Raw genomic sequence first — 57,671 nt, forward strand, 5'->3', positions numbered from 1 at the left:
GACCCCTATGGCTCTTTTTGCTCATGGCACCTGATGAGCAATTCAAGGGTTCAAGTCAAGACTTGACCCTATGACCATGAATTTACCCAGCGTAGCACCAGCTTTAGTCTTTATCTGCCAAGTTAGTGCATAGGAAATATTTTGCTTATCAAATCCGAGTGCTCAAACTACAATGAAGCGTTAAGCTTATATGGTATCTTGCTTGATAAGTTTAATAATGGTTTGAACTGAAGCAAATTACTGGAGGTGCGACATTGGATGGTTTTTGGTTGGGGGTAACGGCAGCAGCAACGCTAGCACTTGCACTGTTTGGTTTTTTTGCTTGGTATAGTTCCCGCATTAAAGTTAAAGCAAAGGTTGAAAGGCACCCTGTAAACATTCCTGAGAGCTTGCTTTCTTCGATAGAGCAAATAGCAAAGAGATTTGATAGAGAAGATATAATAAAGATTTTTGAAAGCTCAGAGTTAAAAGAACGTTCAGAGTATTTGCTTTGCTTTTTGACAGAAGCAAAAAAGATTTATGAAGATCCATTTTGCAGGTCGGGCACATGCTCTCATCTTGAAATTTCAAATGTTGGTAATGAAGTTGCAAGTGGATTAGAGATAAAAGCAAATGGCGTTTATTTGATAGAGACACTTGATGAAAATGATTGGGTTGAGATTAAATTAAATACTTTTAGTTTAAAGCCTGGTGACACCAAAAAGCTAAGAATATGGCAACATGTAAGCTTGGATATGGATATCAAAGTTTATCAAGATAAAGGCAAGGTTTCTTTGGTAGAGTATCAGTTATCACACCCATTTTTTGAGGCGATTTCTTATTTGTGGGATAAAGGTAATCGCATTATAGTCTTGCTTGTTATTGTTTTCTGCCTTCAGTTTTCTTACTCATTATATCAAGCTTTGCAGGAAAAGCAGTTGACTGAAAGTGTTATTGAATCAGAATAAATATGCGTAATTAATTTTTGCTAAACAAAAAAGTTCATTTATGACATGTTTTCCTCAAGCACGGTTGAGATGAAGTCACGTGAGATTTCAGGGTCAGAACAAAATTAAGCTCAACTTTCGCAATTTGTACATCACCGCCGTTTAAATGTGCGGCCACGATACTAAACAAACATCGCTGCAGGCACACCAAATCGCTTAGATAACGCCCGGATATGGCCAAGCGTAAGCGAGCGCTTGCCACTGAGGATTTGTGATACCAACGATTTGCCGCCTATCTCATGCTGAAAATCACTTTGGGTCAGGCCGTGCTGATCGATCAGCAGCCGAAGCATGGCGATGCCTGGATCCAGCGCCTCTATCCGTTGATTAAATGCTTTAAACCGCTCGGCGGTTTCTTCGTACTCCTGCAGCACTGGAAACAGCAACTCAATCAGTACCTGATTTGCATCGTAGTCCTCAACCAGCTCATCCATTAACGCCAGCAGTTCATCGTACTGTTGATCAGAACGGATCCCTTGTACCCAAGGCATCACCTGAGAGATTTGCTGTGATAAGGACTTCATTGCCTGAACATCTAACATAATCGGCTCCTTAACTCTTGCTTCGGTACTGTGCTGTAATTCGGTCGTATTCTTTGTGGGTAACAATATGCTTGATAAAGCACTTGCCACCGACAAACTCCAAAAAAACTATCAACCGCAACTTATTGCCACCAATGTCAATCACGTACCACTTGTCAACGTACTTAAAGTTATCCAGCGATGGAAACACCTGCCGTAACTCTTCCGGGCTCTTTGCGTCGCTGCGCTTAAGCGCTTTAAAGGTTGCATCCAGTGCATCGGCACAATTCGGGTATAACAACTTGGCCGTTTCAAACGGCTCACGTTTCACTACGTGCATGCATCACATCCATTGTGGTCAATCGTATGGTTTACTCATTGTGAACTTAGCTTAGTGTAGCTTAGGGTTTACATATAGTAAACCCCTAATCCAAAGCCACAGCCTTAATCTGCGCATAAACCTGCTGCCCAAGCTGCAACCTCAACCGCTCAACCGATTGCTGAGTTAGCAGTGCTTGCAAAGGTTGGCCTTCAAGAGTCAGTTGCACCAGGGTTTCGGCCGGGTGGGGGGCGGGGTGGAAGCCGGTGATGGTGACTTTTAGTTGATTGCTGACCGAGCTGTCCTGGATTGGTTGAGTGCTCAGCGCGACATCGCGGGCCTGGATGCGTAAGCGGTAGCTGGGTTGGGTAAATGGCGGTGCTGGTAATTGCAGCTGCTGCTTGCCGATGGTAAGCGTCAGCAGATGCGCTTTGCTGGCACTATGGCTGGCGTGCAGCAGCGATAAAGCGCCGCTGGCGGCGAGTTCGGGGCGGAGCAGTTGCTGCGGCAGCGGGCCCTGGCTGTGGATGCGGCCGTTTTGCATCAGCACCAACTGATCGGCCAGTTTGACCACATCGTCCAGTTGATGGCTGACCAGCAGCATCGGAATGCCGGTTTCTGTGGCGATGCGCTGCAAAAACGGCAGAATGTCGTTGCGGCTTTGCTGATCCAGGGACGCCAGCGGCTCATCGAGCAGCAACAATTGCGGCTGGCTGAGTAGCGCCCGGCCAAGCGCCACCCGCTGGCGCTGACCGCCGGACAGTTGCTCTGGCCTTTGGCTAAGCAGTGGCGTCAGTTCCAGCAGGGTGATGACTTGTTCTGGCTTCAGTGAAATCGGCTGCCTGGCGCTGAGGCGCTGGTAGCCATAGAGCAGATTTTGCTGCACCGATAAATGCGGCAGCAAGCTGCTTTCCTGAAACACCATGCCAATGCGCCGCTGATGCACCGGTAAGAAATAGCTATCCTGCTGCCAGCTGGTGCTGCCAAAGCGGATCTGGGCATTGGCATGGCGATCCAGCCCGGCAATAGCGCGCAGCAAGCTGGTTTTGCCACAGCCCGAGCGGCCAAACAGAGCGGTGATGCCCTGAAGTGGCAAGGTGTCGTGCAGCTGCAGGCAAAAATCACCGCGCTTGACCGTGCAGTGAAGGCTAAGAGTGACGGCTTCGGGCTGATTCTGGCGCTGGGTGCTGCATTGGCCAGTGCTAGCGGCTGCGCTATTGGCAGAGCTGGTGTTGCCAAAGCGCTGCCAGCGCTCGCTAAGCTTGTGCCAGAAGCTGAGTTTAACGTCTGTGCGGGAAAGGCTATGATCGGTCATGTCAGTGGCCCCCGGTCAAAGCGCTTGTTCAGGCCATAGACAATAAAGAGCACCACAAAGGCGGCAATCAGCAGGCCGAGCGACAGCTGATGCGCCTGGCTGTAGTTCATCGCTTCGGTGTGATCGTAGATCAGCACTGACAGCACCTGGGTTTCGCCCGGTATGCTGCCCCCCAGCATTAAAATTACGCCAAACTCGCCCAAAGTATGGGCAAAGGTCAGGGTGGCGGCGACGATGAAACCACCGCGACACAGCGGCAGCACCACACTAAACAGCTGATCCAGCTTGCCGGCCCCAAGCGTCTGCGCCACTTCCAGCGGCCTTGGCCCCATGCGGCGAAAGCTCTCCAATAGCGGCTGCACGGTAAAGGGCAAGGAGTAAATCACCGAGCCAATCAAAATGCCGGGAAAGCTAAAAGCCAGATGCTGAAACCCCAGCCGCTCCAAAGTACCACCAACCGCACCCTCTGGGCCAAGCAGCAGCAACAGATAAAAACCCAGTACCGTCGGTGGCAGCACCAGCGGCAAAGCCACCAACGCCTGAATAGCGGTGCGTACCCGGCACTGACCCCGGCTCTGGCCCTGAGCCAGCCACCAGGCCAGCGGGGTGCCCAGCAACAGTAAAATCAGCGTGGTGTACAAACACAGCTTCAGCGTCAGTTGGATGGCTTGCCAGTCGTGTGCAGTGAGTTCGATCATCACCCTTACTCCACACGCCTGGCCGGTAGTTCAAAACCGTAGTGCTCAAGGATAGAGCGCGCTTCGCTGCTTTGCATAAAGGCGGCAAAACGATGCGCGCTGGCGTTGTTGGCACCATGGCGGGTCACGCTGTAAGCCTGGGTCAGTGGCTGGTGCAAATCGCTTGGGATCAGCTGATAGCCATGTCGGGAAAGCTGAGGAAAACGGGCCAGCGACAGCGCAATAATAGCCACTTCGGCCGCGCCGCTTTGCGCCATCTGGGCGGTTTGAGCGATGTTTTCGCCATACACCAGCTTAGGTTCCAGCGCATCCCACAGGCCAAGCGCCTGTAAAGCTTCTTTGGCGCGCAGGCCATAGGGCGCATGGGCAGGTTGGGCAATGGCGAGGCGGCGAAAGCTGAGCGCATTAAGCTGCGACAAGCTTACGTCCGTCAGATCCAGCCGCGGGCTCCACAGCACGATACGGCCTATCGCGTACAACTCTGGCGCTGTGCTGACATGGCCTTCGGCATAGAGCTGCTCGGGGAACTGAATATCGGCCGAAAAAAACAGATCAAAAGGCGCGCCGTGACGGATTTGGGTGCTGATTTTGCCCGACGAGCCGTAGCTGACGCGGATCCGCGCTGTGGGGTGCTCGCTTTGGTACAGCGCGATGATCTCATCCAGCGCATAGCGCAGATCGGAAGCAGCTGCGATGGTCAGCGGATCCGAGGCCCTGACCGGCAGCATAAAGAGCAACAAACTGAAGACCCAAAGAATACGCATCGGTTACCCCCAGCGCTCGGCGGCATCCTGATCGCTGGCTTTGGCTGCGACCCAGCTTTCACCCTGAGCGGTGCATTCTTTTTTCCAGAACGGCGCCCGGGTTTTCAGGTAGTCCATCACAAACTGCGCGGCGGCAAAGGCCGCGGCGCGGTGGGCACTGGCCACCCCAACAAACACAATCTGCTCATTCGGTGTTAACGCGCCGATGCGGTGAATGATCCGTACTGCACCCAGTTGCCAGCGCTGCTGCGCCTCCCTGGCAATAGCGTCCAGCGCCTGCTCGGTCATGCCGGGGTAATGCTCTAGTGTCATCTGCTGCAAATCGCCACTGCTTAGCTCCCGCACCAAACCGGTAAAGGTCACCACAGCGCCACAGCGGCTGTCCTGGCTCAGCAACTGGTACTGAGTGCCAACGCAAAAATCCTCGCTTTGTACCTGCACAACAATGCTCATGCTTGCCTCCGCTACGGCTGATTCAGCCACCGGTAACCGGCGGGAAAAACGCCAGTTCATCCCCGGGGCTGACCTTGGTGTGCAGTGGGCACAGTTGTTGGTTCACCGCGCACAGCAAGTCCTGCTGGCTTAGCTCCTGCTGCCAGTCGGCAGAGCGGCTTTGCAGATGCTGTAAGACCGCAGCGGCACTGGCATCGCGTTCAAAACTGCTGCTGTCGAGCTCCAGCGTCGCAGTATTTAACCGCTCGCGCAGTGCTGCAAAGAAAAGGACTTTGATCATAAGGCTGCTCCTTGAATAGGCCGTTGCCACAAGCCATGTTTGCCACCGGTTTTTTGCTGCAATTGGATCGGGCCAATCACCATGGCCGGGTCGACCGCTTTGCACATATCGTAAATGGTCAGCGCTGCCACCGAAGCGGCGGTCAGGGCCTCCATTTCCACCCCGGTCTGGCTTTGTACCCGGCACAGGCTTTGGATAAAAATCTGGCCGCTTGCAGCATTGAGTTCAAAATCGATGCTGACTTTGGACAGCGGCAATGGATGGCACAGTGGGATCAAATCGCTGGTTTTTTTCGCCGCCATAATGCCGGCAATGCGGGCGGTGGCCAGTACATCGCCTTTTTTCAGCAGCGCCTGCTCAATCAGCGCAATCACATCCGGCCGGGTTTGCACGCTGGCACTGGCAATGGCCTCGCGCATGCTGCTGGCTTTGCCGGAAACATCCACCATCAGTGCGCTGCCATCGGCATTCAAATGGGTGAGCTGGTTTTCTTTGTTTGGGTTTTCTTTGCTTGGGTTTTCTGCAGACATCAGGCAATTCCTTCACAGCCAGCGGCTGTGCTGTTTTTTAGATGAGGCACAAAATTACAGGGGCCGGTGGCAGCATTAAGCTGCGGTTCGATCAACTGCTGCCAGGCCATTTCACAGGCCGGGCCAGAGCCCGGCATGGCAAAGATCAGCGTTTGGTTGGCAAGGCCAGCGCAAGCGCGTGATTGCAGACTGGCACTGCCAATGCGTTGAAAGGACAACTGGCGAAACAGCTCACCAAAGCCATCGATGGCTTGATCAAACAGTGGCGTTAGCGCCTCGACAGTGCAATTGCCAGCGGCAAAGCCGGTACCGCCATTGACCAGCACCACCTGCACCGCAGGGCTTGCTATCCACTGGCTGATTTGGGCGCGCAGCTGATAACGATTGTTCGGCAGCAGTGCCCGCTCAGGCACCTGATGGCCAGCTTGCTCTGCCAGACGCTGCAGCAAATCGCCGCTACTGTCATTGGCGCGGCTGCGGCTATCGGAAACCGTCAGAATGGCCAGTTGCAGTGATTGAAAAGGTCGGGATGCTTTAGCCATGGCAAGACTCCTTCGAAGTGAACTGCTGGGCCTGCTGCCAGTCAGCCGGGGTATTGGTATTGCTTAGCGCGGCAGCATGGCTGGGCTCACAGCTTTCAACGCCAATGGCACCAAGCAGCGCTTGCACCGAGCGATTGCTGTGGGGCCTTGATAGCACCTGCTGCAAGTATCGATGCACCGACAGGGTGTTGGGCAGCACGCAGGGCAGGGCATGGCCGGTAAAGCACACCGCTTTACGGGTATTTTTGGATACCAGTTGCTGAATGTCGCTGACGCTGAGCAATGGCGTATCGATGGCCAGTACCAGCACCCGATCGCGGCGGCAGCGGTTTAAGCCGGCTTCGATGCCGGCCAGCGGCCCGGCTTTGGCAAAGCGATCGGCAATAAAGCCTGAGGCATTGCGACTGACGAACACGTCCGAGGCACCTGCTTCTATCGCCAGCGCTCGCATGTACTGCCACAGCGGTTGGCCCTGCCAGTTCAGTTCGGCTTTATCGGTGCCCATGCGGCTGGATTTACCACCGGCCAGCAGGATGGCATCAAAGGGCATGGGCGTAGTTTTTTGCGGTACGGACATCAAAATCACCTCCAGCTAGCTACCAATCTCAGCCACCAATCATGGCCAAATGACGGGTCGAGCCGCTGTTGCCCTGATGCAGCTCATGGCTTGCGGCCTTGCCCAGCACCGCGCGCTGCAGGTAGTGCATCAAGGGCTTGGGGTTATCGTCTTGCAACAAGTGGCGCAGGTTCTGGTGCTGCTCGGTAAACAGGCACAAAAACAGCTGGCCCCGGCTGGACACCCGCAGCCGGTTGCAATCGGCGCAAAAATCCTTGCTGTAGGGCATGATCAGGCCAATCTGGCCCTGATAATCCGGGTGGCTGTACTCCAGCGCCGGGCCGGCGCTGCGGACTTTGGCTTCGAGCTGCCAGCCTTGTCTAAGCAATTGCTGTTGAATGCTGGCACCGCTTAAATGTTGCTGTTGGTAGTAGCTTTGATTGTCGTTGGTGCGCATCAGCTCGATAAAGCGCAGCGAGACGGCTTTATCGCGGACAAACTCCAGAAAATCGGGCAGTTGCAGCGCATTGTGCTGACGCAGCAGTACGGTATTGAGTTTGACTTTACCCATGCCGGCAGCCATGGCCTGCTCGATGCCGTCAAGAATGGCCGGCAGGCGGTTCTCACCGGTCACCAGATGAAAGGTAGCGGCATCCAGGCTATCGACACTGACATTGATGGCATCCAGCCCCGCCTGTTGCCAGTTGCTCAGATCGCGCTGCAGCCGGTAGCCGTTGGTGGTCAGAGCCACCTGCTCGATGCCGTCGGTTTGTTTGCAGGCGGCGATAATATCGGTTAAGTCTTTACGCAGTGACGGCTCACCGCCGGTAATCCGTACCTTGCGGGTACCGAGCAGGGCAAAGGCTTTGACCAGGCGTTTGATTTCCGGCAGCGTCAGCTCGTCCTTGCGGGAGCTGCAATCCGGCCCGTCGGGCAGGCAGTAGCTGCAACGAAAATTGCAGCTTTCGGTAATGGACAGCCGCAAATAGGTAAAACGGCGCGCATAAGCGTCGATCAGCATAATTCACCTTTCCAAATCGGGAGGTAGGGCCGTTTCCCGCCATACCCGGTGGCCTGATTGCCACGGCATGCTGTTCATGGCTTGCTGCGTGCAGAAGCGGTAGAGCCAGCAGCTCGGTGTGTTTTCTGTGTAAAGCTTAAGAGGTTTCGCCCGGCATTGTTATTGCTCTGATGGAAGTGGGAGCTACCCCGGAGTGGGTAGCTGTTGGCTGCAAAAACGCATTTCTTTGCGCTGGATCAAGTAAGGTCAGAGGCAGGTCAGTACCATGCCTGCCTGCATCTGTGCTTTTGGGTATTCAAGATGCAGACTTTAGCCCATTAACCCGGATCAAAGAGACAAGCCATGCAGTATCAGCCACCTGAATTGTTATCACCAGCCGGCAGTTTAAAAGCCATGCGGCTGGCCTTTGCCTATGGCGCCGATGCAGTCTACGCCGGCCAGCCGCGTTTTAGTTTGCGGGTGCGCAACAACGAATTTGACTTGGCCACCCTGGCCACTGGCATTGGTGAAGCGCATCAGCTCGGTAAGAAGTTCTATGTGGTGGTCAATATTGCGCCGCACAACAGCAAGCTGACGCGTTTTGTCGAGGACATGGCGCCGGTGGTGGCGCTGGAGCCGGATGCGCTGATCGTATCGGATCCCGGCGTGATTTACCTGCTAAAGCAGCACTTTCCTAAGATGCCACTGCATTTGTCGGTGCAGGCCAATACGGTGAACTGGGCCGCGGTCAAATTTTGGCAGGCGCAAGGCGTGGAGCGGGTGATTTTATCGCGCGAGCTGGCGGTGGAAGAGATTGCGGAAATTCGTCGCCAGGTACCCGAGATGGAGCTGGAAGTCTTTGTGCACGGTGCCTTGTGCATGGCCTATTCTGGTCGTTGCCTGTTATCCGGTTACATCAATAAACGCGACCCAAACCAGGGAACCTGCACCAATGCCTGCCGCTGGAGCTATCAGGTGCATCCGGCCACCGAAGATGCGGTCGGCCAGTTTACCCCTGTCCCAAAGCAGCCAGTGACAGAGCCGGTGTTGATTGAAGAGCAGGGCCGCCCCGGTGAGCTGATGGCGATGGAAGAAGACGAGCATGGCAGTTACATCTTGAACTCAAAAGATCTGCGAGCGATTGCCCATGTTAAAGCCCTGACCGAGATGGGGGTGCAGTCGCTGAAAATCGAAGGCCGCACCAAGTCGCCTTATTATGTTGCCCGCACTGCTCAGGTGTACCGCCGGGCCATTGACGATGCGGTGGCTGGCAAAGACTTTGATACCAGCTTGCTGCAGGAGCTCGATGGCATGGCCAATCGCGGTTTTACCGAAGGCTTTTTACGTCGTCACCTGCCGCAAGAGCTGCAAAACTATCAGACCAGCCATAGTGTCGGACAGCAGCAGTTGGTCGGTGAGTTTATCGGGGAGGCCGATGCGGACGGTTTTGCGCTGGTGGAGGTTAAAAACCAGTTTGCCGTTGGCGATCAACTGGTGCTGATGAGCCCGCTGGGCAATCAAGCCTTTGTGCTTGAGGCGCTGCGCGATCAGCAAAACCACGACTTGCTGTTAGCCCCCGGAGCTTGTTATCAACTGAAAGTGAAGCTGCCGCTGCAACAGTCGTTGCAGCACGCGATGCTGCTGAAACAGCTGCAGCCAGTGCAGCAGGATTTGGCCCGGGTTTAGCTTAAGCGGGCCTTGACTTTGGCGGCCTGCCATTCCGCCTGGGTAATGGCTGTGGTCGCTATATCGTTGTGGTTCAGGCTGGCATACTGCTGCTTTCGCTCGGCCACCCGTTGCATAATGTCGTTGAGTTCTGCAGCGGTTTTTCGGTTCCAGTTGGCAATTTCAGTGATATGCCGGTAGCAACCGATGCACACTTTGTGTGTATCCAGCTTGCAACAAGCAATGCAGGGCGAGTCAATCGTGCTCATGGCCGGACAATGCCTTATTCACCGGTGGTTCCAGCGTTAAGCGCTGAGCCTGGATCACGACCTGGGTACGGTTGGTACAACCCAGTTTGCGAAAAATCGCTGTGATATGGGCTTTGACGGTTGCTTCAGAAATAGCTAAATCGTAGGCAATTTGTTTATTAAGCCAGCCTTCCGTCAGGTAGTACAACACCTTGTATTGCTGATTCGTCAGCTGTGCAACCCGGGCGGCTAAGTCCAAATCTTCGCCCTGACTTTCCTGCTCTTGCAAAGCCTTTTGCATGGAGGCTGGTACCCAAAGCTCACCAGCCAGCACTTCTTTTAAGGCGTCGCTGATTTGTGCCGGATTGGCAGATTTTGGGATATAGGCCGAAGCGCCAAAGGAAATCACCCGTTTCACCACATCCAGCTCTTCACTGGCGGAAATCACTACGATAGGTAACGTAGGGTAGTTCTTGCGCAGCTGGATCAGGCCTAAAAAACCACAGTTACCGGGCATATGCAAATCCAGCAACAGCAAGTCGGTGTCGGGATGTTGCTCCAGTGCCTGGCAAGTCGATTCAAAAGAGTCGGTTTCGATGGTTGCTTTGGTACTGAAGGTATTGCTGATGGCATTGATCAGCGCATTGCGAAACAGGGGGTGGTCGTCTGCCACGATCAATTTGGCCATGCTTCCTCGTCTTTATTATTGTATTTTCTTCGGCTTAGTATAGAACCAAAGGCCGCAAAATGCGGCCTTGATGTATACAGCGTGAGACAACGGACTGTCCCTGTTAACGATTTAACCTGTTTTCAATCAATTGATCAACTACTGATGGATCGGCCAGAGTGGAAATATCACCCAACTGGTCGTGTTCATTGGCTGCAATCTTACGCAAGATACGGCGCATGATTTTACCTGAGCGCGTTTTTGGTAAGCCCTGAGGAGCCCACTGGATAATATCAGGTGAAGCGATAGGCGATATTTCCTGCCGTACCCAGGCGCGGACTGCTTTGGTTAGATCGTCGGAAGGTTCAACACCAACGCGTGGCGTGACATACACATAAATGCCCTGGCCCTTGATGTCATGTGGGTAGCCGACCACGGCCGCTTCGGCGATGGCATCGTGGGCCACCAGGCAGCTTTCAATCTCAGCAGTACCCAGACGATGACCTGAAATGTTCAGTACATCGTCAACCCGGCCGGTTAGCCAATAATAGCCATCTTCATCACGGCGGGCACCATCACCGGTAAAGTAGGTGCCTTGGTAGGTGCTGAAATAGGTTTGCTCAAAACGCTCATGATCACCAAAGACTGTGCGCATCTGGCCTGGCCAGCTATCCAGGATCACCAGATTACCTTCGGCTGCTCCTTCTTGCTGTTTACCTTCGTTATCGACAATGGCAGGTTTTACGCCAAAGAATGGTCGGGTAGCAGAGCCTGGCTTTAATGCAGTGGCGCCGGGCAGAGGCGTGATCAGGATACCTCCTGTCTCTGTTTGCCACCAGGTATCGACAATAGGGCAATTGCCATGACCAAACTTTTCGTGGTACCAGCTCCAGGCTTCGGGGTTAATGGGTTCACCCACACTGCCTAAGGTACGTAATGTATTGAGTTGGGCACCTGCAACCGGCGCCTCACCATGCGCCATCAGCGCCCGGATCGCGGTAGGGGCAGTGTACAGAATATTGACCTGATATTTGTCAATGATTTGTGCCATCCGTTTCACCGATGGATAGGTTGGAACCCCTTCAAACAGCACACTGCTGGCACCATTGGCCAATGGGCCATAGACAATGTACGTGTGGCCGGTGACCCAACCGACATCGGCTGCACACCAGTAAATATCGCCGGGGTGGTAATCAAAGACATACTGATGGGTCATTGAAGCCCAGACCATGTAACCACCAGTGGTGTGCAACACCCCCTTTGGTTTGCCGGTAGAACCCGAGGTGTAGAGTATAAAGAGAGGGTCTTCAGCACTCATTGGTTCTGGCTCACAGTGTTTCGACTGTTTGGCCAGCAGCTCGTGGTACCAGACATCACGGCCTGGGTGCTCATCAATGTTGTCGCCTACATGCTTTACTACAATCACATGTTGCACGGGGCTGGCTTTACCCAGATGCGCCAAAGCCCGGTCGGTATTGTCTTTCAGCGGAGTTAAGCGGCTGCCCCGCGGGGCCTGATCGGAAGTAATCACCAGTTTGGAATCACAGTCCTGGATCCGGCTGCCCAATGCATCGGGGGAGAAACCCGCAAAGACTACAGAGTGCACAGCGCCAATCCGGGCACAGGCCAAGATAGCCACTACAGCTTCCGGGATCATTGGCATGTAGATGGTAACTCTGTCACCTTTCACCACACCAAGAGATTTCATGCCATTAGCCAACTGACAAACTTGCTCGTACAGCTCCTGGTAGCTAACATTCTTTTGTACGCCTGGCTCATCCCCTTCCCAGAAATAGGCGATGTCGTTGGCTTTGTGTGGCAGGTGACGATCCAGGCAGTTGTAGCTGGCATTTAGTACGCCGTCTTCAAACCATTTAATACTGATGTTGCCTGGCTGGTAGCTGGTATTTTTCACCTTGGTGTAGGGTGTGAACCAGTCGATGCGCTTACCATGCTCAGCCCAGAACGACTGCGGATCCTGCACCGACTGTTGATACATCCGCTGATAGGCTTCGTTATCAATCAAACAGCGTGCTTCGGCGGCCGCTGGAACCGGGTAAAGACTCGGCTGTGTCATAACTGTGTCCCCATTAGTTTTCTAATCAAAAATAAAGAACTTATGTTCTAACCAATAACAGCGCGGAAAGAAATTAGACCATTGTCTAGCTTGTTGAGATTCAGGCTAGAATGCGGCAAAAAATGGTTGTAACGACTTTAGCAGTTGATGCGACTAAAGGCTAATTGCAGAATGAGAAGCCCTGAACCAACCTTAGCCATGGTAAATAGCTCAGAAAACAATCGCACCAATAAGACAAGAAAACCAGGGAGCACCGCATGAAACAACTACCTTTTGCCTGTACCTTACTGGCAACAAGTATGACGCTTGGCTTGAGCCAGGCCCAGGCATCTTTTACCGTAGGCAATACCGACATCAGTTTTGGTGGTTTTGTGAAGCTGGATGTAATGCTGAACGATACACCGGACGGCAATCTGGCCACTGGTATTGGTCGGGATTTTTATATTCCTTCACTTACGCCTGTGGATGGGGAAGGCGAAAGTACAAAGTTTGATATGCATGCCCGCCAGTCGCGGTTCTTCTTTACCACCCAAACCAAACTTGAGAATGGTAAAACCATCGGTGGGCGATTGGAGTTTGATATGATGTCGACTCCAGGGGGGGATCAGCGTATTTCCAATGGCTATTCGCCTGGGATCCGCCATGCATTTTTTACCTACGACAAATGGTTGTTTGGCCAGACCTGGTCCACCTTTATGGACCTGACCTCTTTGCCGGAAAGTGTCGACTTTGTTGGTAATACCGATGGTCAGATTTTCGTGCGGCAGCCGCAAATTCGTTACACCCATGGCAACTTCCAGTTTGCCATTGAAAATCCGGAAAGTACCATTACTCCACACTTAGGCGGGACACGTATCGTCAGCGATGACAATACCATGCCGGATCTGGTGGCACGTTACAATCACAAAGGGGACTGGGGCAGTCTGTCGGTATCAGGTTTAGTACGGCAATTGGCGTATGAGGACAGAGCCTTGCAAATTGACGACAGCGTGATGGGGTATGGTGTATCGGTGACTGGTAAAGTGATGGTGTCCGATACCAATGATATTCGCTTTACGTTGAATACCGGCAAAGGCTTAGGCCGCTACATTGGTTTAAACACATCCAATGGAGCTGTGCTGGATGCCAATGGCGAATTACACGCTATTAAATCAACTGGTTTTACTGCCGCTTACCGCCATGTTTGGGATGCGCACTGGCGTACCAACCTGATTTATGCCACTTTACGGGTAGATAATGATACTGACCTGACGGGGGTTGGGGCTACCAAGAGCACCGAAAGCCTGGCGGCCAACATGATTTACCAGGCATCACGGCATTTGCAATTTGGTCTGGAATTCCGTCATGCCACCCGTAAACTGGAATCAGGCGTCGATGGCGATTTAAACCGGCTGCAGTTTATGGCGAAATACGACTTTTAAAAAGCTGCATGATTTCTAAATGCGCTTACTTTTGCAATAATAGCGGCTGATGCCGCTATTTTTTTGATGATGCCTTATGACGCCTGCTGCCACCGATCTTGCTGTTCTTCCCGCCACCCATCAAGCATACCAGTTGCTGTTTCAGGATGAGCACCTGTTGGTGGTGAACAAACCATGCAAATTATTGACCGTACCAGGCCGACATCCGGACAATCAGGATTGCTTGATCAAGCGGGTACAACAAGAATTTCCAACAGCTGCCGTGGTGCACCGGCTGGATTATGACACCAGTGGGCTGTTGGTATTGCCGCTGCATCCTGCAGCGTTATCAGCCATTAGTAAGCAATTTCAGGCCCGAGTGGTCAAAAAGAGTTATCTGGCAGTCGTTGCTGGTCAGTGGCGGCAAGCACATGGCCGGATTGATTTACCAATAGCTCCGGATGCTGAAAACCGGCCACGTTACAAAGTTTGCCCGGCAGGCAAGGCTTCAGTCACCGATTTTGAATTGCTGTCTTATCAGGCGGATATGGATTGCAGCCGAATCCGGCTGCACCCTGTAACCGGGCGATCCCATCAGTTGCGATTGCATACAGCGGCGTACGGACATCCGATCCTGGGCGACCCATTTTACGCGGCTAAAGCAGTTCAGGCGCAAAGCGATCGCCTGTTGCTGCATGCAGCGACACTGACATTGTTTCATCCGGTAAGCCAGAAAGCCTTAACCTTTACGGCTGAGGCTGACTTTTAATGCGGGCTGGTCGCACTCCAACGCTGGTCGCAATCATCACCCCTTTTATCTTCACGGCATTGTGAGCCAGCCGGCTGCTTGTTAGCATAGCATTGCATTGTTTTTTCCATAAAATGAGAATCAAACGCCATGATACGAATCCTCTGTACCTTTGCCCTGTTGTTGCTGGTGCTGCCATTTGGCGCACTGGCCGCTCCCCAGACTGTGAAAGCAGAGCAGGTGCTGTTTCTTGGTCCTTTGCCAGCTTTTGCCTCCGAGCAGTTGCAGCAAAGCGGCAAAGCGAAACAGCAGCGCCAGCAAGTACTGCGTTTGCTGGAGCGTCAGCCCATCCCCGAAGCTGGTCGTTCAGTCGAGCTGTTTGGGCAGCGTTTGCAATGGCGGCAGTTGACACCGACTGAAGCTGCCGAGGCCGGCCCTGGTGTTTGGTTTGTTCAACTGCAACACGATGCTTTTTTAAAAGGCAAACTGGAGATCTCAGGTTTGCAAGCCCCTCAGCTGTACCTGAATTTTCAGCCAAAAAATGGCGTCAGTACCGAGCTTGCTTTGGCAACAGGCTGGCAGCAGTTAATCCTTTTTACCGATGGTCGCGATGCGCAAGACGATGTGCAACTGCAACTGACCAGCCAGAATGAGGTTCAGGCTCAGTTTCGTTTGGCGGCGCAAGAGCCGGTGAACAATCGTCAGTTAACCAATGCTGAAACCATCACGCAGTTAGCATTATCGCCGGATACCAATTGGATGTTGCTGAGTTTTAGTGGCCGCTCGGATGTAAGTGACGTACAACTGCAACGGACGGAGCTGCGCGACGTCAGCCGCAACCAGGTGCAGCATAGCTGGAGCGGCCAGGTGTTAAGCCGGGCCGCTTTTAGCCCGGACAATCAGTGGCTAAGCTACATTGCCAACAATACGCTGTGGCTGATGAACCTGAACACTGGTGAACTGCGTTCTTTGTTGGAAAACCAAAGCGGTCTGGGCCAATATCGTTGGGCCCCTGATAGCAACAGCATTTTGTTGCAATGGACAGAGCCCGATACCAGTCTGCAGCAAGCCAAAGCTAAAATGTACCGCGCACTGGAAGATCGCTGGCGTGGCTACCGTGATACCAGCCGTCTGTTTCAACTGGACATCGCCAGCGGCCTGGTACGAGCCCTTACCACCGATGCCAACAGCAGCACCTTAAGCGATGTGCGGCCTGATGGTAAGGCTTTGCTCTATACCCAAAGAGTCAATGACCGTACTGCTGCACCGCATGCCAGCACAGCTTTGTTTGAGCTGGATTTAACCAGCCTGCAAAGCCGCGAAATTGGTACTTTTCAGCATCTGAACCAGGTGCAATACCACCGGAATCAACTGCTGGTTGTTGCCGGCCCGAACTTTGCCGCTGGCGCAGGAGTTAACTTGCCGTCGGAGGATTACATTGCCAATGATTACGATGGTCAGTTGTATCTGATGGATGCAGATGGCGGCCATATTCAGCCCTTGTCGAAGGACTTTAACCCTGCCATTAGTTCTGTTGCGGTGAATGCACGTGGCCAGGTTATTGCTCTGGTCAACGAAGGCGACCGCTCAGCACTGTACAACGTAGATACCAACCGGCAACGCTTTCAGAAGCTGGCGTTATCTCTGGATGTGATTGAACGGTTTGAACTGGCCAATGACCGGGGAGCCACTGTGTTGGCTGTTGGCTCTGGTGTGGCGACACCGCAGCAACTTGAGCTGGTCAGGCCTGGTCAGCGCCGCGCCACTGTGCTGCATAGCAGTACTGCCTTGTACCAGCATACGCAACTTGGTGAGGTGCGCGATTTCCATGTCGAGAATCCGCAAGGTGACCGCATTGAAGGCCGTTATTACCTGCCGCCGGATTTTGACGCCGGTAACAAATACCCAACCATCGTGTATTACTATGGTGGCACGACTACGGTGAATCGCCAGTTTACCGGTCGCTACCCGTTTCATCATTGGGCTGCCAATGGCTACATTGTCTATGTAGTGCAGCCACGCGGGACTATTGGCTATGGTCAGCGCTTTTCGGCGTTGCATGTAAATGCCTGGGGTAAATACACCGCCGATGACATTATCTATGCCACCGAACGTTTTGTCGCCGAGCATGATTTTGTGGATGGCAAACGGCTAGGCAATATTGGCGCGTCCTACGGTGGTTTTATGACCATGTATCTGGCCACACAAACCGATCTCTTTGCTGCATCCATTTCCCATGCCGGCATCAGTGCTCTGAGCTCGTACTGGGGGCAGGGCTGGTGGGGGTTCCTGTATTCAGGTATTGCCAGCCGCGATAGTTTTCCCTGGAACAATCATGAGCTTTATGTTGGTCAGAGCCCCTTGTATATGGCTGATAAAATCACGACGCCATTGCTGCTGATCACTGGCGATTCCGATGTTAATGTGCCGGCTGGTGAATCACAGCAAATGTTTACAGCATTGAAATTGCTGGGGCGTGAAGTAGCACTGGTTGAGATCCCAGGCGAAGATCACCACATTATTGATCGTGAAAAGCGCTATGTCTGGTGGGATCATCTGTTGGCCTGGTTCGATAAGCATCTAAAAGATCAGCCTGACTGGTGGCAGCAGTTAAGTGACTAAAACCCGCTCTCTGATCCACTGCTCAGGCAGTGGATTTTTTTTTGCTGCGCCAGTACCAGGCCGGAAACAACAGCATAGCTGCCACAACACCGGCCAGGTGGGCATCGACGGCGACCTGGGCTGCAATCAAATCGGCCAGTTGGCTATCTGCACCCTGCAACTGTTCATGCCCAACTTTTGCCAATACCAACAGCAGCAGGAGCCAGCCGGTGCGATCTTTACGCCGGATATCGGCCAGAGCACCCAGCACCACCATGGCATGCAAAGCACCGGACAGGCCTACCATGCGATCAAGCTCTGGCATGGTGAGCAACAGCAGCAAATTGGTAAGAACCCCGGCCAGCAAGAGCCACAGCAAATAACGATTGCTGTTAAAGTGCTGGCCGTGCAATAGCCATAGCAAGCTGAGCCCGGCCAGGTTAAGCAGTAAGTGCCAGTGATTGGTGTGCAACAGATTGGCTGTGAGTAGGCGCCACCACTCGCCATGCCGCAGTGCTGCCGGTTGATAGTTGAACCGGTCCACCCAGTGATCTGGCAGCCATAGCAGCAGCACCAGGCTTAGCAGGAAGCTAGCTGCGGTCAGCAAGGACAGCCGGGAAGGGCGTCGGTGTAATAAGGAAATATTTTGCATCCGGCTAGTCTAGCCAGAGTCTTTTGTTCTGTCATGAAGAATCTGGATTGATCTTTAGGTCGCTTCTGGGTAGGGTTAAGTTCGGTACAGCTTGCAGTAGTAGGTTCTTATGAAGTTTCTTATTCCATCACTTTATCTTTTGTGCAGTTCACAGCTGGTACTGGCGTCTGTGCCGGTACAGGCTGATCGTGAGCCTGAAGCAGCAACGGGTTACTATCAGCAACAACTGGTGCAGGCTGAGCGTTTTATGGTGTCAGCAGCTCACCCTCTGGCTACCCAGGCCGGAATTCGGGTATTGCAACAAGGCGGCAGTGCCATCGATGCAGCGATAGCTGTGCAACTGGTGCTGGGCTTGGTGGAAGCCCAAAGCTCCGGCATAGGTGGCGGAGCTTTTATTTTGCATTGGGATCAGACAAAGCAGCAGATGACCACCTTTGATGGCCGTGAAACTGCACCCAAAGCCGCCACCGAGCAGTTGTTTATGCAAGGCGATAACGCCATGCCCTGGCGAGAGGCCTATGTGGGAGGCAAGTCTGTTGGCGTGCCCGGTTTATTTGCGGCCATGCACCAGGCACATCAGCGCTATGGCACTTTAGCCTGGGAGCAGCTGTTTGAGGATGCCATTCAACTGGCAAGTGACGGCTTTCCGGTGTCTGATCGGATGGCCCGGCAATTGGCAGTCGGTTGGAATCAGGGCATTCAGCATAGCCCTGCAGCCAGCGCGTATTTTTATCCGGATGGAAAGCCGCTGCAAGCTGGCACTGTGATTACCAATCAGGCTTATGCCGATATTTTACGGCAGGTGGCGGAGCATGGGCCTAACGCCTTTTATCAGGGCGGGAATGCAGCTGCCATCGCCGAGACGGTGCAGCAAGCACCTGTCAATGCAGGAACTTTGGCTGTCACCGATTTAGCGGCCTATCAGGCGGTCGAGCGTGATCCTGTTTGTGGCTCGTATCGCAGTTACACCATCTGTGGCATGCCGCCGCCAAGCTCGGGTGGCATCGCTGTGGTACAAATTCTTGGTTTATTGGAACGTTTTGAGTTAGGCCAGTTGGCTCCGGATAGCATTGAGGCCATCCATTTGTTTGCTCTGGCATCGCAGCTTGCTTTCGTGGATCGTGATCACTATGTGGCTGATACCGATTTTATCGAGGTACCGACCCAGCAGTTGATAGAGCCGAGCTACCTGGCTGCGAGAAGTGCGCTGATTCAGCCCGATAAAGCCTTGTCTGAAGTAAGGCCGGGGCAGCCCGTTGCAAATTTGGCGCGGAGTAGCAGTTTAAGTCCGGAGCTTAGCAATACGACTCACTTTTCCATCGTCGATGCCAATGGCAATGCCGTTAGCATGACCTCCAGCATTGAAAATGTATTTGGTTCCGGCTTGATGGTGAATGGCTACTTGTTGAATAATCAACTGACCGATTTTTCACTGGCACCAGAGCTGGACGGTGAGCTGGTGGCGAATCGGGTTCAGGGCGGCAAACGACCCCGTTCATCCATGTCCCCCGTGATGGTGTTTGATGGTGATGGCAGTTTGCGTATTGTGCTTGGCTCACCGGGTGGTAGCCGCATTATCAACTATGTTGCCCAGACTTTGGTTGCACTGATTGACTGGCAACTGGATATTCAGTCGGCCATTAATTTACCCCGGGTAACGCACCGTAATGATTTTCTGGCTTTGGAAAAAGGCACTGCTATCGCACAGCATCAATCGGCGCTGGAGCAAATGGGGCATCAAGTGCGGATCATCGACTTAAACAGTGGCTTGCATGGCATCGTGCTGTTGGATGCTGGCTTGCAAGGTGGAGCCGATCCGCGCCGTGAAGGACAGGTACTTGGACATTAAAGAAAAGGAACGACGAATGGCAGGCGTGGAACAACAACTGCAAGATGGCGTACTTTGCCTCACATTGCAGCGCCCGGATAAAAAGAATGCACTGAACCTGCTGATGTATCAGCAACTGGCCGATGCGCTCAAGCAGGCTGCGGTTGATGAACAAGTCAAGGTAGTGTTGTTGCAAGGCCAGGACGATTGCTTTACAGCTGGCAATGATTTGCAAGACTTTATGGGTGGCGGTGACTTGAACCAGCAACATCCGACGGTTCGGTTTTTGTATCAACTGGCTGAATTTCCGAAGCCGGTTGTGGCAGCGGTGGCAGGTTTGGCCATTGGGATTGGTACCACAGCTTTACTGCACTGTGAACTGGTGTATGCAACTGCAGATACCCGCTTTCAGTTGCCCTTTACCAAGCTTGGGCTTTGTCCGGAAGCCGCATCCAGTTTGTTATTGCCACAATTGATAGGCTACCACCGGGCTTGTGAATACCTGTTGTTGGCCGAACCCTTTGATGGCATTGCTGCCGAGCGGATGGGACTGGTCAATCGCTTGCTGCCGGCCAGTGAGTTGCTGGCTTTTGCGTTAGCAAAAGCGCACCAGTTGGCTGCCATGCCAACTCAGGCAATCCAAAGCAGCAAACGTTTGCTCAAAGCCAATCAGCAAGAAGCACTGCATTATACCTTGCGGGAAGAGCTCAATGAGTTCCAGCAACTGCTGCAAAGTGATGCCTGCCAGCAAGCGGTGCAGCAGTTTTTCCGGAAAAAGTAATGGTGAAGGCCGCAGCTGTTAGCTGTGGCCTCTGCTGAAAGGATCATTTTTAATTTCGGCTACCAGCCAACGGCCCCGTACCCGTACCATCCGGACTACCCGCATTTCATTGACAATACGACCATCAAAAGGGCCGCTGAACACCAGCATCACATCGGTTTCATTGCCGTATTGTTCGCGCAGGTTTTGTCCGGCCCGATTGACATTGATAGTGACTTCATCGTACGACATATTGATCAAAGTCCGGGCTACCTGCCGCGGTGTGGCGTAATGCGCCATTAATTCGGCCAGCTCAGGTGTGCTTAAGCTTTTTGCCAGCTCTAAATCATTTTTGTTGTAAATGGCGTCAAAGAACTCTGCAGCGGCATGCTCAGGTGCGTGAAAGGTGCCGGATAAAGCCTCATTTTGCTCAGAGCAAGCAGTGAAAAGCAGTAACAGCATGGATGCAAGTAATAAGCGTATTAGCATGGTTGGTAAGACTTTTAAATAGCATTCAGAACTCAAGTTTGGGCTTTGAAAGCCAATCTGTAAAGTAGCAACTTTATTTAAGGCGAAACACAGGCAGAAAAAAAGGCCGCCGAAGCGACCTTTGCAATAAACCGCAGCTTAGGCTTGCAGCTCTTGTTCGGTAAAGACATCGGCAAACAGTGGGCTAGAGAGATAGCGCTCTGCTGAGCTTGGTAAAATAACCACAATGTTTTTATCGGCAAACTCTGGCAATTCGGCCAAGCGGTTTGCGGCAACCACTGCTGCGCCGGAAGAGATACCAGCTAAAATACCTTCCTCTTTCATTAAGCGGTGGGCCATAGCAATGGCGTCGTCGTTGCTGACCAGCTCAACCCGGTCGATCATCTCAAGATCCAGGTTGCCCGGGATAAAACCGGCACCGATGCCCTGAATTTTGTGTGGTCCTGGTTTTAGCTCTTCACCGGCGCGCTGCTGGGTGATAACTGGTGAGTCGGTTGGCTCTACCGCTACGCTAATCAGAGGATGTTTTTTCTCCAGTTTGATAAAGCGGCTTACCCCGGTAATGGTGCCACCGGTGCCGACACCCGCTACAAAGACATCAATTTTGCCATCGGTGTCGTTCCAGATTTCCGGGCCTGTGGTCTCAAAGTGAATTTGCGGGTTGGCCGGGTTGTCGAACTGCTGCAGCAGTACGTACTTTTCCGGGTTGGAGGCCTGAATTTCTTTTGCTTTTTCAATAGCACCTTTCATGCCTTTAGGGCCTTCGGTCAGCACCAGATTAGCCCCCAGCGCTTTTAGCAACTTGCGGCGCTCCAGGCTCATGGTCGCCGGCATGGTCAGGGTGAGTTTGTAACCTCGGCTGGCAGCAACGAATGCCAGCGCAATACCTGTATTACCAGAGGTCGGCTCGATCAACTCTTTGCCTTCACCCAGTAAGCCTTTTTGCTCGGCATCCCAAATCATAGCAGCACCAATCCGGCATTTGACGCTAAAGCTTGGATTGCGCGCTTCAATTTTAGCGAACACTTTGCCGCCAGTGACACGATTCAGTTTGACCAGCGGGGTACGGCCGATCGACAACGAGTTGTCATCAAAAATATTTGCCATTACGAAGACTCCAGTTTCCTAGCAGAATTTAACCTAAATTAACGCCTGGACGGCCAAAAGCAAAGAAGCGTTTTGCTATAAGTTATAGCTGTTTGGCCATAGCCTGAGTACTGAAATGCCCGCAAGTCAGGAGCATAGTGCGGGCTCTTGAGCACTTTAAGGATACAGGGCATTGAATAAATCACTCTCTGAGAGCTGTTGGCCAAAATACGAGGTATGCCGACTTTTTACCTGAGTTGGTTGTTTTACCGGATGGGGCTGACAGGGAGCTATGATTTGTTGTGCTGTTTCCGTCACTACCCAGTCATGGCGCCAGGATACCAGAAGCGCAGAGATCAAAGCATGCAAGGTGCGCGCACCAATCCGCCGTAGCAATCGTTGCTCACGGATCAAACTGCTATCGAAGGTACCGGATACAGTGACCAGAGTAGTAGTGAGCGGTCCTTGCGCGCGTAGCGCCTGATTTTCTGTGTTCAGTTTGCTCATCATCTGCAGGCCCGGTAATTGTTGTAAGGCGCGCTCGGAATGCTGAGCCAGGGCGTTCAGCATGGTAAGAGGTGCACTGCCAAGGGTTAACAGGCGCATGGCACTGCAAAAGGTTGCCAAAGTGCGGGGGAGCGTTAGATAGCCAACCTCGTTTGCCGCTGCAACAGTAACGCCATGCTGAATATTCAGGTTGGGGCAGTGGACTGCCAGGTATTTCAGCAGCAAAGCCCCACGTGAAAAGCCCAGTGCGGTGACAGGCTGGCTGAAACAACGCTTGCCAAGGATGTCTTGCAATTGAGCGGCATTTTGTTCCAGCGTTGAGAACAAGGTATCGTGATCAAATGCCAGAATTTGCTCAAAGTCTGTTTGGGCAAGCAACTGCTCCAGAAACACCTGGTTGCTGCCCGCTACTGGTTTTTCAAACAGATTGCCATAAGTACCCCGGGTTGAGGAAAAGGTGCCATGCAGTAGCAGCAGTGTTTTGCGATCAAAATCAATATCTTCAGCGGTTACATCAGTAAAGTAATAGCCTTGCTGCTGGTTTTGCCAGAGTAGCAGATTGTGTTTTACCAACCCAACCCGGTCGGCTACCCGGCGCAGGATATCTGCAGAGGTGCTGTTTTGCCGTTTAAAAATAAGCACCTTGAGAACCAGCTTGGTTGCTGCGATGTCGTCATCAGTCTGAGTAGACAGACGGGGAGGGAGAGCACCACCTTCCTCGCTGAGTACCAGCCCGGTTGCCGGATAAGCCGGTATACGGTAATGCAAACGGTCACGCTGGTGGCACTGATGCTGATCGTCGGTAGGCTCCGGGAGCAGATATTCAATGCTGGTATCGGTTGGGTCGGCCAACATGTCGCCTTTTTTCTTTTTCGACATCCGTTGGTAAAACACCAGAGCACCCTCGTCGGCTGCTACAAAAACGGTAAGCCGTAACATCGGAATTTCATCTGCGGTAAAGCCCTGGCCGCAGTCGGGAAGTGTGGCTTGTTCCAGACTCAGGTAACGCTCGATCACAGGCTCGCTGTCTGGCTGACCTGGTTGATTCAGGTACTGAGGCCGTCCTTCGCGGATGGCCTGAATTTCCTGTAAGGTGGATTCGCCAGAATGGGCGACAGAGGATGCCACACTGCCGTGGGATGAGCATAAAAGGGTGCCTTTCAGCAGAAAGGGCTGATGGTCCCAACTGCCCAGCGTACCCCAAATTCCTTTCTTTCGGTTTCGCTTGGCAGACTGCCGTTGAATAAAGCGCAAATCCTTGCGGGTCAGGCGTTTTTTGCTGGTGTACTCGCCAAGTGGCAGGAAAGACTCACCATCTTTATTGGATGTGAGCATGTTTCTGGGGGAAATACGCAGTCTCATCGTGCAGCTCCATTCTTAAGGAATACAACGGAGAATACGCAGAGGACAGACAGCGAAACAGACAGACCTTGCCTTCCGTGACCAGGATACAACAGGCAGTATAGTTGAAGTTTCGTTAAAATGAAGCAACATTCATGGTTTTTTATGGCTGGTGCTGGTATGACCTGCAGGCAAAAGGTAAAGTAGCAGCAGGTTGCAAAAAGGATCCATTATGTCGTTTCAAAGTACCGAACACTATATCGTTTCCGATGAGTTGGCACTGGCGGTCAATGCAGCGGTTACACTGGAAAAGCCTCTGTTAATCAAAGGCGAGCCGGGTACCGGCAAAACCCGCCTGGCGGAAGAGCTGGCCGAGGCCCTGGGAGCTGAGCTTATCAGCTGGCCGATTAAATCCACCACCAAAGCCCAGCATGGTTTGTACGAGTACGATGCCGTCTCGCGGTTGCGTGATAGCCAGCTTGGCAGTGATAAGGTGCAGGACATCAGCAACTACATTCGACCCGGTAAGCTGTGGCAGGCCTTTACTGCAGAACAGCGACCGGTGTTGCTGATCGATGAAATCGACAAAGCCGATATCGAGTTTCCCAATGACTTGTTGTATGAGTTGGATCGGATGGCATTTTACGTGCACGAGACCGGTGAGGAAGTCGCCGCCAAACAACGACCCATCGTGATCATTACCTCGAATAACGAAAAAGAACTGCCGGATGCATTTCTGCGTCGCTGTTTTTTCCATTACATCCGCTTTCCGGATGCAGCGCTGCTGAGGGAGATCGTTGGGGTGCATTTCCCGAACATTCAACAGCAACTGCTGAGCACAGCGCTGGAAGTATTCTTTGAACTGCGTGAACTGCCTAACCTGAAAAAGAAGCCGTCCACCTCGGAGCTGTTGGACTGGTTAAAGTTGCTGCTGGCGGAAGATATCCCGGTCGAAGTACTGCAAGACAAACAACAAAAAGGCGGTTTAATGCCGATGTTTGGCGCCTTGCTGAAAAATGAGCAGGATGTCGCCCTGGTAGAAAAACTGGCCTTTATGGCGCGTCGCCGCTGATGCTGATCCAGTTTTTCCAAACGCTGCGCAAGCATGGCCTGAGCGTCAGCCTTACTGAGTTGCTGGATCTGCTGGCAGCACTGGATAAGCAGGTGGTGTTTGCCGATACCGAAGGCTTTTATTACCTGGCACGGCTGGTGCTGGTGAAGGATGAGCGCAACTACGACAAGTTCGACCGGGCTTTTGCCGAGTACTTCGAAGGTGTTGCTGCCGTCGATATTGCCAGCAAAATCCCTGACGACTGGCTAAAGCCGGATGTGATCCGCCAGTTGACTGAGGCTCAAAAAGAGGCGCTGAAAGGCCTTGGCAGTCTGGATGAGTTGCTCAAGCAATTTAAAGAGCGTTTAGCCGAGCAGCAAAAACGTCATGCCGGTGGTAACAAATGGATTGGTACCGGCGGCACCTCACCCTTTGGTGCCTATGGCTACAATCCGGAGGGGATCCGAATTGGTCAGGACCGCTCGGGTGCCAGACGGGCGGTTAAAGTCTGGGACAAGCGTGAGTTTCGTGATCTGGATGGTGATGCCGAGCTCAATAACCGCTCCATCAAGCTGGCGTTACGGCAACTGCGTCGTTTTGCCCGCAGTGGCGCCAGTCAGGAGCTGGATTTGCCGGAAACCATCCGTGCTACCTCGCAGCAGGGCGGTTGGCTGGATTTGCAGTGGCAGCCAGAGCGGCACAACGCCATCAAGGTGCTGTTGTTTTTTGACGTTGGCGGCTCGATGGATGATTATATTCAGGAATGCGAGCAGCTGTTTGCCGCGGCGCGAGCCGAGTTTAAGCAGTTGGAGTTTTTTTACTTTCACAACTGTGTGTACGAAGGGGTCTGGCAGCACAATCAGCGCCGGCGTGAGCAGCAGACCAGGGTGATGGATTTGATCCACACCTACGGCTCGGATTACAAGCTGATCTTTGTCGGTGATGCCACTATGGGCCCTTATGAAATTGCCTGGCCCGGCGGTAGTGTTGAGCATTACAACGAAGAGGCCGGCGAAGTCTGGTTAAGGCGCTTGCTGGCTCAGTACCCCAAAGCCGTCTGGCTGAACCCGCAACCTGAGGCCTGGTGGCCGCATTATCAGTCGATTGGCCAGATCCAGCACATCATGACAAAGCGCATGTATCCACTGACATTGGATGGTCTGCAGCAGGCGATGCGGGCTTTATTGAACTAAAGTCAGAAAAAGGTCACATTTGCGCTGTCAGCTTTTGCTGACAGCGGTATAATCAGTTGATAAAGACCAGATCTGACAGCACAGATCGAATACGACAAGGTTAGGCTATGAAAAATATTGTGATCAGTGGCTCAGGTGTTTTTACGCCAGCCGACAGTATTTCCAACGAAGAGCTGGTCGCCAGCTTCAATCAGTATGTGGATAACTTCAATCAGCAGCATGCGGCTGAGATTGAACGTGGCGAGCTGGAGGCCCTGGGGCATTCGAGCTGCGAATTTATCGAAAAAGCCTCCGGCATCAAGTCACGCCATGTGCTCTACAAAGAGGGTATTCTGGATCCTGCGGTGATGCATCCGGTGTTTCCGCGTCGTGGTGAAGACCAGGCGCCGGAAATGGTGGAAATGGCGCTTATCGCTGCCAAAGAAGCGATGGCAGAGGCTGGCAAAACTGCCAGTGATATTGACCTGATCATCTGCGCCGCTTCCAATATGCAGCGGCCTTATCCGGCTTTATCGGTAGAGCTGCAGCAGCAGTTGGGTGTAACTGGTTATGCCTTTGATATGAATGTAGCCTGTTCTTCTGCTACCTTTGCCATCAGCAATGCAGCCAATGCCATTCGTGGCGGTACCGCCAAAGTTGTATTGGTAGTAAACCCGGAGTTTGCTTCACCTCAGGTCAATTATCGCAGCCGCGATAGCCACTTCATTTTTGGCGATGTCTGCACCGCCACTATTATTGAAGCCGAAGACACTTGCAGTTCACCTTTGGCGTTTCGGATTTTGGGCATGCGCCTTAAAACCGAGTTTTCTAACAACATTCGCTGCGATATTGGCTATACCGAGCATTGCTTTGCATCACCCGAGCCGGAGATCGCGTTTTTCCGCCAGCAAGGTCGCAAGGTGTTTAAAGAGTTACTGCCGTTGGTGGCCGATGTGATTGCGACAGAGATGGCTGCACAGCAGGTGACGCCGGAGCAATTAAAGCGTCTGTGGTTGCATCAGGCCAATATCAATATGAACATCTTTGCCGCCAAAAAAATTCTTGGCAGGGATCCGTTGCCGGAGGAAGCACCTTTGGTATTGGATCGCTATGCCAATACAGCATCAGCGGGCTCCATCATTGCTTTTCACCAACATAAGACCGGGCTGCAAGCGGGTGATAAGGCCATTTTGTGCTCTTTTGGTGCAGGTTACTCCATTGGCTGTTTGGTGCTGGAGCAGTTGGCTGCTGCCGGCGCATGAGTAAGTAGCGCTTTGGGGAAATACAGCAATAACTCAAAACCTGTCTGGCAGGCAGTGAGCTCGACACTGCCACCAAATGCCTGAGTCATCAGGTTGTACACCAGGTTAAGACCAAGGCCGGTCCGTCCGGCTCCCCGGGCTGTGGTATAAAATGGTTCGAACACATGTTGACGCTCTGTCTCTTCGATGCCACAGCCATTGTCGCTGTAGCGTAACACTAAATGGTCGGTTTGCTGCTCCAGTGCCAGCCTGATCTGTGGCTTTTCCTCCTGGGTTAAGCCATGTTGTAATGAGTTTTGAAACAGCTCCAGCAACACCATCTGCAATTGTTGACCACTGCAATGAAGCGTAAGCTCTGTGCCTTCTTCCAGCACCTGAACTCCTCGCAGCTGCTCACTCAATAACGTTCGGACACTGGCGATTAAAGCCGACAGACTGACATCGTAGTGCTGTTCGGGGCGAATGGCCAACTGCTTGATATTCTGCACCAGATTTGAGCAGCGCTGCAGGGTTTGCTGGCACAATTTAAGGGTTGTTGCCGACTTTTCACAAAAAGACTGAAACTTTTGCTGAGTCAACTGCTTGTTCCGGGCTGAGGCGCTAAATACGGTGACTTGCTCATCCAATAACGAGAGCGCTGTCGTCAGGATCCCAAGCGGTGTATTCATTTCGTGCGCCAGGCCAGAAACCAGAGTGCCAAGCGACGCCATCTTTTCTGATTCAATAAGCTGTTGCTGTGCCTGCTGCAACTGCTGCAGTGATTGATGGAGCTTCCTGGTCAGGTGTTCGGCCTGAATGCGTTTTTGTTGCTGCCGCCGGAAAAAATAAATCAGCAACAGCGTACCGAGAGCAAGTGCGCTGATAATGGTGATATTTTGGCGGTGCTGATGCCGCGCCGTCAATTCAGAGAGCAGCAACTGGCTTTCCAGCTCTGCAATGGCCTGTTGTTGTTGCTGAAAATACAACTGGTCCCGTAGCCCCACCACGTGACGACGTGACTGTTCGTTTTGCTTTTGGCTATAAAGGCGTTGGTATTGCTGCAAGGCCTCGAGTGCTGCCGGATAGTTTTGTTGTGCCTGATAGAGCTGACTTTGCAACAGAACCGCTTGCAGCTCATTCTCTGGCAGGGAATGCTTTGCCAGCAACTGGCTAACTTGCGCCAGCTTTTGCTCAGCGCTATCCAGTGCTCCAAGGGCTAAAGCCTGTTGCGCCTGCACCAGGTACATCTGGCTGATGGAGTAGGGATCATCACGTTGCAGGTAGTAATCAAGCGCCAGTGATGCGTAGTGACTGGCCGCTTCGTATTGCTGCAGAGCCAGGTAGCTGCTGGCCAGGGTGCGTTGCACAAAGGCAATGTCATCGGCCTGGAAAAAAGCCAGTTGCAGAGACTCTTCCAGATGCGCAATTGCTGTTTCATAGTGCTCCATCGCCACCAGCAGTGACGATTGATTATTACGGATAATGGCCCTGGTAGCGGCGCTCAGGCTGTAGCGATTTGCCAATTGCTCTGCTTGTTGCAGCAACTGGCTGGCTTCATCGTACAAGCCAATACTTCGTACCAACAAAGCACTATTGGTGGTAATGGAGGCAATGCGTTCGTGGTGCTGATGCTGCAGTGCCAATTGGTAAGCTTGTTCTAAATGTTGTTGAGCCGGTACCAGCTCGTTGCGACGAAACGCAAAAATTGCCAGTAACTCATAACTACGAATTTGCCACTCGGTTCGCTCTGGCGGAACCTGCTGCAACCACTCCTTGATCAAAGCCTCTCCCTGGCTGCTGTTGGAGAGAATCAACAACTGGTATGCCAGTGCATTGGTCAAATGGTAACGGCGCTGCCAATCCAAAGCATCCGTTTGTGCCAGTAATTCCATAGTGTTGGTGTAAGCAGCGCCTGGCTCAGCTTTACTCTGTTGCATAAGCTCTGTATACCAGTCAGGCTCGGCAGCCAGCAGCAGGCCTGGCCACAGCAGAGTAAAAAGTAGAAGGTGCACATGTTTTCGCATGGCAGGAAAGGCTCCTGACGGTGAGTGTTGCAGGCTGCTTTGTAACAAAGTATGTCTGCTGAGTTGGTTTTTCTCCAGTCCGCTGCAAATACTAGCAGGCTGTAAAATTGCAACTGACTGATTTTCAATCATTTTGATTTATTTTTATGCTCGGTCGCGCTGAAGGTGTTTTTAGCCTTGTAACATTTAATGCAACCAGATCGGGCTTTTTTTCGTTAGTATAGCTAGTACTTATAAAGACAAGTTAGTGAGTTCCATGGCAAAGCAAAAATTAAAAATTATCTTGCCTGTAGTGATCCTGTTGATTGCAGTCTTGTTGATGATTGTGCTGATGAAAGGCCGTCAACCTGCGGAACAACGCGAAGATGTTGCAGTAGGAGTGCTGGTGGATGTGATATCAGCACAACCTGAAGAGTTGATTTACCGGATAAGCTCTCAAGGGACTGTTCGCCCCAGGTTGATGACCAGTCTGGTCTCTGAGGTGAACGGCCGTATCATTGAAGTATCTCCCAACTTTGTTGAGGGTGGTTTTTTTGCTGCCGGTGAGCTATTGGTAAAAGTCGAGCAGGATGACTATTTAACGGCAGTGAAAGCGGCGGAAGCTAATCTGGCACGGGCTACTGCGGCCTTGCAGGAAGAGCTTGCCCGGGTGCGGGTTGCCGAGGAAGAGTGGGCTTCTTTCACCGAAGGGGAGGCACCCGAACTTGGTTTGCGCCGGCCTCAGCTGGCGCGGGAGTTGGCCAATGTACGCTCTGCTGAAGCTGAACTGGAGCGGGCAGCCAGGGATCTTAGCCGCACCGAATTACGGGCACCATACGCCGGATTACTGCAGAGCAAAACGGTGAATATCGGTCAGTTCATCAGCCGGGGGACTGTGCTTGGCAGTATTTTCGGCACTGACTTGGCAGAAGTGCGATTGCCACTGACCGATCATGATCTGGCATTTATGCTACTGCCTGGTGGTGAGCAGTCAAGCTATCCGCTCGTTGAGTTGACGGCTCTGGTTGCAGGCCAGCAGCAGCACTGGCCGGGCAGGCTGACACGTACCGAAGGAGTGCTGGATGAGCGAAGCCGGGTGATTTACGCCGTAGCGCAGGTGGATGATCCCTATCGTTTGCAAACCGATGGCAAGCAGCCACTGCGGTTTGGCCGTTTTGTCCATGCAGCTATTGAAGGCAGCTCGTCTGGTCAGGTTATTCGGTTGCCTCGTAACTTGGTACGACCAGGCAACCAGGTATTGCTGGTGAATACTGATAGCCAGCTGGAGTTCAGGCCTGTCCAGGTTCAACGCACCGATGAGCGTTATGCCTATGTGATGGAGGGGCTTGCTGCCGGCGAGCATTTAGTGGTGTCAGCTTTACCCAATCCTCTGGCTGGTATGCAGGTTCGCCTTGGTCGGGTGGATGGTGAGTGGCTGGACAGTCCTGCCGTTTCAGACACTGAAGCGTCGGGAGACTGAGCATGGATACACAAAAAGGGATTATTGCCTGGTTCGCCCGCAACAGTGTAGCAGCCAACCTGCTGATGGTGGTGCTGATTATTGCAGGCGCTGCTTCTTTGATGACCATCAAGAAACAAATCTTTCCTGAAATTGCGCTGGATGAAGTGACCATCCGGGTGCCTTACCTGGGCGCTGCGCCGCAGGAAGTGGAAAGTGCGGTCATTGATAAGATTGAAGAGCGACTGCGTTCGATCAATGGTATCAAGCGTATTCGCTCTACCGCAGTGGAAGGCTTGGGCACGGTACGGGCCGAGATTTCATCCAGTTACGACATTATGGAAGTCATGGACGAAATCAAAACTCAGGTGGCTGCTATTGCTACCTTCCCGGAGCAGGCTGAACGCCCTGTGGTGTATCGGCAGCGGTTTCAAAGTACAGTGATCTGGCTCTCGCTCTACGGCAATGCCGACGAGCGCAGTATGAAAGAGCTGGCCAAGCACATTCGTGATGACTTAAAAAAACGTTACAGCATCAGCCAGGTTGAGGTGGTTGGAGCCCGCGACTATGAAATCTCCATCGAGTTATCCGAATCGGTGCTGCGGGAGTATCAACTGACGTTTGAGCAGGTGGTACAGGCCATTCGCGCCAGCTCGGTCGATATTCCCGGTGGCTCCATTCGCTCTGATTCGGGCAATATTTTATTGCGCACCAAAGGCCAGGCGTACCGTGGCCATGAGTTTGCCGATATCATCCTGCTGCGTTTTAACGACGGTACCCGGCTCAGGCTGGGCGATATTGCGTACATCAATGATGGTTTTATCGAGCGCGATGGTGAAGCTACCTTCGATGGTATGCCCTCCATCTCCATCCGGGTGGATGCTGTCGGTGATGATAACAGCCTGCAAATCTCGCAAAACGTGAAGCGTTATGTCGAAGAGCAGCGCGAGATGCTACCTGCGGGAATTTATCTGGATCATTGGGGCGACAGCAGTTACTACCTGCAGGGGCGCATCGAGCTGATGACCAGCAATCTGCTGTACGGTGTCCTGCTGGTGCTGCTGGCGCTCACTTTGTTTCTGGAGTTTCGGATTGCCTTCTGGGTCATGGTCGGGATCCCGGTTTGTTTTCTTGGTGCCCTTGCATTGATGCCGTTGCCGATGTTCGGTGTTTCCATCAACATGATTAGTCTGTTTGGCTTCATACTGGTGCTGGGTATCGTGGTGGACGATGCCATCATTATTGGTGAGAGTGCTTTTAGCGAAATCGAGAAAAAAGGCAAGTCGATGGACTCGGTGATCGCCGGAGCCAAGAAAGTGGCCATGCCAGCTACTTTTGGGGTACTGACGACCATTGCTGCTTTTTTACCCATGCTGATGGTTGGCGGCTCAATGGGGCCGATTTGGGAGTCGATTGCCTGGGTGGTTATTTTGTGTCTGGCTTTTTCCATCGTGGAATCCAAACTGATTTTGCCTACCCACATTGCCCATATCGATACCAAACCCTGGGATCCGGACCGGCATGGTTTGTTTTACGCCACAGGTCGTGGTGCCAGCAATTTTTTACGTGGGATCCGTCAATGGGTCGCCGATAAGCTGCAGCATGTTATCCACCAACACTACCGGCCTTTTATCAGTCGCTGCATAGAGTTTCGCTATCTGACCCTGGTTAGCTTTTTTTCACTGATGCTGCTGATGATAGGCTTGCTGGGTGGTGGTTTTGTCCGTTGGGTGTTTTTCCCGGATATCCCAAGTGACTTTATTCAGGCCAGTATCTTGATGGAAGAGGGCTCGTCAAGCCAGCAAACCCAGCAAGCCCTGGATGAAATGGAAGCCGCATTAATGCGCGCCAATGAGCGGCTGAAATCCGAATACAATGCCGATGTGATTCAGCACCGGCTGGTCTTTTTGAACAGTGATACCCGTGGACAGATGGTACTGGAGCTGGAGAAAAGCGAAGGCCGCGAAATTGATGGCTTTGAAATTGCCCGCATTTGGCGTGAAGAAATGCCAGAGATCGCCGGCATGCGTTCATTTAATATCAATGCCTCTACCGGCGCTGGTGGAGGTGGTGCTGATATAGCACTGCAAATTCGCGGCGATAATTTGCAGATGCTCGAAGCCGCTGCCGAAGAGCTAAAACGGGCATTGGAGCAATACGAAGGGGTGTACGATATTCAGGACAACCTGAGTGGCGGCAATGATGAGGTAGTGCTGAGTTTAAAACCGGAAGCGGATTTATTGGGGCTGACATTATCGGATCTGGCGCGCCAGGTGCGGTATGGCTTCTATGGCGCCGAAGCGCAGCGGGTGCAGCGCGATGGCGAAGAAGTGAAAGTGATGGTGCGTTACCCGAAAGACGAACGCAACTCATTGGGCAATTTAGAGCAGATGCGCATCCGCACAGCCGATGGTGGTGAGGTGCCTTTTAGTATGGTTGCCAGCTATCAGTTGCAGCCAGCCTTTAATGCCATTAATCGGGTCAATGGCGAGCGGGCGGTGACCATTACTGCAGCAGCGGATAAAGATCGCATCGAGCCGGGCCGGGTGGTGCGGGAAGTGCGGCAAGGCATAATGAAAGAACTGCCACAGCGTTACCCTGGCGTTACCACGGCGCTGGAAGGTAGCAGCCAGGATGAAATGGATGCGCAGCGCGATATGCTAAAAGCCGCCGTGCTGGCGCTGTTTCTTATCTATGCCTTAATGGCCATTCCGCTGAAATCCTACAGCCAGCCGCTGATTATTATGAGCGTGATCCCCTTTGGCCTGATTGGTGCTGTGGTTGGCCATATGGTACTGGGACTTAGCATGAGCATTATGTCGGTGTTTGGTCTGATTGCGCTGGCCGGTGTGGTGGTGAACGACAGTTTGATTATGGTGGATTTTGTCAATAAAGCCAGAGCGGCCGGGCACAGCATTCGTCAGGCAGTGGAGGAAGCGGGTACCATGCGTTTTCGCGCTATTGTCCTCACCTCCATGACTACCTTCTTGGGCTTAACGCCCATCGTGCTGGAGCGCAGCTTGCAGGCACAAATCGTGGTGCCGATGGCAGTATCGCTGGCCTTTGGTATTTTGTTTGCCACCGTGATCACCTTGATCCTGATCCCAGCGCTTTATGTGATTCTGGAAGACTTTAAGAATTTGTTTCGCAGCAAGGAGCAAAAAATCGATACCCAGCTTAGGGAGATTAGCTGAGTAGAGGTAGTAAAAAAAGCCCCAGAACTCAGGGGCTTTTGCATTAACACTCAATAATGTTTACGGCCAGACCACCGCGTGAGGTTTCTTTGTACTTGGTTTGCATGTCTTTGCCGGTGTCCCACATGGTTTTAATCACTTTATCCAGTGACACCTTGTGATCACCACTGCCCCGCAGTGCCAGTCGTGATGCATTGATGGCTTTGACGGCTCCCATGGCATTGCGCTCGATGCAGGGCACCTGCACCAGGCCACCGACCGGATCGCAGGTCAGGCCTAAATTGTGTTCCATGCCAATTTCTGCTGCATTTTCTACATGGCTGGCTGAGCCACCAAGAATTTCCGTTAAAGCACCGGCGGCCATCGAGCAAGCGACGCCCACCTCCCCCTGGCAACCGACTTCGGCACCAGAAATGGACGCATTCTTTTTGTACAAAATGCCGATTGCGGCAGCCGTTAACAGATAACGCATGGCAATATCGGGTGTTACTGGTTGAATAAACTTGTCGTAGTACATCAGTACTGCAGGGATAATACCGGCAGCGCCATTGGTGGGAGCGGTGACTACCCGGCCACCGGCGGCATTTTCTTCATTGACTGCCAGCGCAAAGAGGTTCACCCAATCCATCACCTGCAAGGGATCTGAGCTTTTTTCTACACTAAGGCGTCGATACAACGAAGGAGCCCGCCGCTTTACTTTCAGACCACCAGGTAAAACCCCTTCAGTGCGAATGCCCCGATCGATGCAATCATGCATGGCCTGCCAGATATGAAACAGCTCGTCTTTTATTTGATTGGGCTTACGCAGTACTTTCTCGTTCTCCAGCATCAAACTGGAAATCGATAGGCCATGTTCTTTGCAAAGGGCCAACAGTTCTGTAGCGCTTTCAAACGGGTAGGGCGGCGGGTTATCAGCGGCAAACTGACTGGCGGCTTCTTTTTCTTTGGCAAAATCTTCTGCTTTAACAATAAAGCCCCCACCAATGGAAAAATACACTTCACGCAGCAGCTCGGTTTCTCCGTCCCAGGCTACCAACTCCATACCATTGGAGTGTTCTTTCAAGGTTTTGCGCCGATGAAAAGTAATGGCACCTTCACGTGGAAACTTCACCGGCTGTTGTTGTGCCAGTTGCAGCTTTTGTTCAGTGTGTACCTGATGCAGTAACTCCGGGATCAGATCCGGGTCTATGCTTTCTGGCAGGTAGCCACTTAGCCCCAGAATCACGGCTTTACCGGTACCATGGCCAATACCAGTCTGCCCAAGAGAGCCATACAGCTCTACTTTTATCCGGCTGACGGATCCAAGTGTGCCCAACTGCTTCAGCTGTTCGGTAAATTGGTGGGCTGCCCGCATCGGCCCAACGGTATGCGAACTGGAGGGGCCAATGCCGATGCTAAACATATCAAAAGCGCTGATAATCATAAGTAAAACAAAACAACCTGAAGAAACATCCTGTGATTGTATACCAAAGGTAGTCAGCCGGTAAGTCCCGTTGTAACTGGTCAGGTCTGGTTACAACCTCCAGCCCTTGTCAGTGCTGCTTGCAGAGATTTACATGAAATTTTCTAAGGGAAATGACTGCCGCCCAGCCCGCGCTGACACGGCAGTTGGTAGATAGGGACGCTGCTAGTGCTTGGCTGCTGCCTCGACCGCGCGCATGACACGCAGGACGTTACCCGACCAGAGCGCACGGATGTCATCTTCCGTATAGCCCCGACGCATCAACTCCCAGGTCACATTGATGGTTTCAGTGGCATCGTCCCAGCCTTCTACGCCGCCGCCGCCGTCAAAATCGGATACAATGCCAACATGCTCAATGCCAATGCGATTGACCGCATAGTCAATGTGATCAACAAATTGGGCTAAGGTCACATCCTGGTAGGTACGGCGCAGCTCGGCCAGGCCATCCATATAGGCTTTGACTTCTGCATCGCTGGCACCGCCCCAACCGGCCGACAAGTACTGCTGGCGCAGTTCATCCTGGCCACGCTGAATGCGGGGATCCACGTTGGCTACGTAGCTACGAAAGGCCACCATCTGAGCGACACCGCCATTGGCTTTAATGGCATCCAGCTGCTCATCATCCAGATTCCGCAGGTTGGGGTGCACGCCGGAAACACCGGAGTGTGAGGCAATCACTGGCGCGCGCGACAGGGCGATGGCCTCCAGTGAGCTGCGCTTACCAACGTGCGAAATATCGACCATAATGCCGTAATCGTTCAGCTTTTTAACCAGCTCACGGCCCAAATCGGTTAAGCCCTGATCGGGTTTATCACCCTGATCCAACCGCGGATTGGAGCTGCCACCAAATTGATTATTGCCCATATGGGTAATGCCGACATAGCGTACACCGCGCTCAGCCCAAAGCGGAATTTCATCGACGCTGGTGCCAAGCGGATAGGCGTTTTCCATGCCAATCAAGGCCACCAGCTTACCTTGCGCATGCAAGGCTTCTACCTCATCGGCAGTGCGGGCCAGACCAATTTGATCGCGGTAAGCCCTGGTCATGCGTTTAATGGCCTGATAGCTCTCCTCAGCACGGGCTCTGGCAGTAGTATAGCCTTGCTCCGTCATCGAGCCCTGACCCACATAAACAATGAAAAAAGCGGCATCCAGGCCACCGGCACGCATTTTGGGCAAATCGACCTGGGCTCTTGTCATCACGCCCGGATCCATTTGATACGTAGCGTAACCACGGGCGATATCGACATGGGTATCCAGCGTGATCACGCGGGAGTGCAGCTCCCAGGCCTCACGCTCGCTGACATCGCGCGGCTGGCGCTCGGCCAGGGCTGAGCCCATTAGCAGCAAGGTACTGGCTGCTAAGGCGCTGAAAAGTTTTGACATAGAATGCTCCTGTTCCTGAAGTATTTTTTAGTATAAGTTCGCCAACAGGATAACGATCCTGAGCCGAAAGTACCATCCTATTTGTCCTTAGAAACAGGGCATTAAGCTAGTGATTCATTTGCCGGGCAGCGAAAGTTACCGCCAAAATGACAAAGCCAACAGCCAAACCAAAGTAGAGAGTTTCTAAAGTGGCACCAATTTCCACCGCCTGCTCCAGAAACAGGATCACCAGTATCACCGATGCTACCTGCATCAGAGTGATTTTCAGATCATGAAAATTTTTAATATCCAATGCTTTCAGCAAGCCTTTGTCTTTGCTCTCTTCTTTGGTTAAAAATAGCCGGTACAGCGCTGACGCGATGATTTGAAACGTCAGGGCGATTAGCAAGGTATCCAGTACTTTTAGTAACTTTACCGCCAATCGTTTTCCTTCGTCCGCTTTCACCGGAATGGCCAGCACGGTATCGACAATAATGCCATAGACAATGGACACACTGGCGGCATAGAGCAGGCAAGCCGAAGCCGCGCAGACGATAATGGTCAGAATCACCAGAATGCGACTGCTTTGCAGTAATTTTTCCATGCTGTTTCCTCAGGTAAAAGGTGGATAAGCTGCCAGATTTGAACCTGCTACAGCAACTTGGTTCCTTGTACAGCTCGATCGCTGTTTTGGTTTGTCGGGCTTAGCTATGACAGGCTAAGGTTTGCCAAGCTGCTGCTTTAACCGATGCAAGATGGCTGCGGTAGCGCCCCATATCAGTTGCTGGCGCCAGTGCAAAAAATACACCGGGTACTGTCGGCCCTGATGCTGCCAGTCCCATTGCTGCCAGCGCTCTTCTTGCCATAACTCTGCCAAAGGTGCATGAAAGATATCGGCTACTTCATCCAGTTGCAATTGCCAGCGGGGTGGGGCGTGCACCAGCCCCAGCCAGGGTTCTATCACAAAGCCGGTGCTGGTGGCTTGCGGCGGTAGCTGGCCCACAATGGCGACATCAGCAGGTGATAGTCCCACTTCTTCTTCTGCTTCTCGCAGCGCCGCCATTTTACTGCTTTCACCGCTTTCAATACGGCCACCGGGGAAACTGATTTGGCCGGGGTGATGCTTTAAATGCACGGCCCGTTTGGTCAGCACCAATTCCAAACCCTGAGGGCCTTGCAAAAACGGCAGCAGCACCGCAGCGCGTTGTGCTCCGCTCTGGTTTTGCAAGGTTCGCGCCGCTGTTGGCGGCAACTGGGTGTTAAAGCGGGCTAGCAGCCAGTTGGGTGAATAACTCATGATGGTTCTTTACTGTTACTAGCTGGTTTTTCTCTCATTAAGTGTTACTTCTCTTCGGTTTGCTCTCTTAATCTCGATAATGTAGATGAATATTTCTTGTACTCAATGTACCAGCCATTGGCGAGAGGTTTTGTAAAGTGGGAGTTCTCTAAGGTATCTGGATCCCCTTTAAAAAAAATTTCATCGTTATACTCTGTTAATTGTGCAGGATTGTAACTATAACTGATACTTGCTCCTTTGCCGGCAAAGCCTATTCCCCAGATGGGAAGATAAATTGAGCAGTCGGTATTATCATGTTGTTGCAATGTCATCCCGCTAAACTTAATCAACAGTAAGCTTTTATCCAGTTCTTCGAGCTGGGATTGAAAGTTTGGATCTTGCTTAACCTGCTCGAGGCGTTGCTGTAAGTAGGGATCTTGCTCCATCGATGTTTGGATAAAATAGCGAAAATAAGGTGTCTCTAACTCATGTATGATGGCGCATGCTATCTCCGTTAAGTCATCAAACTGCGCTTGATGCTGATAAAAACGAGCTTCCAATTCACCAATTTCTGGTCGCTTATTACAGGCAGCAAGCACAAGCACTGAGCAAATAAAGATAAGTTTAAGTTGAAGTTTCATTGCGAGTTCCGTACCAGACCAGTTGATGCTTGCAGTAACCCAAGAAGTAATCCTGTGTGATACGTTTGTTGTGAGATACTACCATGGCATCATCCAAAACCGACAGTTTGTTTCCAAATAGAACATGCCATTACTTAAACCGGAAGGAAAGTGCCAGAGCTCACAACTGGACCATAGTGTGCCGCCACCTCCTATGCCTGAACTATCACTGCCCTCACTACCTCCACCAGTACCTGGTGTCGAAAGTTGGCTCAAGGTTCTATCATCAATACACGATAATGTTTTTGAATCTGAAGGGTTTTGACTATGTATATCACGGGCATAACGATAACCACGCATCACCATTTCAGGATCACCCGTTTCATCACCTGTATTGGTTATAAAATTGTATATGCCTTGTGTTGCACTACTCCATGTTATGCCATTCCCATTCTGAATAGCTTGATAAGCCGCAGAGAATCGCTGAGTGTCAGATCCGCTAAATCCCTGTACTTGCATAACAGCACCGTATAAAAAATTGCCAAAATCATCATTGCCAGCCCATGGGCTTAGACTGTCTTTTACATCATAAATTGCACCCATAGAAAAAACTTGTAGATTTCTTTGCATTATCACCATTAGCCGAAGGTTGGCATTTGAGGTTGCAGTATTTATTTTTGTTAACCATGCCTTCTCATCGCGAAGGATTTTATTCAAATTCAGCTGTCTGCCTGAACCATCGCGTGCATAAGGTGCTGGTGTAGGTGGCCTGTTGTTAGCATTGCATTGTGGACCGCTGAGAGCCACTATATCTCCTATTAAAACTGCATTGGATGATGAAGTAACAACAGGAGCACGAAGTGGGTCAGTACAGATAAAAATGCCTCCTATATAATCACATTCTCCTCTAGGAGGCGGAGCCGGAGGTGTTGGCTGTGAAGAAGCTATAGGCTTTGCATTCATAACAACCGATATAATGCTAAACCCCTGAATTTCCCGGTTGTTGATGATGTTAAAGGTATAATCGTAATTAGCCCCATTCTGTGCCTTTTTAAGCCGTAAAGTGGCGCGATCATGACTTTGAAGGTTGATTTTGGTCATATCAAAGTCGGCGTAAATATTCTTGTTGTACACTGTACTGCCATTGGTCAGCTGCCAACGGGCATCATACCCCACCAAGGCCGGGCTATTCATGCCTGGGTAGGATTTATCCACCATAAAGTAGGTTTCACTGGGGTGCAGATCCCGCAAAGTAATGCAAATTTCGCCATTACTGCTGGCGGCTGTCGATAAGGTTACTTCACTGTTTTCTCTTAGTTCCACGCAGGATGCATTAGCAGATCCTATGCTTAAAGCAGCTAAACTCACCCAGATGAAGTGTTGCCATTTTCGACACATCAAGCCATGTAACATTGTTGATTCCTATATCAACTTATCGGAATCATTCTTTTATCACCCCCCCCCCTTTAATTGTGTCAAATATTTATTACGGGTAATATTTTTGAAACTTTATCCAGCGTTTCCTGGTACTCGCTGTTGACTTCGGAGTCGGCCACAATGCCGCCGCCGGCCCAGCAGTGCAGTTGGCCGTTGCAGGCCACCAGGGTGCGGATGGCGATGTTGGTGTCCATAGCACCGCTTTGGTCGATGTAACCGATGGCGCCGCAGTATACCGAGCGCCGGTGTGGCTCCAGTTGCTCAATAATGGTCATGGCGCTGATTTTTGGCGCTCCGGTAATGGAACCACCCGGAAAGGCGGCTTGCAGCAAATCGGTGGCATCGAGTTCGGTGCGCAAAGTGGCGGTGACGGTACTAACCAGATGATGCACCGCCGGGTAGCTTTCAATGGCAAAGAGATCCGGTACCCTTACACTGCCTGGCTCAGCCACCCGGCCTAAGTCATTGCGCAGCAAATCGACAATCATCACGTTTTCAGCCCGATCTTTTGGCGAGTTACGCAGGGCCTCAGCCGTCTCAGCATCCAGTTTGGCATCGCTATGGCGCGGTTTTGTGCCTTTAATAGGCTTGGTTTCTATCTCGCGGTCATGCAGCTGCAAAAAGCGCTCGGGTGAAATACTGAGCACGCAGCCTTCGGGCAGGCGCATAAAAGCAGAGAAGGGCGCGGCATTGGCGGCGCGCAGCTTCTGATAGGCTTGCCATTCGCTGCCGCTGTAGCTGGCGCTAAAACGCTGCGCCAGGTTAATCTGGTAGCAGTTACCGGCCAGCAGGTGTTCGTGCACCTGTTCAAAGCGGGTCTGGTAGCCGGCTTTGTCCATATTGGCCTGCCAATCACTGGTCAGAGCAAAGGGGCTGGACGCTTGCCGGTACTGACGTAGCCGTTCATTTAGTTTGGTCCAGTTTTGTTCGGCATCGCCGCGATAATCCAGATACCACAGCTGCTGCTTTTCTTTATCCAGCACCAAAGCCCAGAGATAAATGCCGATGGCCATATCCGGCAGTGGCAGATCTTTGCTTGCTGTAGCCGGTATCTGCTCGCTGTAGCGGCCAAGATCATAGCCGAAATAACCCAAAGCACCGCCCTGAAAAGGCAAGTCGAGCTTGGGTGCAGGCTCTGGGAAGTAGCATTTTAAGGCGGCCTTTACCACGGCTAACGGATGTTGCTGGTAATGATGGGCACCTTGATCATCGGTCAGCACCGTATGGCCATCCTTGGCTTCAATGGTACAAACAGGTTCGGCTGCTAAGATATCAAAACGGTTGTTCTTACTAACCGGGCCAGCTGAGTCCAATAAAATCGCCCAGGGCTGCTCTGCCAGCGGGGCAAAAAAATCCAGCAAGTCGGTCGGGGCGTCGCCAATAATATGATAGTGCTGCATGCCAATATCCAATTGCACGACCAAGGTTGTATGTACGAAACTCTGGCCGCTGTTTTTGATGCGTTGTATGATATACCCAAGTAACCTCAAGATGCGAGTTTCAGATCCTTTGGGCGCTTTCAATGCAAGGCACCCTGGCGACGCAATGTCGACCACCTTGCTAGCTAGGGTAACACCGCAGTGAAAGCTGGTATAGGGATATACCGTTTAGCGAACCTGAGGATGGAAAGCGCCCAGAGGCTCCCGCAGGGCTGGGCTAAAAGCGCTTTATGCGGCGTTAGCTGTTGTCGATTTGGAACCACCAAACCTTCCAACAACTGCCTTGCCTAAAGCGCTTTTATCTCCCGCTGAAGCCTGCATCTTGAGGTCACTTGGGTATATTAGCCATACAACAAAGATTGAATGATGCAGTGATTACGACAGAGGACAGATTTCAGATGACCGTCATCCGCCAGCAAGATTTTATCGACAGCATTGAAGATGCATTGCAGTACATCTCCTATTACCACCCGTTGGATTTTATCCAGGCACTGGAAAAAGCTTATCACAAAGAGCAGAACAAAGCGGCCAAAGACGCCATTGCACAAATTCTGATTAACTCGCGGATGTCGGCTGAAGGCCACCGACCGATATGCCAGGATACCGGCATTGTTACCTGCTTTGTTAAAGTAGGCATGGATGTAAAGTGGGATAAAACCGACTTGACGGTGCAGCAGATGGTGGATGAAGGCACCCGCCGTGCTTACAACAACCCGGATAACCCGCTGCGCGCATCCATTGTGGCCGATCCGGCCGGTGCCCGCAAAAACACCCGCGACAACACCCCGGCGGTAGTGCACCTGGATTTGGTGCCAGGCGCCGAAGTGGAAGTGATGATTGCCGCCAAAGGCGGTGGCTCTGAGAATAAAACCAAAATGGCGATGTTAAACCCGTCCGACTCCATCGTCGACTGGGTGCTGGAGTCCTTGCCAAAAATGGGCGCTGGCTGGTGCCCGCCTGGTATGCTCGGCATTGGCATTGGCGGTACCGCCGAAAAAGCCGCGGTACTGGCGAAAGAGTCCCTGATGGATCCGGTCGATATTCAGCAATTGATCGACAAAGGCGCCGAAACCGCCGAAGAAAAGCTGCGACTGGAGCTGTACGAGAAAGTCAACCAGTTGGGCATTGGTGCTCAGGGCCTCGGCGGTCTGACGACGGTGGTGGATATCAAAATCAAAAGTGTGCCCACCCATGCCGCCTCTTTGCCGGTAGTGATGATCCCAAACTGCGCTGCCACCCGCCATGTGCATTTTCATCTGGATGGCAGTGGCCCGGCCGATATCAAGCCACCCAAACTGGAAGACTGGCCAGAAGTGACCTGGGAGCTTGGCAGCAATGTGCGCCGGGTGAATCTGGATACCGTCACGCCGGAAGAGGTACAAAGCTGGCAGGCTGGTGAAACTGTGCTGTTAAGCGGTAAGATGCTGACCGGCCGCGATGCCGCCCACAAGCGCATTGCCGACCGCCTGAATAAAGGCGAAGGCCTGCCGGAGGGCGTCGATTTGACCAACAAGTTTATCTACTACGTTGGCCCGGTCGATGCGGTGGGTGATGAAGTGGTCGGCCCGGCTGGCCCTACTACGGCCACCCGAATGGATAAATTCACCGAGATGATGCTGTCGCAAACCGGTCTGCTTGGTATGATTGGTAAATCCGAGCGTGGTGATGCCACGGTGGAAAGCATCAAGCAGCATAAAGCGGTGTATCTGATGGCTGTTGGTGGTGCCGCTTACCTGGTATCCAAAGCCATCAAAAAAGCCCGGGTCGTTGCGTTTGAAGACTTAGGGATGGAAGCCATCTACGAGTTTGACGTCGAAGACATGCCGGTCACCGTCGCGGTAGATAGTCAGGGCAACAATGTGCACAAACAAGGCCCGGCCATCTGGAAAGTAAAAATCGAAGAAATGGCTGGCGCAAAATAAAACGCAGCGAAGCATCCAAACCTGTAAGCTCTGCTTGCAGGTTTTTTTTAACCAGGGGAAGCATGCTATGAAAATTAGTTTCTTGACAGTCTCAGCACTGCTGGTAGCTGGGCTAGGGGTTCACGCCAGCGCCAAAACGCCGCTACAGGTCGAGCATTTAGCCCAACTTAATCAGCTTAGCGATATTGTATTGGCACCGGGCGGTAATCAGTTGGTGTTTGCACAAAAAAATGGCGGCGTGAAGCCTGCTGATAGCAGCCACGATCTGTACTTAATGGATTTAAGCAACAACAATACTATCCGCCGCTTAACGCAAAACAGCAGCCGCGAACATCAGGTACGCTGGGCTGCCGATGGCAGTGCCATTTACTTTTTGGCCGACCGTACTGGCTCCAATCAGGTATGGCGCTTAAATCTCAGCGGTGGTGAAGCCATGCAGCTCACCGACTTGCCGCTGCCGGTGCAGGGCTTTCAGGTATCAAACAACGGCCAGAAGCTGGCGCTGGCGCTACAACACAAACCGGGCTGTGGTGATATTGCCTGCACAGTGAAAGCGAAAGCGGACGATGCCGCCCGCAAAGATACCGCCATGGTGTACGATCAGTTAATGGTACGCCATTGGGATCGTTGGCTTGATGGCTACCGCAGCCATTTGTTTGTGGCAAATCTTGCTGATAAGCCGGTCACCGATTCACTAAACCTGATGCCAGACTGGAACAGCGATATTGCCGGCATCAACGAAGTAGCCTTTACGCCGGATCAACAGCATTTGGTGTTCAGCGCCAAAATGCCTGGCGTGGACGAAAGCTGGCACACCAATTTTGATATTTTTGAAGTCAGTATTGAAGGGGGCGAGAAGAAAAACCTCACCGCCGACAACCCGGCCTGGGACTCGCACCCATCCTTCTCACCGGATGGACGTTTTATGGCGTATCTGGCGATGCAAACACCGCAAGCCGAATCCGACCGGCGTCGGCTGGTGCTGCTCGATCAGGTGACTAATCAGCGCACGGTACTGACGGAGGACTGGGACCGTTCCATTTATTCCTACCAGTTTGGTCCGGACAACCGCACCATTTATGTGACAACACAAGATGTAGGACAGGTCAGCATTTATGCCATCAACACCAGTTTTGGTGATGTACGCAAAGTTTATGGCGATGGCACCGCTGGCCACCTGAATGTGGCTGGCGAGCGCATTGTATTTAGCAATCACCGGCTAAACCAGCCAACAGAGATTTACCAGATCCAGACCGATGGCAACCGGCTGCAGCAGCTGACCAATGTCAATGGTCCCTTGCTGGAAGGCATTGCCTTTGGTGAGTTTGAGCAGTTTAGTTTCTCCGGCTGGGATGGCAATACCGTCTATGGCTATCTGGTGAAACCGGTCAACTTCAACGCCAACCGACGCTACCCACTGGCCTATCTGGTGCATGGAGGCCCGCAAGGCAGCTTTGGCAATATGTTCCATTACCGCTGGAATGCCCAGCTGTGGGCAGCGCAGGGCTATGCGGTGGTGATGGTCGATTTTCATGGTTCTACCGGCTATGGCCAGGCCTTTACCGACTCCATCAGCCGCGACTGGGGCGGAAAGCCGCTGGTTGATTTGCAAAAAGGCTTTGAGTACATTCAAAAAGCTTACCCATGGATTGATGGCAACCGAGCCTGTGCCTTGGGGGCTTCCTATGGCGGTTACATGATGAACTGGTTTGCCGGCAAATGGCCGGATGCTTTCCGCTGCCTGGTCAACCACGCTGGTTTGTACGATATGCCAAGCTTTTACGGCAGCACCGAAGAGTTGTTTTTCCCGGAATTTGATCTGGGCGGCACCGCCTGGGATGAGGATTCGGATTACGCCAAATTTAACCCGGCGGCTTATGCCGACAACTGGCAAACGCCGATGTTGGTGATCCACGGCTTAAAAGACTACCGGGTGCCATACGCCCAGGGCCTGGGTGCCTTTACCAATCTGCAGCGTAAAGGTATCGAGTCGCGGCTGGTGATTTTCCCCGACGAGAATCACTGGATCCAAAAACCAGAGAACCGGGTACGCTGGTACAACGAAGTGTTCGACTGGATGAAACGCTTTACTGCTGAATAATCGTTGTCAGGGGCGCTGCATGGCGCTCCTGAACCTTGCATTGATTCACTTCATCGTTGCTGACAATTTACTCCTGCCCGCACAACAATATCATAAAAATATCACGATATCCTTCATGCAATAGATACAAACTCAGATACGCTCATTCAATACGCTTAATGAGTTGCCAATTGTGGGCTCAGGGAGGAATGATGTCATTTGCGGCTAAAGTAAAATGGATCAGCATTTTCATTGTACTCTTTCCGATGATCATTGCTACGGCAGTGGTAACCTATATGGCGCAGAGTGCACTGTACCAACAAGCAGAAGATAGCCTGACTGCGGTGCGGGAAATTAAACAACAGCAAATCGGCTCTATGTTGAGTGAGTTTGCCAATGCTCTTGAAGTGGTTACTGCTGCAGTGCAAGCCATGCAAAGTATCTCTGAGGTCGAACGGCAACATGACTTGTTTCAGCAACTGAATCAACAGCTGGGTTTTTACGATATTTTTATTATTCAAAGTGACGGTACTGTCGCTTACACCGTAGAGCGGGAATCGGATTATCGTAGCAATTTGCGTCATGGCCCATACAGCAACTCTGGTTTAGCCCGTTTAATGCAACGTAGTCAGCAGCAAGCTGGGCAGATTGTACTGGAAGACTTCTCACCATATGCACCTTCTGGCAATGAAGCCGCAGCTTTTCTGGGCCGGCAATTGCAGCTGGCAGACGGTATGGTCACAGTAGCGGTGCAATTATCAATAGAAAAAATCAATCAGGTGATGCAAGTCCGTGAAGGCATGGGCCAAAGTGGCGAAACCTATCTGGTTGGCAGTGATTTACGCATGCGGTCGGATTCATTTCTCGATCCGGTTAAGCGCAGTGTGCAAGCTTCGTTTGCCGGCACCATCGCTAACAATGGTGCTGATACTGCTGTGGTTCGCCAGGCCTTGGCGGGGCTACAGGGGGTACAGCCGGTCATTGATTACAATGGTAACTGGGTGGTTTCGGCCTATGCACCACTCGATGTGTTCGGTGTACGTTGGGCCTTATTGGCGGAAATTGACCGGGCGGAAGTATTAGCGCCAGCCCGGCGTATGCTGTGGATAGGGGTCGTGATTTGTCTGGCTGCCATCGGGCTTGCTTTTGCTGCAGCTCAGTTGGTGTGCCGATTTGTACTGGAACCGCTTGGCGGAGAACCTGAGGCCATGTGTCAGTTAACCAGTGTGATTGCTGCCGGGGATCTCACTACGCCGCTGGAACGACGCGACAGCGATAAGCATCTGATGAGTTGGCTGGCACGGATGCAGCAGAGTTTGCGCCAGTTGGTACAGCAATTGGTTGGCGTTGGTCAGCAACTGGAAATGACAGCCGAGCAAAACTCTGCCGCCATTACGCAAGCAGATGGCAGTATTCAATTGCAGGCAAAAGAAACCGATATGTTGGCCACGGCGATAGAACAGATGAGCTATGCGGCAGCAGAAATTGGCCAGAATACCAGCAAGGCTTTGTTTGAACTGCAATCGTGCAAAGGCTCTTCTGAGCATTTACAACAGAATTTAACCAGCAGCCAACTGAGTTTGAAAAAAACACTGGACAGTTTTGCTGAAATTCATCAGGAAGTGCGGGCATTGGAGCAGGATAGCCAAAAAGTCGGCCAGGTATTGGATGTGATCAACACCATTGCAGAGCAAACCAACTTGCTGGCCTTAAATGCTGCCATTGAAGCCGCCAGGGCAGGAGAGCATGGCAGGGGCTTTGCGGTGGTTTCGGATGAAGTCCGCCAACTAGCCAGTAAGGTGCAAGAGGCAGTTCAGGAAATATCGGCTGTGTTGCATGGTATTCAGAAGCAGTCGGTTGGCTTGGCCAGGCACAGCGAGGTTTGTGCGCATGAATCGGCAAAAACAGCACAGGATGCAACCCTGATGGAAGGCTCTGCCGCAGAGATCGATCAACGTTTAGCGACTTTAAAAGAGCTGATGGGGCAAACAGCCAGTGCTGCAGAGGAGCAAACCACAGTATCGGCGACCTTAGCGGAAGGCATTAGCCGGTTAAGTGCCTCTGCGGAAGAAAACAGCACAGCGATCAGTCAGGTAGCGGGGAGCACCCGTGACTTGTTGGGGCTTGCAAACCAGTTAGGGCGTTCGGTGGCACAGTTTAAGGTATAAACTTCAGGCTGAGCCAGCGTTGAAAGCATGGCTCAGCCGGAGGGCTCAGAATAGCTTTCTTCTGAACAGCAGCAGGAACAGCGGTGTGAACAGAGCCAGGCTGGCGGGCTCGGGTACTCTGACACTGCAATTTCCTTGGCCAACACTAATGCAAGCACCTTGCACACTGAGATCCAAACTAAGGCCATCACGACCTACCACATTGCGTTCAAAGTTTGGATCTGCACCAAAGGTCACCCAGCTAAAGCCATCGGTCAAGGCTTCAAAGGTGAGTGTAAACAAGAGCAATGGCTCGGTTTGTAAGTCAAACAGCTCATCATCCAGTAAGAATGAGGTCATAAAGCTGTTGACCGAATTGGCCTGCAATTCACTGTCGTATAGCGCATCCCAGTCTGGATCAAAGGTATAGTAAGGCAGAGCAAACTCAAGATTATTTGCTTGTAGGATCAAGCCACTAAAAAGTAACTGAATATCCCAGCCTGACACAATTTCATTGCTATCGCTCAGGCCATCAACCAGCACATCAATCGACACCAGCTCACCAACATTAACATGTTGGCTGGATGGGGACAGGTACAACAGACCTGCCTGTACCGGCGATAACGCCAGTACCAGCAGCAGGGACATCATCGATAATATTTTTTTCATCACAGTATCCTCAATTTTCAGCTCAGGCTATGGTGTGGCACAGCGAGGCAGATCACATTTCAGAGTGCATAAGCGCACATCATTCACGGTAATAAGCCCATCGTTGTTCTGATCTCGCACATCTCCTGGCAAAGCTGCCTGACCAACTGCAGCGCGAACCAGGGCAACATCCAGTGAATCGGTAACGCCATCGCCATTAATGTCACAACCCATCACGGCGCCGGCAATGGTCAGATCGAACAGGATTGGTGAGTTGCCGGAGTCATTTCCATTCAACCGAGTCTGTATCTGTACATAGCGGCCTGAGATCCCAAGCGGTGCGGCATTGGCTGTTGGAACGTAAGGCAGTGCTGACAGGTTTGCGGCTGAGTCGGAAGCCCTGACAGACACCGTAATGGAAGTGCCTGCCGGCACCGACTCTGTCCAACTGATAGCATCCCATTCCATGCCCGCAGTGTTGCTGTCATAAATCACAGTCCAGGTCCCGGTTGGGCTGGTCACATTTCTCGCCACCAGGCCGGTCGCGTCGCTGTAGGTATAGGGCATGTTGCCAACGGGAAAGACGCCAAGTGGTGCCCCATCAGAGCCCCGGTATTTTTGGATACGCCCGGCACTGGTAAAGCCAATTTGCAACACATCGTTGTTAGCATCCACCTGGATCCCAACGGATGAACTGCCACCCGCCTGCAACGGTGCTTGCCAAAGCAAGGTTCCGTCGGGCGCTACTTTGCGGATGGTGGTTGAACCAGCAATGATATTGCCACTGCCATCGGCAACAATACCCGCTGAACCTACGGCCATGTTCGGGATCGCCTGAAAGGTATTGGTGGCAGGATCAAATACCTGATTGCTGCTACCCAGATACACTTTATTGTTGGCCAGAGCTATGCCATAGTTCGAGTTTCCAGCGAATGAGGCCACCTGATAGGGGCCGGTATTGCTCTGAGTATTGGTAATTTTCCCCAGAATACCACTGAGTGAAGCGCTCCAGAGAGTACCATTGCTGTCAATCAGGCAGCCATAAGGGGTCCAGGAGCCGGCACTTGGCTGGCCCGTCGTTGGGACTGTAGAGATGGGGCCAGCCAGGGTGGATCCATCCACCGCACTTACTTTGTAGTAGGTACGGTCACTAAATAAACCGACCCAGAGGTTGCCATCGGTGCCAATACAGAGCGCCCGGCCAAGCACACCGGTTGGCCGCAGTGGCGCACCAATGCCATCTGGGACGCGTTTTACCCAGGCAATGCGTTCATCGAGGATCTCATTGTCATCAATAATGCCATTGCCGTTTAGATCTGCCAGCGGCATCATCTCACTGGCATCGATGATGCCATCGTCATTGGCATCGAAGGAGGTATCCATGACGCCATTGCCATTGCGATCGATAAAGCCTTCCGCCAGAATTTTAATCAGCACAGCAGCGCTTTGCGTGCCCTGGCTAAAATGCCGGTTTAACACATAGGCATTGCCCTGAATATCGACCGCCGTGCGCGAAGGTGCTGCGCCGGCGTAAGCATTGCCTAAATGGTTAAAGTGACCGGCTTGGCCGGCAGGACCAAACCAGGTACGGTAACGGGCGATTTCCCGGTTGCTGTTGGTATCAAACTTGGACACCGTATCTTCCCCCGCATTGGCAATCCAGGCAATCGGGAAGGTGGTACCGACCTCATTCAGCTGCAACTGATTGCTGTTTGGGGCATTGTAATTAACACCATCTAAAATGCCTAAGGCAAAGTCGGCATCCAGAGTATAAGTTTTACTGCTGGCGACAGCGGCACTGGAGCAAGCCAGCACCATGGCAAGCGCCAGATGCCGGGCCAAAGGTACAGTCCCTGTTGTGTGGTTAGTCGGTTTCATGACGCATCACTCCGTGTAAGTCAGATGCCGCAGTGTGCAGGAACAGCACCGATGCAGGCTGTGGTACCTGATCCATATCGTGGAATTGGTTGTTAGTTAGCCGCACGCTTTGCTGGCTGGGTAGATGAACCGCCCAGAGCTGGGCTGTGCCGGTTCTCAGACTCATAAAAACAATGGTCTGATTGTCTGGCATCCATTGCGGATTAAAGTCTTCCCCAGGGTGCTGGGTCAGGTTGCGAACTGCCGTGCCATCGACGTTCATCACGAAAATGTCCATGCGTGTTTTGTCTGGATCATCGCGTGAACTGGCAAAGGCCAACATCGACCCATCGGAAGACCAGCGCGGTGTTTCATAGGCCGCCGGATACTCGAATGTCAGGTTGATGACGTCCCCAGTTACCAGATCGGCTTTCATCAGTGCAGAGTAGCCTCGCATATCAGCAATAAAAGCCAGATAACGCCCATCGGGTGACAGTGCTGGCTGTGCTTTCTTGCGTGACGATACTGTGGTACTGATTGAGGTTAAGCCTGAACCGTCGCTGGCAACCAGCCAGATCTCGCTGGAACGGCTATCCTGGTGGCCCCCAACAAAGGCCAGGTATTTGCCATCGTTTGACCATACGGGTGCTCCTGGCCCTTTGTCGTACCCATCTTGTGCCAGCACGGTGAGACGACCACTAGCAATGTCTACGGCATGGATAGCTGCACCAGGCTGATCTGGCGTACTGGTAATAAAGGCGATGGTACGGCCATCGGGGGACCAGGAAGGGGAGCTCTGCCAATCCAAGGTCGCATGCAAGCGCGAAGTGGCTTGCTGTGCCAGATCCAGCAGATAAATAGCCGACACACCATCCCGTACCGAACTAAAGGCGATGTGGCTGCCATCAGGCGACCACACGGGTTGCATGTCATTGTATTGCCCTTTGGTTAATGCTTGCTCTTTACCTATACCCTGGGTGGTAAAGATCTGCACATGCTCGTGCCGCAGTGAGATGAAGGCAACCGGATGCTCTAAAGCAGGGACTTCTGAACTCAGAGCACAACAAGGCATCAGCCCTGCCGAAAGTGACAGGAACACGAAGTAACGAAGCATGGTTAGTCTCCTGTCGGCCGCACCAGCACCAGAGTGGAAGTGATAAGTTGTTGCTGCTCATCAAACAGCAGCACCCGGTAAGTCCCTTCCACGCTGGTGTACAACTGGAAGTTGCTGCTGCCATCCGCGCTGACCTCAATCAACTCGCTGTGTGAGCTATTGCCGGATTGCACTTCAATCCTCAGCGAGCTGTTGAGTGGGAGGTGGTGGCCTTTTAGCTGGACGATATCACCAGCAACAGCATGGGATGGGCCTGATAAAGTTGGGGTTGTCGCCAGCACCAGGCTGCTGAATACACAGCTGATGACGATGGCTAAGGGCTTGATGCAGCCCATACTTATTTGAAAGTTGTGTTTAGGTTTCATCGCTAAGTTTCTCCTTTTAACAAAGCAGAAACCCGCATTAATGCTGAATATGCAGGTAATTACAGCAGTTGCTAATAAGCATCAAACGAGCCAAATTGGCAACCAATTGCTTTTGATAGAGATATTGACAGCACGGGGAATTTTAGTAGGGACTTATGTAAAGCAAGCTGACATGCGAAACTGCCACCGTTGCTAAGCAGAAAATTAAAAATATTTTATTTTCAGAGGTTTGATGTGAAAAACAGGCTGTGCCAGTAGCCACAGCCTGTGTCAATCAATGGCTAGTAAGCCTCGGTATGCACATCACGCACCGCACGACCGGATGGATCGGTCATTTCTGCCATTTTGGCATCCCAGGCCAATGCTTCAGGCGTGGAGCAGGCAACGGACTTGCCGCCTGGCACACAGGCAATAGCACCGGCATGTGGGAAATGCTCTTCAAAGATCACCCGGTAGTAATAGCCTTCTTTGGTATCCGGCGTATTGACCGGGAAACGGAAGCTGGCGGTGGCCATTTGCTGATCACTGATTTCGCGCTCGGCATGGGCTTTTAAGCTGTCAATCCAGCTGTAGCCAACCCCATCGGAGAACTGCTCTTTTTGCCGCCATAAGATTTCATCTGGCAGCAAGCCATCAAAGGCCTGACGCAAAATGTGTTTTTCCATTTTGCCGTTGCCGCACATCTTGGCTTCCGGGTTTAGCCGCATCGCCACATCCATAAAGGTTTTGTCTAAAAATGGTACCCGAGCCTCAATACCCCAGGCTGACATCGCCTTGTTGGCGCGGTTGCAGTCAAACATATGCAGCCGGCTGATTTTGCGCAAGGTTTCTTCATGGAATTCTTTGGCATTCGGCGCTTTATGAAAATACAGGTAACCGCCAAAGATTTCATCCGAGCCTTCACCTGACAGTACCATCTTAATACCCATGGCTTTGATTTTGCGGGCCATCAGATACATTGGGGTAGAGGCCCGAATGGTGGTAACATCGTAGGTTTCCAGAAAATAGATCACATCACGGATCGCATCCATGCCTTCCTGCACGGTAAAATGCACATTGTGATGCACGGTACCAATGGCATCAGCCACTTTTTGCGCGGCCACCAGATCCGGTGAGCCAGGCAAACCAACAGCAAAAGAATGCAAACGTGGCCACCAGGCTTCGGTCTGATCATCGTCTTCCACCCGGCGCTTGGCAAATTGCTGGGCAATGGCGGAAATTAACGAAGAGTCCAGGCCGCCAGATAACAACACACCATAAGGTACGTCCGACATCAGGTGGCTTTTCACGCTTTGCTCCAGCGCTTTACGCAGCTCAGCTTCATTGGCCGGATTATCTTTTACTGCATCGAAGCTTTGCCAGTCACGCTGGTAGTAGGATTCAAGCTTACCGACCTTGCTGTCAAAAATATGCCCTGGCGGGAACTCTTTAATTTGCTTACACACCGGCACCAAAGCTTTTAGCTCGGAAGATACAAACAACTGGCCATGTTCATCGTAGCCGTAATACAGCGGGATAATGCCAATGTGATCGCGGGCGATCAGGTAGCGCTCTTGCTCGGCATCGTACAACACAAAGGCGAACATGCCGTGCAGCTTATCCACAAAATTGACGCCATGCTCTAAATACAATGGCAGAATGACCTCGCAATCCGACTTGGTTTTGAACGGATACGGTGATACCAGCTCTTTTTCCAGCTGTTTATGATTGTAGATCTCACCATTCACTGCCAGAATGTGATTTCGCTGATCATTAATCAGAGGTTGGGCACCATTTTCAGTATCTACGATAGCCAGACGCTCGTGCGCGAGGATGGCATTATTGTCATTCCAGATCCCAGACCAGTCCGGACCACGATGACGTAATAACTTAGATAACTGCAGCGCCTGCTGGCGCAATGCTTTCACATCAGTTTTGATGTCAAGCACCCCAAATATCGAACACATGTTCACCTCTGTAGAATTAATTGAATTTCGTTTGGCAGTATGTACGGCTATCCGTACCCCCTGAATGTGCCATGCTCAGTAGAAAAAGCAAGTGCTTTTTACAGCTTTTGACACTGGAAAGTTTTCAATGGTAAGAACAACAAAGTGAGCTTATGCAACCGACCCGACTAAAACCCCGCTTTAGCCCGCCAGCCAACTGGCAAGCGGAGCTGTTTCAAAACAACCCTATATTCCACGAGCTACAACAGATGTTTCAACCTGCCAGTTGCAGCGACTGGCCCACGCCTGATTGGTTGAACTCACGGCGAAGCAACACTGACTTTTGCTTTGTTGCCAATGAACTGTTGGAGCAAGACGGCCGTTATTACGAAGACTATATTTATGCAACACAGCAGATCCCAACCCGGGCTGAAAACTGGCACGATCTATTCGGCGCTTTTATCTGGTGCTTGTTTCCCCGCACCAAAGCGCTGCTAAATCAGCTGCATATCGAGGAGATAAAGCGGGCAGGGCTTAGCCCCCGCACGCCACTGCGCAATAAAATCACCTTGCTGGATGAATGCGGCGTGCTGATTGCGCATACATCAGCACAGCAATCCATGGTACAACAACTGCAACAGCATCAATGGCAGCAGGTGTTCTGGCAGCAGCGAGCGCAGTGGTGGCAGCAAATCCGGCCTGTGGTGTTTGGCCATGCGATTTATGAAATGGCAACGCAGCCTTTTATTGGTTTAACGGCCAAATGTTGGTTTATTGAGGTGCCGGATGATTTTTTTAGCTGGCCGCTTGCTAAAAGCTATACTTATTTGGATCAACAGTTGTGCCAGCAAATCAGTCTGCGACCGGAACTGTTACTGCAAAAGCTTCAGCTGACCCCGTTGCCTTTGCTTGGCGTTCCGGCTTGGTGTGCGGATAACTGTCAGGTGGCATTTTACCAGAATCAGGATTACTTTCGTCCAAAGAGGTCATCTTAGTGGATGGCACACAGTCGCCCTGATCTGGTTCCCTGATATAGAAAACGCGGGCAAAAAATGCCAAACATTGGCTGTGTTGAACCTGATGGCAGCGTAAGCAGAACCAAAGCAACCTATGTGTGAGAAAAGATAACTTCAGGTTATCTGAGCTGCAGTAAATTCGCTAACTGGGTGCGGTTACTGACCGCCATTTTTTTAAGGATACGTTGCATATGGGTTTTAACCGTGTTGGGTGATAAGTACAACTGGTTGGCAATTTCTTTGTTGGCTAAACCTTGACAGCTTAATGTTGCGATTTGTAATTCTTTTGGAGTAAGCGCATCCAGGGAAACCGTGGCACCTTGTAGTCGTCTGTTATGTAAATGCTGAGTTAAAATCGAATCGATTGCTTTTCGGGAATACCAAAGCCCACCGCGAAACAGAGTGTGAAATGCTTTAACCAGCAATGCAGTATCATAGTTGGCTTTGAGGGCTCCAACACAGCCTTTATCCAATGCAAAAAGCTCGGCTTCTGCCAATGCATCCTCTACCACTAACACCACTTTTTGATCCGGAAAGTGTTGGCATAAACAGGGCCACAGTCTTTTGGCGCTTTCTACTTCGGTAACCAGCAGGACAACCCACGAAGGCGAATGGGTAACATGACTTAAATTGCCAAGCTCGGAGGCAGCGATCGAAGTACTTTCAAGTGACAGCAAAGTAAAACAGTCAATAAGTAATCTGTTGTTACACGCGGTGTCTGAAATTAATAATACATCCATCCAGTAATACTCTCTTAATGCTGCTCTGGCTGTACTTTTGTTTTTTTAAATGGCATGACCTGATGATAAGCGCCATTCACCATGACCTATGCTAGCAGTTAAATCAACTACTTGATACTTTAATAATACATTTTGCAGGAAAAATAAACAGCAGCAACGCCTGCACCACTTTGCCCATGACGGGCTCTGGGAAGGTCAGTGCGTTGCGATTTCGTAGGGGGCTGACTGAAGCTGTGGACAGAAGTTTTTAGCAGAGCAGTGTTTGTTCAGGCAACTGTTTACGTTGACCAGTAAGCCTTGCAATTTTGTAATGCAACGTTAATAATTGCCCGGTATTCTACACCGTAAGGAGCAAGCTTTTGATAGAAAAATCACAATTGCTCCGTATGGCGTATTTTTTTTTACTGATATACACTTTAGCATTCTGTGTGTGCTTTTAGTGAAACTGGAGTAAATTATGAAAGTAATGAACAAACGCGTTAAAGGTCAGGGGATGACGGAGTACATCATCATTGTGGCATTAATTGCAGTTGCTGCAATCGGTGTATACAGCTTTTTTGGTGAAACCATCCGTAACCAGGTTGCAGGTTTATCCGCTGAGGTTTCTGGTCAAAACTCTGCAACTCAAATTCAGCAAGCGCAAAATGCCGCTAACAGTGCTGACGGTGTTGCCAATCAAAACTATAACCTTGGCACATACAATGAAGGTGCAAACCAAGGCGGTGGCGGTGGTGGCGATTAATTAATCTGCCGGTACTGCATATTTTGTCAGGTGCTTCAGTACTGAAGCACCTGACTTGTTTCTGCAAGACTAAGTTACGCTAGCTTTACAAATGATTGTAGATGGGGTGTCTGAATAATGAAGTACCAAAGAGGTCAGGCATTGGCATTAGGGTTGGTATTTATGACTCTGGTGCTTATGGTCGTATTGTTTAGCTTCAACGCTTCCCAGTTAAATCTTAACAGTAACAAGTTACAGCATACGGCCGACAATGCGGCTTACAGTATGGCGGTACTGGCTGCGCGTGATTTAAATTACAAGGCCTACACCAACAGGGCTATGGTGGCTAACCAGATCTCGGTGGCTCAAACGGTGGGTCTATCCTCTTACCTGGAAATGCATACGGTATTTTTACAAAATGCAAGCGCCGCGCTGGGCTGGCTTCCGGGTGTAGGACAAGTTATTGCAAGCATGTCTCAGGTAATGTCCGGGGTAAACCAGGTTGCTCAGCCGCTGCTGGAGCATGTGCTGCTGCCTGCAGAAAGTATCGCGTTAGAAGCGCTATCAGGGTCACAGCAGCTGTTACACATGGCAGGCTTGGTGCAATCCTTCTCTTTGCCGGCATCGGTAATCACCGATAACGATGTCGATGCTCGACTAGACTTTGCGCAGAATGCGATGTTTATCAACAAGTTTCAGGAGCATTGGCTGGTGATGCAAGATACTTTTGATCGTACGCAACCTGAGCAGCAGTACAGCGAACATGTCAATGTGATAATGAGTTCCAGAGATCAATTCAGCAGTGCGAGAAATCAACGCTGGCCTGTTCCGTTTAGCCTTCCTGCAGATCTCCCTGTTCTCCGAGTGAATACACATCAGCGAGGTGGCTCAGATCTTTTTTTGAATAATAACCAAGAGGAGAGCTGGACTTCGATGGACACTGTCAGCACCCATGTTGAACGATTAGGCTTGAGCTGCAGCTGGCGGCGTGGTTGTCGTTTGCGTTGGCGCAGAACCGAGGTGCCTGTAGGCTGGGGTGGCACAGTGTCAGATAACAGAGCGCAGCTGCGTCATATTAACAGTAACTCCATGTGGGGTGGCAGTCGTAGTCGCAATCCAAGAGCCTCTCACCTTGCAGCCAGCAGCCAGAAATCAATGAGTGGAACTCCCGGCTACAATGGCATTCGTAAGTTTTATGACTTTAGCGACCGTCAGCAAATTGGCATCAATGAAACAGCCAATATTACCGTAGTGGTTTCCAAGCCGACACAACATATTCGCACCAGCCGCCAGTCTGAATGGGGGAATGATCGTATCGATCCGGCAATCAATGAGCAATTCTTCGGAAACCGGATGACGACGATAGCCTCTGCCAATGTGCATT

The 57,671-nt window shown here is 51.8% G+C and carries 50 protein-coding genes and 1 riboswitch (1 of these 51 running past the window's edge); of the genes, 18 read left to right on the forward strand and 32 right to left on the reverse strand.

The window, feature by feature from the left end; all coding sequences use genetic code 11:
* Nucleotides 1-254: 254 nt before the first annotated feature.
* Complete coding sequence (locus QWF21_RS15850; protein WP_330089024.1) at nt 255-947, forward strand: hypothetical protein; 693 nt, start codon at nt 255-257, stop codon at nt 945-947.
* 161 nt (nt 948-1,108) lie between these two features.
* Here the strand turns inward: QWF21_RS15850 and QWF21_RS15855 are convergent, their stop codons facing one another.
* The 11 genes from QWF21_RS15855 to moaA all read right to left on the reverse strand — a co-directional run bounded on the left by QWF21_RS15855 (nt 1,109) and on the right by moaA (nt 7,985).
* Nucleotides 1,109-1,528 carry a helix-turn-helix domain-containing protein gene (locus QWF21_RS15855; protein WP_330089025.1) on the reverse strand — a complete coding sequence of 140 codons (420 nt, stop codon included), beginning with the start codon at nt 1,526-1,528 and terminating at the stop codon, nt 1,109-1,111.
* 10 nt (nt 1,529-1,538) lie between these two features.
* On the reverse strand, nt 1,539-1,847 hold the full coding sequence (locus QWF21_RS15860; RefSeq protein ID WP_330089026.1) for a type II toxin-antitoxin system HigB family toxin: 309 nt from the start codon (nt 1,845-1,847) through the stop codon (nt 1,539-1,541).
* Nucleotides 1,848-1,932: 85 nt separating this feature from the next.
* On the reverse strand, nt 1,933-3,141 hold the full coding sequence (modC, locus tag QWF21_RS15865) for a molybdenum ABC transporter ATP-binding protein (protein ID WP_330089027.1): 1,209 nt from the start codon (nt 3,139-3,141) through the stop codon (nt 1,933-1,935).
* Complete coding sequence (modB, locus tag QWF21_RS15870) at nt 3,138-3,839, reverse strand: molybdate ABC transporter permease subunit (RefSeq protein ID WP_305944612.1); 702 nt, start codon at nt 3,837-3,839, stop codon at nt 3,138-3,140. Before modB ends, modC begins: the two co-directional genes overlap by 4 nt.
* Nucleotides 3,840-3,844: 5 nt before the next feature.
* Nucleotides 3,845-4,603, reverse strand: coding sequence for a molybdate ABC transporter substrate-binding protein (gene modA, locus QWF21_RS15875; RefSeq protein WP_330089028.1), 759 nt, complete (start codon nt 4,601-4,603; stop codon nt 3,845-3,847).
* A 3-nt stretch (nt 4,604-4,606) separates the two neighbouring features.
* Complete coding sequence (gene moaE / locus QWF21_RS15880; RefSeq protein WP_330089029.1) at nt 4,607-5,056, reverse strand: molybdopterin synthase catalytic subunit MoaE; 450 nt, start codon at nt 5,054-5,056, stop codon at nt 4,607-4,609.
* Nucleotides 5,057-5,078: 22 nt separating this feature from the next.
* Nucleotides 5,079-5,336, reverse strand: a complete 258-nt coding sequence (locus tag QWF21_RS15885; protein WP_330089030.1) for a MoaD/ThiS family protein — start codon at nt 5,334-5,336, stop codon at nt 5,079-5,081.
* Complete coding sequence (gene moaC / locus QWF21_RS15890) at nt 5,333-5,866, reverse strand: cyclic pyranopterin monophosphate synthase MoaC (RefSeq protein WP_330089031.1); 534 nt, start codon at nt 5,864-5,866, stop codon at nt 5,333-5,335. Before moaC ends, QWF21_RS15885 begins: the two co-directional genes overlap by 4 nt.
* The gene (gene moaB, locus QWF21_RS15895; RefSeq protein WP_330089032.1) at nt 5,866-6,408 is read right to left on the reverse strand and encodes a molybdenum cofactor biosynthesis protein B; all 543 of its coding nucleotides are present in this window, start codon (nt 6,406-6,408) and stop codon (nt 5,866-5,868) included. The genes moaC and moaB overlap by 1 nt, the downstream gene beginning before the upstream one ends.
* Nucleotides 6,401-6,985, reverse strand: a complete 585-nt coding sequence (mobA, locus tag QWF21_RS15900; RefSeq protein WP_330089033.1) for a molybdenum cofactor guanylyltransferase — start codon at nt 6,983-6,985, stop codon at nt 6,401-6,403. The genes moaB and mobA overlap by 8 nt, the downstream gene beginning before the upstream one ends.
* Before the next feature lie 28 nt (nt 6,986-7,013).
* The gene (gene moaA, locus QWF21_RS15905) at nt 7,014-7,985 is read right to left on the reverse strand and encodes a GTP 3',8-cyclase MoaA (protein ID WP_330089034.1); all 972 of its coding nucleotides are present in this window, start codon (nt 7,983-7,985) and stop codon (nt 7,014-7,016) included.
* A riboswitch (molybdenum cofactor riboswitch) is annotated at nt 7,974-8,116 on the reverse strand. (Overlaps the previous gene by 12 nt.)
* A 211-nt stretch (nt 8,117-8,327) precedes the next feature.
* Here moaA and trhP point away from each other — a divergent pair.
* Complete coding sequence (gene trhP, locus QWF21_RS15910; protein ID WP_330089035.1) at nt 8,328-9,650, forward strand: prephenate-dependent tRNA uridine(34) hydroxylase TrhP; 1,323 nt, start codon at nt 8,328-8,330, stop codon at nt 9,648-9,650.
* On the opposite strand, the gene QWF21_RS15915 is transcribed toward trhP, so the two are convergent.
* The 3 genes from QWF21_RS15915 to acs all read right to left on the reverse strand — a co-directional run bounded on the left by QWF21_RS15915 (nt 9,647) and on the right by acs (nt 12,621).
* Nucleotides 9,647-9,898 (reverse strand): DUF1289 domain-containing protein, encoded by a 252-nt coding sequence (locus QWF21_RS15915; protein WP_330089036.1) that lies wholly within the window; start codon nt 9,896-9,898, stop codon nt 9,647-9,649. The genes trhP and QWF21_RS15915 overlap by 4 nt on opposite strands.
* Nucleotides 9,885-10,565: a response regulator transcription factor gene (locus tag QWF21_RS15920; protein WP_330089037.1), complete on the reverse strand. Its 681-nt coding sequence runs from the start codon at nt 10,563-10,565 to the stop codon at nt 9,885-9,887. The genes QWF21_RS15915 and QWF21_RS15920 overlap by 14 nt, the downstream gene beginning before the upstream one ends.
* 103 nt (nt 10,566-10,668) lie before the next feature.
* Nucleotides 10,669-12,621: an acetate--CoA ligase gene (gene acs / locus QWF21_RS15925; RefSeq protein WP_330089038.1), complete on the reverse strand. Its 1,953-nt coding sequence runs from the start codon at nt 12,619-12,621 to the stop codon at nt 10,669-10,671.
* Nucleotides 12,622-12,878: 257 nt separating this feature from the next.
* Here acs and QWF21_RS15930 point away from each other — a divergent pair, with 257 nt between their 5' ends.
* From QWF21_RS15930 to QWF21_RS15940, 3 genes are all read left to right on the forward strand, one after another.
* Nucleotides 12,879-14,042, forward strand: a complete 1,164-nt coding sequence (locus QWF21_RS15930) for a DcaP family trimeric outer membrane transporter (protein ID WP_330089039.1) — start codon at nt 12,879-12,881, stop codon at nt 14,040-14,042.
* 76 nt (nt 14,043-14,118) lie between these two features.
* The gene (locus tag QWF21_RS15935) at nt 14,119-14,790 is read left to right on the forward strand and encodes a pseudouridine synthase (RefSeq protein WP_330089040.1); all 672 of its coding nucleotides are present in this window, start codon (nt 14,119-14,121) and stop codon (nt 14,788-14,790) included.
* A 129-nt stretch (nt 14,791-14,919) separates the two neighbouring features.
* Nucleotides 14,920-17,391, forward strand: a complete 2,472-nt coding sequence (locus tag QWF21_RS15940; protein WP_330089041.1) for a S9 family peptidase — start codon at nt 14,920-14,922, stop codon at nt 17,389-17,391.
* Nucleotides 17,392-17,413: 22 nt separating this feature from the next.
* Here QWF21_RS15940 and rrtA read toward each other — a convergent pair whose 3' ends face one another.
* Nucleotides 17,414-18,022, reverse strand: coding sequence for a rhombosortase (rrtA, locus tag QWF21_RS15945; RefSeq protein WP_330089042.1), 609 nt, complete (start codon nt 18,020-18,022; stop codon nt 17,414-17,416).
* A gap of 109 nt (nt 18,023-18,131) precedes the next feature.
* Here rrtA and ggt point away from each other — a divergent pair, with 109 nt between their 5' ends.
* Together ggt and QWF21_RS15955 are read left to right on the forward strand one after the other, a co-directional pair.
* The gene (ggt, locus tag QWF21_RS15950; RefSeq protein ID WP_330089043.1) at nt 18,132-19,871 is read left to right on the forward strand and encodes a gamma-glutamyltransferase; all 1,740 of its coding nucleotides are present in this window, start codon (nt 18,132-18,134) and stop codon (nt 19,869-19,871) included.
* Between the two features lie 16 nt (nt 19,872-19,887).
* Complete coding sequence (locus tag QWF21_RS15955) at nt 19,888-20,631, forward strand: enoyl-CoA hydratase (RefSeq protein ID WP_330089044.1); 744 nt, start codon at nt 19,888-19,890, stop codon at nt 20,629-20,631.
* Nucleotides 20,632-20,649: 18 nt separating this feature from the next.
* Here the strand turns inward: QWF21_RS15955 and QWF21_RS15960 are convergent, their stop codons facing one another.
* The 3 genes from QWF21_RS15960 to QWF21_RS15970 form a co-directional block, all read right to left on the reverse strand.
* Complete coding sequence (locus tag QWF21_RS15960; protein WP_330089045.1) at nt 20,650-21,099, reverse strand: hypothetical protein; 450 nt, start codon at nt 21,097-21,099, stop codon at nt 20,650-20,652.
* Nucleotides 21,100-21,237: 138 nt separating this feature from the next.
* Nucleotides 21,238-22,206: a cysteine synthase A gene (gene cysK, locus QWF21_RS15965; protein WP_330089046.1), complete on the reverse strand. Its 969-nt coding sequence runs from the start codon at nt 22,204-22,206 to the stop codon at nt 21,238-21,240.
* A gap of 156 nt (nt 22,207-22,362) precedes the next feature.
* On the reverse strand, nt 22,363-24,054 hold the full coding sequence (locus tag QWF21_RS15970) for a DUF7379 domain-containing protein (RefSeq protein WP_330089047.1): 1,692 nt from the start codon (nt 24,052-24,054) through the stop codon (nt 22,363-22,365).
* 211 nt (nt 24,055-24,265) lie between these two features.
* Here QWF21_RS15970 and QWF21_RS15975 point away from each other — a divergent pair, with 211 nt between their 5' ends.
* The 3 genes from QWF21_RS15975 to QWF21_RS15985 all read left to right on the forward strand — a co-directional run bounded on the left by QWF21_RS15975 (nt 24,266) and on the right by QWF21_RS15985 (nt 27,518).
* Nucleotides 24,266-25,105, forward strand: a complete 840-nt coding sequence (locus tag QWF21_RS15975; RefSeq protein ID WP_330089048.1) for an AAA family ATPase — start codon at nt 24,266-24,268, stop codon at nt 25,103-25,105.
* Complete coding sequence (locus tag QWF21_RS15980; protein WP_330089049.1) at nt 25,105-26,277, forward strand: vWA domain-containing protein; 1,173 nt, start codon at nt 25,105-25,107, stop codon at nt 26,275-26,277. The genes QWF21_RS15975 and QWF21_RS15980 overlap by 1 nt, the downstream gene beginning before the upstream one ends.
* Nucleotides 26,278-26,384: 107 nt before the next feature.
* Nucleotides 26,385-27,518, forward strand: coding sequence for a beta-ketoacyl-ACP synthase III (locus QWF21_RS15985; protein ID WP_330089050.1), 1,134 nt, complete (start codon nt 26,385-26,387; stop codon nt 27,516-27,518).
* Here QWF21_RS15985 and QWF21_RS15990 read toward each other — a convergent pair.
* Nucleotides 27,467-29,521 (reverse strand): ATP-binding protein, encoded by a 2,055-nt coding sequence (locus QWF21_RS15990; protein ID WP_330089051.1) that lies wholly within the window; start codon nt 29,519-29,521, stop codon nt 27,467-27,469. The genes QWF21_RS15985 and QWF21_RS15990 overlap by 52 nt on opposite strands.
* 256 nt (nt 29,522-29,777) lie before the next feature.
* Here QWF21_RS15990 and QWF21_RS15995 point away from each other — a divergent pair, with 256 nt between their 5' ends.
* Both QWF21_RS15995 and QWF21_RS16000 read left to right on the forward strand, forming a co-directional pair.
* Nucleotides 29,778-30,980: an efflux RND transporter periplasmic adaptor subunit gene (locus QWF21_RS15995; protein ID WP_330089052.1), complete on the forward strand. Its 1,203-nt coding sequence runs from the start codon at nt 29,778-29,780 to the stop codon at nt 30,978-30,980.
* Nucleotides 30,981-30,982: 2 nt separating this feature from the next.
* Nucleotides 30,983-34,153, forward strand: coding sequence for an efflux RND transporter permease subunit (locus QWF21_RS16000; RefSeq protein ID WP_330089053.1), 3,171 nt, complete (start codon nt 30,983-30,985; stop codon nt 34,151-34,153).
* A gap of 43 nt (nt 34,154-34,196) precedes the next feature.
* On the opposite strand, the gene QWF21_RS16005 is transcribed toward QWF21_RS16000, so the two are convergent.
* From QWF21_RS16005 to pabB, 7 genes are all read right to left on the reverse strand, one after another.
* Nucleotides 34,197-35,573: an L-serine ammonia-lyase gene (locus tag QWF21_RS16005; protein ID WP_330089097.1), complete on the reverse strand. Its 1,377-nt coding sequence runs from the start codon at nt 35,571-35,573 to the stop codon at nt 34,197-34,199.
* Nucleotides 35,574-35,780: 207 nt separating this feature from the next.
* On the reverse strand, nt 35,781-37,001 hold the full coding sequence (locus QWF21_RS16010) for a dipeptidase (protein WP_330089054.1): 1,221 nt from the start codon (nt 36,999-37,001) through the stop codon (nt 35,781-35,783).
* A 106-nt stretch (nt 37,002-37,107) separates the two neighbouring features.
* On the reverse strand, nt 37,108-37,584 hold the full coding sequence (locus tag QWF21_RS16015) for a YqhA family protein (protein WP_330089055.1): 477 nt from the start codon (nt 37,582-37,584) through the stop codon (nt 37,108-37,110).
* Between the two features lie 114 nt (nt 37,585-37,698).
* The gene (locus QWF21_RS16020; protein WP_330089056.1) at nt 37,699-38,277 is read right to left on the reverse strand and encodes a CoA pyrophosphatase; all 579 of its coding nucleotides are present in this window, start codon (nt 38,275-38,277) and stop codon (nt 37,699-37,701) included.
* A 44-nt stretch (nt 38,278-38,321) separates the two neighbouring features.
* Nucleotides 38,322-38,897 (reverse strand): hypothetical protein, encoded by a 576-nt coding sequence (locus tag QWF21_RS16025; protein ID WP_330089057.1) that lies wholly within the window; start codon nt 38,895-38,897, stop codon nt 38,322-38,324.
* Between the two features lie 78 nt (nt 38,898-38,975).
* On the reverse strand, nt 38,976-40,289 hold the full coding sequence (locus QWF21_RS16030) for a polymorphic toxin type 44 domain-containing protein (protein ID WP_330089058.1): 1,314 nt from the start codon (nt 40,287-40,289) through the stop codon (nt 38,976-38,978).
* 62 nt (nt 40,290-40,351) lie between these two features.
* Entirely contained in the window at nt 40,352-41,713 is a 1,362-nt protein-coding gene (pabB, locus tag QWF21_RS16035; protein WP_330089059.1) for an aminodeoxychorismate synthase component I, read from the reverse strand.
* Nucleotides 41,714-42,150: 437 nt separating this feature from the next.
* Between pabB and QWF21_RS16040 the strand changes: the two genes are divergently transcribed.
* The 3 genes from QWF21_RS16040 to QWF21_RS16050 all read left to right on the forward strand — a co-directional run bounded on the left by QWF21_RS16040 (nt 42,151) and on the right by QWF21_RS16050 (nt 47,922).
* The gene (locus QWF21_RS16040; RefSeq protein WP_330089060.1) at nt 42,151-43,674 is read left to right on the forward strand and encodes a fumarate hydratase; all 1,524 of its coding nucleotides are present in this window, start codon (nt 42,151-42,153) and stop codon (nt 43,672-43,674) included.
* 67 nt (nt 43,675-43,741) lie between these two features.
* Nucleotides 43,742-45,775 (forward strand): S9 family peptidase, encoded by a 2,034-nt coding sequence (locus QWF21_RS16045; RefSeq protein WP_330089061.1) that lies wholly within the window; start codon nt 43,742-43,744, stop codon nt 45,773-45,775.
* A 191-nt stretch (nt 45,776-45,966) separates the two neighbouring features.
* Nucleotides 45,967-47,922 (forward strand): methyl-accepting chemotaxis protein, encoded by a 1,956-nt coding sequence (locus tag QWF21_RS16050; RefSeq protein WP_330089062.1) that lies wholly within the window; start codon nt 45,967-45,969, stop codon nt 47,920-47,922.
* Between the two features lie 45 nt (nt 47,923-47,967).
* On the opposite strand, the gene QWF21_RS16055 is transcribed toward QWF21_RS16050, so the two are convergent.
* From QWF21_RS16055 to asnB, 5 genes are all read right to left on the reverse strand, one after another.
* Nucleotides 47,968-48,570: a hypothetical protein gene (locus tag QWF21_RS16055; protein WP_330089063.1), complete on the reverse strand. Its 603-nt coding sequence runs from the start codon at nt 48,568-48,570 to the stop codon at nt 47,968-47,970.
* A 27-nt stretch (nt 48,571-48,597) separates the two neighbouring features.
* On the reverse strand, nt 48,598-50,427 hold the full coding sequence (locus QWF21_RS16060) for a hypothetical protein (RefSeq protein ID WP_330089064.1): 1,830 nt from the start codon (nt 50,425-50,427) through the stop codon (nt 48,598-48,600).
* Nucleotides 50,414-51,520 carry a hypothetical protein gene (locus tag QWF21_RS16065; RefSeq protein ID WP_330089065.1) on the reverse strand — a complete coding sequence of 369 codons (1,107 nt, stop codon included), beginning with the start codon at nt 51,518-51,520 and terminating at the stop codon, nt 50,414-50,416. The genes QWF21_RS16060 and QWF21_RS16065 overlap by 14 nt, the downstream gene beginning before the upstream one ends.
* A gap of 2 nt (nt 51,521-51,522) precedes the next feature.
* A complete protein-coding gene (locus QWF21_RS16070) occupies nt 51,523-51,885 on the reverse strand; it encodes a hypothetical protein (RefSeq protein WP_330089066.1) in 363 nt (120 codons plus the stop codon).
* 281 nt (nt 51,886-52,166) lie between these two features.
* On the reverse strand, nt 52,167-53,831 hold the full coding sequence (asnB, locus tag QWF21_RS16075) for an asparagine synthase B (protein WP_330089067.1): 1,665 nt from the start codon (nt 53,829-53,831) through the stop codon (nt 52,167-52,169).
* Nucleotides 53,832-53,983: 152 nt separating this feature from the next.
* Here asnB and QWF21_RS16080 point away from each other — a divergent pair, with 152 nt between their 5' ends.
* Nucleotides 53,984-54,805, forward strand: a complete 822-nt coding sequence (locus QWF21_RS16080) for a DUF3025 domain-containing protein (protein ID WP_330089068.1) — start codon at nt 53,984-53,986, stop codon at nt 54,803-54,805.
* A gap of 140 nt (nt 54,806-54,945) precedes the next feature.
* Here QWF21_RS16080 and QWF21_RS16085 read toward each other — a convergent pair whose 3' ends face one another.
* Nucleotides 54,946-55,566: a helix-turn-helix transcriptional regulator gene (locus QWF21_RS16085; RefSeq protein ID WP_330089069.1), complete on the reverse strand. Its 621-nt coding sequence runs from the start codon at nt 55,564-55,566 to the stop codon at nt 54,946-54,948.
* Between the two features lie 466 nt (nt 55,567-56,032).
* Here QWF21_RS16085 and QWF21_RS16090 point away from each other — a divergent pair, with 466 nt between their 5' ends.
* Nucleotides 56,033-56,308: a Flp family type IVb pilin gene (locus QWF21_RS16090; protein ID WP_407935308.1), complete on the forward strand. Its 276-nt coding sequence runs from the start codon at nt 56,033-56,035 to the stop codon at nt 56,306-56,308.
* Between the two features lie 117 nt (nt 56,309-56,425).
* Nucleotides 56,426-57,671, forward strand: the 5' portion of a protein-coding gene (locus QWF21_RS16095; protein WP_330089071.1) for a Tad domain-containing protein. It continues 143 nt past the right edge of the window; the window shows 1,246 of its 1,389 coding nt (coding positions 1-1,246); its start codon is at nt 56,426-56,428; its stop codon lies beyond the right edge, outside the window.

It is taken from the genome of Alkalimonas mucilaginosa (assembly GCF_036327005.1).
In the GTDB taxonomy this organism is placed as follows: Bacteria; Pseudomonadota; Gammaproteobacteria; order Enterobacterales; family Alteromonadaceae; genus Alkalimonas; species Alkalimonas mucilaginosa.

Bases quoted from the DNA above. Each gene is read 5' to 3' on its own strand.
- ggt (WP_330089043.1), top strand. From the start codon at position 18,132: ATGAAGTTTCTTATTCCATCACTTTATCTTTTGTGCAGTTCACAGCTG.
- QWF21_RS16050 (WP_330089062.1), top strand. From the start codon at position 45,967: ATGTCATTTGCGGCTAAAGTAAAATGGATCAGCATTTTCATTGTACTC.
- QWF21_RS15990 (WP_330089051.1), bottom strand. From the start codon at position 29,521: ATGCGAAAACATGTGCACCTTCTACTTTTTACTCTGCTGTGGCCAGGC.
- QWF21_RS16000 (WP_330089053.1), top strand. From the start codon at position 30,983: ATGGATACACAAAAAGGGATTATTGCCTGGTTCGCCCGCAACAGTGTA.
- QWF21_RS16060 (WP_330089064.1), bottom strand. From the start codon at position 50,427: ATGAAACCGACTAACCACACAACAGGGACTGTACCTTTGGCCCGGCAT.
- QWF21_RS15915 (WP_330089036.1), bottom strand. From the start codon at position 9,898: ATGAGCACGATTGACTCGCCCTGCATTGCTTGTTGCAAGCTGGATACA.
- QWF21_RS15920 (WP_330089037.1), bottom strand. From the start codon at position 10,565: ATGGCCAAATTGATCGTGGCAGACGACCACCCCCTGTTTCGCAATGCG.
- QWF21_RS16080 (WP_330089068.1), top strand. From the start codon at position 53,984: ATGCAACCGACCCGACTAAAACCCCGCTTTAGCCCGCCAGCCAACTGG.
- QWF21_RS15855 (WP_330089025.1), bottom strand. From the start codon at position 1,528: ATGTTAGATGTTCAGGCAATGAAGTCCTTATCACAGCAAATCTCTCAG.
- QWF21_RS15970 (WP_330089047.1), bottom strand. From the start codon at position 24,054: ATGAGACTGCGTATTTCCCCCAGAAACATGCTCACATCCAATAAAGAT.
- QWF21_RS16070 (WP_330089066.1), bottom strand. From the start codon at position 51,885: ATGAAACCTAAACACAACTTTCAAATAAGTATGGGCTGCATCAAGCCC.
- QWF21_RS16085 (WP_330089069.1), bottom strand. From the start codon at position 55,566: ATGGATGTATTATTAATTTCAGACACCGCGTGTAACAACAGATTACTT.
- QWF21_RS15860 (WP_330089026.1), bottom strand. From the start codon at position 1,847: ATGCACGTAGTGAAACGTGAGCCGTTTGAAACGGCCAAGTTGTTATAC.
- pabB (WP_330089059.1), bottom strand. From the start codon at position 41,713: ATGCAGCACTATCATATTATTGGCGACGCCCCGACCGACTTGCTGGAT.
- mobA (WP_330089033.1), bottom strand. From the start codon at position 6,985: ATGTCCGTACCGCAAAAAACTACGCCCATGCCCTTTGATGCCATCCTG.
- QWF21_RS16045 (WP_330089061.1), top strand. From the start codon at position 43,742: ATGAAAATTAGTTTCTTGACAGTCTCAGCACTGCTGGTAGCTGGGCTA.
- QWF21_RS16025 (WP_330089057.1), bottom strand. From the start codon at position 38,897: ATGAAACTTCAACTTAAACTTATCTTTATTTGCTCAGTGCTTGTGCTT.
- QWF21_RS16065 (WP_330089065.1), bottom strand. From the start codon at position 51,520: ATGCTTCGTTACTTCGTGTTCCTGTCACTTTCGGCAGGGCTGATGCCT.
- QWF21_RS16020 (WP_330089056.1), bottom strand. From the start codon at position 38,277: ATGAGTTATTCACCCAACTGGCTGCTAGCCCGCTTTAACACCCAGTTG.
- moaB (WP_330089032.1), bottom strand. From the start codon at position 6,408: ATGGCTAAAGCATCCCGACCTTTTCAATCACTGCAACTGGCCATTCTG.
- QWF21_RS16040 (WP_330089060.1), top strand. From the start codon at position 42,151: ATGACCGTCATCCGCCAGCAAGATTTTATCGACAGCATTGAAGATGCA.
- modB (WP_305944612.1), bottom strand. From the start codon at position 3,839: ATGATCGAACTCACTGCACACGACTGGCAAGCCATCCAACTGACGCTG.
- QWF21_RS15940 (WP_330089041.1), top strand. From the start codon at position 14,920: ATGATACGAATCCTCTGTACCTTTGCCCTGTTGTTGCTGGTGCTGCCA.
- QWF21_RS15955 (WP_330089044.1), top strand. From the start codon at position 19,888: ATGGCAGGCGTGGAACAACAACTGCAAGATGGCGTACTTTGCCTCACA.
- moaC (WP_330089031.1), bottom strand. From the start codon at position 5,866: ATGTCTGCAGAAAACCCAAGCAAAGAAAACCCAAACAAAGAAAACCAG.
- QWF21_RS15985 (WP_330089050.1), top strand. From the start codon at position 26,385: ATGAAAAATATTGTGATCAGTGGCTCAGGTGTTTTTACGCCAGCCGAC.
- QWF21_RS16055 (WP_330089063.1), bottom strand. From the start codon at position 48,570: ATGAAAAAAATATTATCGATGATGTCCCTGCTGCTGGTACTGGCGTTA.
- QWF21_RS16030 (WP_330089058.1), bottom strand. From the start codon at position 40,289: ATGTTACATGGCTTGATGTGTCGAAAATGGCAACACTTCATCTGGGTG.
- QWF21_RS15980 (WP_330089049.1), top strand. From the start codon at position 25,105: ATGCTGATCCAGTTTTTCCAAACGCTGCGCAAGCATGGCCTGAGCGTC.
- cysK (WP_330089046.1), bottom strand. From the start codon at position 22,206: ATGGCAAATATTTTTGATGACAACTCGTTGTCGATCGGCCGTACCCCG.
- QWF21_RS15975 (WP_330089048.1), top strand. From the start codon at position 24,266: ATGTCGTTTCAAAGTACCGAACACTATATCGTTTCCGATGAGTTGGCA.
- QWF21_RS15995 (WP_330089052.1), top strand. From the start codon at position 29,778: ATGGCAAAGCAAAAATTAAAAATTATCTTGCCTGTAGTGATCCTGTTG.
- trhP (WP_330089035.1), top strand. From the start codon at position 8,328: ATGCAGTATCAGCCACCTGAATTGTTATCACCAGCCGGCAGTTTAAAA.
- acs (WP_330089038.1), bottom strand. From the start codon at position 12,621: ATGACACAGCCGAGTCTTTACCCGGTTCCAGCGGCCGCCGAAGCACGC.
- QWF21_RS15960 (WP_330089045.1), bottom strand. From the start codon at position 21,099: ATGCTAATACGCTTATTACTTGCATCCATGCTGTTACTGCTTTTCACT.
- asnB (WP_330089067.1), bottom strand. From the start codon at position 53,831: ATGTGTTCGATATTTGGGGTGCTTGACATCAAAACTGATGTGAAAGCA.
- QWF21_RS16015 (WP_330089055.1), bottom strand. From the start codon at position 37,584: ATGGAAAAATTACTGCAAAGCAGTCGCATTCTGGTGATTCTGACCATT.
- QWF21_RS15935 (WP_330089040.1), top strand. From the start codon at position 14,119: ATGACGCCTGCTGCCACCGATCTTGCTGTTCTTCCCGCCACCCATCAA.
- modC (WP_330089027.1), bottom strand. From the start codon at position 3,141: ATGACCGATCATAGCCTTTCCCGCACAGACGTTAAACTCAGCTTCTGG.
- QWF21_RS15930 (WP_330089039.1), top strand. From the start codon at position 12,879: ATGAAACAACTACCTTTTGCCTGTACCTTACTGGCAACAAGTATGACG.
- moaA (WP_330089034.1), bottom strand. From the start codon at position 7,985: ATGCTGATCGACGCTTATGCGCGCCGTTTTACCTATTTGCGGCTGTCC.
- QWF21_RS16010 (WP_330089054.1), bottom strand. From the start codon at position 37,001: ATGTCAAAACTTTTCAGCGCCTTAGCAGCCAGTACCTTGCTGCTAATG.
- modA (WP_330089028.1), bottom strand. From the start codon at position 4,603: ATGCGTATTCTTTGGGTCTTCAGTTTGTTGCTCTTTATGCTGCCGGTC.
- QWF21_RS16090 (WP_407935308.1), top strand. From the start codon at position 56,033: ATGAACAAACGCGTTAAAGGTCAGGGGATGACGGAGTACATCATCATT.
- rrtA (WP_330089042.1), bottom strand. From the start codon at position 18,022: ATGCAAAATATTTCCTTATTACACCGACGCCCTTCCCGGCTGTCCTTG.
- QWF21_RS15885 (WP_330089030.1), bottom strand. From the start codon at position 5,336: ATGATCAAAGTCCTTTTCTTTGCAGCACTGCGCGAGCGGTTAAATACT.
- moaE (WP_330089029.1), bottom strand. From the start codon at position 5,056: ATGAGCATTGTTGTGCAGGTACAAAGCGAGGATTTTTGCGTTGGCACT.